Origin of the sequence: Alkalihalobacillus sp. MEB130 (assembly GCF_032335535.1) — a bacterium.
In the GTDB taxonomy this organism is placed as follows: Bacteria; Bacillota; Bacilli; order Bacillales; family Bacillaceae_D; genus Halalkalibacter.
In genome coordinates this window covers 1-57671 of the sequence record NZ_JAOANA010000010.1, presented here as the reverse complement: position 1 = coordinate 57671, position 57671 = coordinate 1, and the positions used below count along the sequence as shown (strand labels likewise).

The 57671-nt window shown below is 38.2% G+C and carries 54 protein-coding genes and 3 tRNA genes; 7 read left to right on the top strand and 50 right to left on the bottom strand.

What is annotated here, in order from left to right:
* Nucleotides 1-221: 221 nt before the first annotated feature.
* Entirely contained in the window at nucleotides 222-1895 is a 1674-nt protein-coding gene (locus N0O92_RS11640) for a PucR family transcriptional regulator (protein WP_315614828.1), read from the top strand.
* Nucleotides 1896-2241: 346 nt separating this feature from the next.
* Here the strand turns inward: N0O92_RS11640 and N0O92_RS11635 are convergent, their stop codons facing one another.
* From N0O92_RS11635 to N0O92_RS11615, 5 genes are all read right to left on the bottom strand, one after another.
* Nucleotides 2242-2886 carry a nucleotidyltransferase family protein gene (locus N0O92_RS11635; RefSeq protein WP_315614827.1) on the bottom strand — a complete coding sequence of 215 codons (645 nt, stop codon included), beginning with the start codon at nucleotides 2884-2886 and terminating at the stop codon, nucleotides 2242-2244.
* A gap of 188 nt (nucleotides 2887-3074) precedes the next feature.
* Nucleotides 3075-4157: an XdhC family protein gene (locus N0O92_RS11630; RefSeq protein WP_315614826.1), complete on the bottom strand. Its 1083-nt coding sequence runs from the start codon at nucleotides 4155-4157 to the stop codon at nucleotides 3075-3077.
* A 12-nt stretch (nucleotides 4158-4169) separates the two neighbouring features.
* A complete protein-coding gene (locus N0O92_RS11625) occupies nucleotides 4170-4676 on the bottom strand; it encodes a 2Fe-2S iron-sulfur cluster-binding protein (protein ID WP_315614825.1) in 507 nt (168 codons plus the stop codon).
* A gap of 24 nt (nucleotides 4677-4700) precedes the next feature.
* On the bottom strand, nucleotides 4701-6959 hold the full coding sequence (gene pucD, locus N0O92_RS11620; protein WP_315614824.1) for a xanthine dehydrogenase subunit D: 2259 nt from the start codon (nucleotides 6957-6959) through the stop codon (nucleotides 4701-4703).
* Nucleotides 6943-7857: an FAD binding domain-containing protein gene (locus N0O92_RS11615; protein ID WP_315614823.1), complete on the bottom strand. Its 915-nt coding sequence runs from the start codon at nucleotides 7855-7857 to the stop codon at nucleotides 6943-6945. Before N0O92_RS11615 ends, pucD begins: the two co-directional genes overlap by 17 nt.
* Before the next feature lie 398 nt (nucleotides 7858-8255).
* Here N0O92_RS11615 and N0O92_RS11610 point away from each other — a divergent pair, with 398 nt between their 5' ends.
* Nucleotides 8256-9980 (top strand): bifunctional diguanylate cyclase/phosphodiesterase, encoded by a 1725-nt coding sequence (locus N0O92_RS11610; RefSeq protein WP_315614822.1) that lies wholly within the window; start codon nucleotides 8256-8258, stop codon nucleotides 9978-9980.
* A gap of 33 nt (nucleotides 9981-10013) precedes the next feature.
* Nucleotides 10014-11321, top strand: coding sequence for a protoglobin domain-containing protein (locus tag N0O92_RS11605; protein WP_315614821.1), 1308 nt, complete (start codon nucleotides 10014-10016; stop codon nucleotides 11319-11321).
* 240 nt (nucleotides 11322-11561) lie between these two features.
* Here the strand turns inward: N0O92_RS11605 and mutM are convergent, their stop codons facing one another.
* The 22 genes from mutM to dcuS form a co-directional block, all read right to left on the bottom strand.
* Nucleotides 11562-12371 (bottom strand): bifunctional DNA-formamidopyrimidine glycosylase/DNA-(apurinic or apyrimidinic site) lyase, encoded by an 810-nt coding sequence (gene mutM / locus N0O92_RS11600; protein WP_315614820.1) that lies wholly within the window; start codon nucleotides 12369-12371, stop codon nucleotides 11562-11564.
* Nucleotides 12372-12418: 47 nt separating this feature from the next.
* Nucleotides 12419-13399: a sodium-dependent bicarbonate transport family permease gene (locus N0O92_RS11595; protein WP_315614929.1), complete on the bottom strand. Its 981-nt coding sequence runs from the start codon at nucleotides 13397-13399 to the stop codon at nucleotides 12419-12421.
* Nucleotides 13400-13474: 75 nt separating this feature from the next.
* The gene (locus tag N0O92_RS11590) at nucleotides 13475-15004 is read right to left on the bottom strand and encodes a spore germination protein (protein WP_315614819.1); all 1530 of its coding nucleotides are present in this window, start codon (nucleotides 15002-15004) and stop codon (nucleotides 13475-13477) included.
* A 9-nt stretch (nucleotides 15005-15013) separates the two neighbouring features.
* Nucleotides 15014-16231, bottom strand: coding sequence for a Ger(x)C family spore germination protein (locus N0O92_RS11585; RefSeq protein WP_315614818.1), 1218 nt, complete (start codon nucleotides 16229-16231; stop codon nucleotides 15014-15016).
* A complete protein-coding gene (locus tag N0O92_RS11580) occupies nucleotides 16228-17361 on the bottom strand; it encodes a GerAB/ArcD/ProY family transporter (RefSeq protein WP_315614817.1) in 1134 nt (377 codons plus the stop codon). Before N0O92_RS11580 ends, N0O92_RS11585 begins: the two co-directional genes overlap by 4 nt.
* A 15-nt stretch (nucleotides 17362-17376) precedes the next feature.
* On the bottom strand, nucleotides 17377-17571 hold the full coding sequence (locus tag N0O92_RS11575) for a hypothetical protein (RefSeq protein ID WP_315614816.1): 195 nt from the start codon (nucleotides 17569-17571) through the stop codon (nucleotides 17377-17379).
* Nucleotides 17572-17712: 141 nt separating this feature from the next.
* On the bottom strand, nucleotides 17713-19425 hold the full coding sequence (gene cydC / locus N0O92_RS11570; RefSeq protein WP_315614815.1) for a thiol reductant ABC exporter subunit CydC: 1713 nt from the start codon (nucleotides 19423-19425) through the stop codon (nucleotides 17713-17715).
* Entirely contained in the window at nucleotides 19418-21139 is a 1722-nt protein-coding gene (gene cydD, locus N0O92_RS11565; protein ID WP_315614814.1) for a thiol reductant ABC exporter subunit CydD, read from the bottom strand. Before cydD ends, cydC begins: the two co-directional genes overlap by 8 nt.
* Before the next feature lie 3 nt (nucleotides 21140-21142).
* Nucleotides 21143-21244 (bottom strand): cytochrome bd oxidase small subunit CydS family protein, encoded by a 102-nt coding sequence (cydS, locus tag N0O92_RS23810; RefSeq protein ID WP_396334497.1) that lies wholly within the window; start codon nucleotides 21242-21244, stop codon nucleotides 21143-21145.
* Nucleotides 21245-21257: 13 nt separating this feature from the next.
* Nucleotides 21258-22271 carry a cytochrome d ubiquinol oxidase subunit II gene (locus N0O92_RS11560; RefSeq protein ID WP_315614813.1) on the bottom strand — a complete coding sequence of 338 codons (1014 nt, stop codon included), beginning with the start codon at nucleotides 22269-22271 and terminating at the stop codon, nucleotides 21258-21260.
* Nucleotides 22268-23608: a cytochrome ubiquinol oxidase subunit I gene (locus N0O92_RS11555; RefSeq protein WP_315614812.1), complete on the bottom strand. Its 1341-nt coding sequence runs from the start codon at nucleotides 23606-23608 to the stop codon at nucleotides 22268-22270. The genes N0O92_RS11560 and N0O92_RS11555 overlap by 4 nt, the downstream gene beginning before the upstream one ends.
* Nucleotides 23609-24106: 498 nt before the next feature.
* Nucleotides 24107-24841, bottom strand: a complete 735-nt coding sequence (gene truA, locus N0O92_RS11550; protein ID WP_315614811.1) for a tRNA pseudouridine(38-40) synthase TruA — start codon at nucleotides 24839-24841, stop codon at nucleotides 24107-24109.
* Between the two features lie 62 nt (nucleotides 24842-24903).
* The gene (locus N0O92_RS11545) at nucleotides 24904-25467 is read right to left on the bottom strand and encodes a glycerol-3-phosphate acyltransferase (RefSeq protein WP_315614809.1); all 564 of its coding nucleotides are present in this window, start codon (nucleotides 25465-25467) and stop codon (nucleotides 24904-24906) included.
* A gap of 230 nt (nucleotides 25468-25697) precedes the next feature.
* The gene (locus tag N0O92_RS11540; RefSeq protein ID WP_315614808.1) at nucleotides 25698-26048 is read right to left on the bottom strand and encodes a molecular chaperone GrpE; all 351 of its coding nucleotides are present in this window, start codon (nucleotides 26046-26048) and stop codon (nucleotides 25698-25700) included.
* A 19-nt stretch (nucleotides 26049-26067) separates the two neighbouring features.
* Nucleotides 26068-26943 (bottom strand): CoB--CoM heterodisulfide reductase iron-sulfur subunit B family protein, encoded by an 876-nt coding sequence (locus tag N0O92_RS11535; protein ID WP_315614807.1) that lies wholly within the window; start codon nucleotides 26941-26943, stop codon nucleotides 26068-26070.
* Entirely contained in the window at nucleotides 26940-27899 is a 960-nt protein-coding gene (locus N0O92_RS11530; RefSeq protein ID WP_315614806.1) for a succinate dehydrogenase/fumarate reductase iron-sulfur subunit, read from the bottom strand. Before N0O92_RS11530 ends, N0O92_RS11535 begins: the two co-directional genes overlap by 4 nt.
* Nucleotides 27899-29608: an FAD-binding protein gene (locus N0O92_RS11525; RefSeq protein WP_315614805.1), complete on the bottom strand. Its 1710-nt coding sequence runs from the start codon at nucleotides 29606-29608 to the stop codon at nucleotides 27899-27901. Before N0O92_RS11525 ends, N0O92_RS11530 begins: the two co-directional genes overlap by 1 nt.
* A complete protein-coding gene (locus N0O92_RS11520; RefSeq protein WP_315614804.1) occupies nucleotides 29595-30182 on the bottom strand; it encodes a Fe-S-containing hydro-lyase in 588 nt (195 codons plus the stop codon). The genes N0O92_RS11525 and N0O92_RS11520 overlap by 14 nt, the downstream gene beginning before the upstream one ends.
* Before the next feature lie 12 nt (nucleotides 30183-30194).
* Nucleotides 30195-31070, bottom strand: coding sequence for a fumarate hydratase (locus N0O92_RS11515; RefSeq protein ID WP_315614803.1), 876 nt, complete (start codon nucleotides 31068-31070; stop codon nucleotides 30195-30197).
* A 21-nt stretch (nucleotides 31071-31091) separates the two neighbouring features.
* Nucleotides 31092-32546: an anion permease gene (locus N0O92_RS11510; RefSeq protein WP_315614928.1), complete on the bottom strand. Its 1455-nt coding sequence runs from the start codon at nucleotides 32544-32546 to the stop codon at nucleotides 31092-31094.
* Between the two features lie 374 nt (nucleotides 32547-32920).
* Nucleotides 32921-33628, bottom strand: coding sequence for a response regulator (locus tag N0O92_RS11505; RefSeq protein ID WP_315614802.1), 708 nt, complete (start codon nucleotides 33626-33628; stop codon nucleotides 32921-32923).
* Between the two features lie 5 nt (nucleotides 33629-33633).
* On the bottom strand, nucleotides 33634-35223 hold the full coding sequence (dcuS, locus tag N0O92_RS11500) for a DcuS/MalK family sensor histidine kinase (protein WP_315614801.1): 1590 nt from the start codon (nucleotides 35221-35223) through the stop codon (nucleotides 33634-33636).
* Between the two features lie 215 nt (nucleotides 35224-35438).
* Here dcuS and N0O92_RS11495 point away from each other — a divergent pair, with 215 nt between their 5' ends.
* Nucleotides 35439-37112 carry a glutamine--tRNA ligase/YqeY domain fusion protein gene (locus N0O92_RS11495; RefSeq protein ID WP_315614800.1) on the top strand — a complete coding sequence of 558 codons (1674 nt, stop codon included), beginning with the start codon at nucleotides 35439-35441 and terminating at the stop codon, nucleotides 37110-37112.
* 684 nt (nucleotides 37113-37796) lie between these two features.
* Here N0O92_RS11495 and N0O92_RS11490 read toward each other — a convergent pair.
* The 16 genes from N0O92_RS11490 to N0O92_RS11415 all read right to left on the bottom strand — a co-directional run bounded on the left by N0O92_RS11490 (nucleotide 37797) and on the right by N0O92_RS11415 (nucleotide 53555).
* Nucleotides 37797-38651, bottom strand: coding sequence for a methyl-accepting chemotaxis protein (locus N0O92_RS11490; RefSeq protein WP_315614799.1), 855 nt, complete (start codon nucleotides 38649-38651; stop codon nucleotides 37797-37799).
* Between the two features lie 143 nt (nucleotides 38652-38794).
* Entirely contained in the window at nucleotides 38795-40258 is a 1464-nt protein-coding gene (locus N0O92_RS11485) for a protein adenylyltransferase SelO (RefSeq protein ID WP_315614798.1), read from the bottom strand.
* 215 nt (nucleotides 40259-40473) lie between these two features.
* Nucleotides 40474-40740 carry a phosphocarrier protein HPr gene (locus tag N0O92_RS11480; RefSeq protein ID WP_315614797.1) on the bottom strand — a complete coding sequence of 89 codons (267 nt, stop codon included), beginning with the start codon at nucleotides 40738-40740 and terminating at the stop codon, nucleotides 40474-40476.
* A gap of 37 nt (nucleotides 40741-40777) precedes the next feature.
* On the bottom strand, nucleotides 40778-42787 hold the full coding sequence (tkt, locus tag N0O92_RS11475) for a transketolase (protein WP_315614796.1): 2010 nt from the start codon (nucleotides 42785-42787) through the stop codon (nucleotides 40778-40780).
* Nucleotides 42788-42979: 192 nt separating this feature from the next.
* Nucleotides 42980-43138, bottom strand: coding sequence for a hypothetical protein (locus N0O92_RS11470; protein WP_315614795.1), 159 nt, complete (start codon nucleotides 43136-43138; stop codon nucleotides 42980-42982).
* A gap of 134 nt (nucleotides 43139-43272) precedes the next feature.
* Entirely contained in the window at nucleotides 43273-44535 is a 1263-nt protein-coding gene (locus N0O92_RS11465) for a galactitol-specific PTS transporter subunit IIC (RefSeq protein ID WP_315614794.1), read from the bottom strand.
* A gap of 118 nt (nucleotides 44536-44653) precedes the next feature.
* Nucleotides 44654-44938 carry a PTS sugar transporter subunit IIB gene (locus N0O92_RS11460; RefSeq protein WP_315614793.1) on the bottom strand — a complete coding sequence of 95 codons (285 nt, stop codon included), beginning with the start codon at nucleotides 44936-44938 and terminating at the stop codon, nucleotides 44654-44656.
* A gap of 1 nt (nucleotide 44939) precedes the next feature.
* Nucleotides 44940-45422, bottom strand: coding sequence for a PTS sugar transporter subunit IIA (locus N0O92_RS11455; RefSeq protein ID WP_396334501.1), 483 nt, complete (start codon nucleotides 45420-45422; stop codon nucleotides 44940-44942).
* Between the two features lie 322 nt (nucleotides 45423-45744).
* Nucleotides 45745-46626 carry a 6-phosphofructokinase gene (locus N0O92_RS11450; RefSeq protein WP_315614791.1) on the bottom strand — a complete coding sequence of 294 codons (882 nt, stop codon included), beginning with the start codon at nucleotides 46624-46626 and terminating at the stop codon, nucleotides 45745-45747.
* A gap of 10 nt (nucleotides 46627-46636) precedes the next feature.
* Entirely contained in the window at nucleotides 46637-47089 is a 453-nt protein-coding gene (gene rpiB / locus N0O92_RS11445) for a ribose 5-phosphate isomerase B (protein WP_315614790.1), read from the bottom strand.
* Between the two features lie 222 nt (nucleotides 47090-47311).
* Nucleotides 47312-48343 carry a zinc-binding dehydrogenase gene (locus tag N0O92_RS11440; protein ID WP_315614789.1) on the bottom strand — a complete coding sequence of 344 codons (1032 nt, stop codon included), beginning with the start codon at nucleotides 48341-48343 and terminating at the stop codon, nucleotides 47312-47314.
* Between the two features lie 7 nt (nucleotides 48344-48350).
* The gene (locus tag N0O92_RS11435; protein WP_315614788.1) at nucleotides 48351-49397 is read right to left on the bottom strand and encodes a galactitol-1-phosphate 5-dehydrogenase; all 1047 of its coding nucleotides are present in this window, start codon (nucleotides 49395-49397) and stop codon (nucleotides 48351-48353) included.
* An 18-nt stretch (nucleotides 49398-49415) separates the two neighbouring features.
* Nucleotides 49416-49700, bottom strand: a complete 285-nt coding sequence (locus N0O92_RS11430; RefSeq protein WP_315614787.1) for a PTS sugar transporter subunit IIB — start codon at nucleotides 49698-49700, stop codon at nucleotides 49416-49418.
* Nucleotides 49701-49729: 29 nt separating this feature from the next.
* A complete protein-coding gene (locus N0O92_RS11425; RefSeq protein WP_315614786.1) occupies nucleotides 49730-51781 on the bottom strand; it encodes a BglG family transcription antiterminator in 2052 nt (683 codons plus the stop codon).
* Nucleotides 51782-52288: 507 nt separating this feature from the next.
* Nucleotides 52289-52579 (bottom strand): RNA polymerase alpha subunit C-terminal domain-containing protein, encoded by a 291-nt coding sequence (locus N0O92_RS11420; RefSeq protein WP_396334496.1) that lies wholly within the window; start codon nucleotides 52577-52579, stop codon nucleotides 52289-52291.
* Between the two features lie 67 nt (nucleotides 52580-52646).
* Nucleotides 52647-53555, bottom strand: a complete 909-nt coding sequence (locus N0O92_RS11415; RefSeq protein WP_315614785.1) for an AraC family transcriptional regulator — start codon at nucleotides 53553-53555, stop codon at nucleotides 52647-52649.
* 190 nt (nucleotides 53556-53745) lie between these two features.
* Between N0O92_RS11415 and N0O92_RS11410 the strand changes: the two genes are divergently transcribed.
* Together N0O92_RS11410 and N0O92_RS11405 are read left to right on the top strand one after the other, a co-directional pair.
* Nucleotides 53746-54726, top strand: a complete 981-nt coding sequence (locus tag N0O92_RS11410) for an aldo/keto reductase (RefSeq protein ID WP_315614784.1) — start codon at nucleotides 53746-53748, stop codon at nucleotides 54724-54726.
* 194 nt (nucleotides 54727-54920) lie between these two features.
* Complete coding sequence (locus N0O92_RS11405) at nucleotides 54921-55154, top strand: hypothetical protein (RefSeq protein WP_315614783.1); 234 nt, start codon at nucleotides 54921-54923, stop codon at nucleotides 55152-55154.
* Nucleotides 55155-55294: 140 nt separating this feature from the next.
* Here the strand turns inward: N0O92_RS11405 and N0O92_RS11400 are convergent, their stop codons facing one another.
* From N0O92_RS11400 to N0O92_RS11370, 7 genes are all read right to left on the bottom strand, one after another.
* Nucleotides 55295-55657, bottom strand: a complete 363-nt coding sequence (locus N0O92_RS11400; protein ID WP_315614782.1) for a VOC family protein — start codon at nucleotides 55655-55657, stop codon at nucleotides 55295-55297.
* Nucleotides 55658-55671: 14 nt separating this feature from the next.
* Nucleotides 55672-55995: a hypothetical protein gene (locus N0O92_RS11395; RefSeq protein WP_315614781.1), complete on the bottom strand. Its 324-nt coding sequence runs from the start codon at nucleotides 55993-55995 to the stop codon at nucleotides 55672-55674.
* Between the two features lie 138 nt (nucleotides 55996-56133).
* On the bottom strand, nucleotides 56134-56433 hold the full coding sequence (locus N0O92_RS11390; RefSeq protein WP_315614780.1) for a hypothetical protein: 300 nt from the start codon (nucleotides 56431-56433) through the stop codon (nucleotides 56134-56136).
* A gap of 208 nt (nucleotides 56434-56641) precedes the next feature.
* A complete protein-coding gene (locus tag N0O92_RS11385; RefSeq protein WP_315614779.1) occupies nucleotides 56642-56908 on the bottom strand; it encodes a hypothetical protein in 267 nt (88 codons plus the stop codon).
* A gap of 239 nt (nucleotides 56909-57147) precedes the next feature.
* Nucleotides 57148-57224, bottom strand: a tRNA-Arg gene (locus N0O92_RS11380).
* Nucleotides 57225-57231: 7 nt separating this feature from the next.
* Nucleotides 57232-57316 (bottom strand) — tRNA-Leu (locus N0O92_RS11375).
* A gap of 8 nt (nucleotides 57317-57324) precedes the next feature.
* Nucleotides 57325-57400: transfer RNA gene (locus tag N0O92_RS11370), tRNA-Lys, on the bottom strand.
* Nucleotides 57401-57443: 43 nt separating this feature from the next.
* Here N0O92_RS11370 and N0O92_RS11365 point away from each other — a divergent pair.
* Nucleotides 57444-57671, top strand: a 228-nt coding sequence (locus tag N0O92_RS11365) for a hypothetical protein (protein ID WP_315614778.1), incomplete at its 3' end; no start/stop codon positions are given.

Here is a 57671-nt window from a genome sequence, read left to right as displayed (position 1 = left end):
CAGGTTGAAATCCACCGGCGCCAGCCGGTTAGTTCAACGCCCGCACTTTCTTAGTACACTCTTTGGAGTTTTGCGCTGTCACATGATTCTCTGTTCTTATTTTGTACGAATTAACCAACCAAGAGATTATTTTTGTTAGATAATCTCTCAAAAAAGTTTCAGAATAGTGATTTTTCTTGTACATTGTTCACAATAGTATTTTTGTAGGGAGGAAATGCAAAATGAGGTTACTTGATATTTTAGACCTGCCAACATTTAAAGAGGCAACTGTTGTTGCAGGGAAACAAGGATTAACGAAAAATGTTCAATCGGTCAACCTTATGGACGCTCCTGATATCATTGATTATTTAAATGATGAGCAACTATTGCTGACAACAGCTTATTCAATAAAAAACAACCCAAACGCTCTTACTGAATTAGTTTCGCAAATGGCGAAACAAGGGTGCGCTGGTCTTGGTTTGAAAACAAAACGTTTCATTGAAGAAATTCCAGCTGAAGTGATTGAACAAGCTAACGCATTGGATTTTCCCATTATAGAAATTCCGCTAAACTACTCACTAGGTGACATGCTAAATGAAGCACTAGGATGCATTTTAAAAGAAAGGACGCATGAACTAAATTATGCTCTAAATATTCATCGAGAATTTACGGACATCGTTGTTTCTGGTGGCGGCTTTTCTAACATAATCGAAAGCTTGGCAACGATTTTAAACCTTCCTGTTATTCTCTTAAACTACCGCCTTGACATCATGGCCTACTCTCATGATATCGATAAGGACGTATTCTTTGATATATATTGGTATATCCACGAGAAGATACACCATGAAAATCTTGATACTTATAAGGTGTTAACCCTTCCTCGCGAAGATCAAAATAATGAATTTACTGAAGTTTCCATCTACCCTATTAACACGACGAATCAACAAAAAGGCTACATCATTATTTTCGGAACCACCTTATCAAATGAATCTTCTTTTACCCTAGCAGTTGAACAGGCAGCCAACGTTATTTCTTTTGAATTTATGAAGCTTCACGCGCTAGAACAGCACTCACGAAGGTTAAAAAATGAGTTTTTTGCGGATTTAGTAGAAGGAGCCATTCCAAACGAAGACGAGATTGTAAATCGAGGAAAAGCTTATCAATTAAATAAGTCCTTACAATATATTTGCATTACTTGTAAAATGGATGATCCTTCTGATTTATACCAAGATTCTCACCCACTACAAACCGAAAAAGAGATTAGTTTGCGCAGAGATCGAATTTATGAATTTTTAGAATCCATCTTAACCAAAAAGTTTGAAAATGGCATTGTCTTTACGAAGGGCGACTTATTTACAACATTACTAGGCTTTGAGTTTTACAATGATGATGTGGAAAAGAACTTACTAGATACTATTTCGGATCTTCAGTCCGATTTATATCAAGCCATTGATTCGTCCATGTCATTTGGGATAAGCAATTATACAGAAAGCATTACGGACATACCGACAGCTTTCCAAGAAGCCGTTGACGCCTTACGTGCGGGCTATCGCGAGAACAAGAAGCGTTTCATCAAGACCTATCGAATTAAAGAGCTAGCAGAAATTTTTAAGACGATCCCATCTCAAAAGCTGAAAGAGTTTTACCGATCCACCTTACGAGAACTCGCTTATCCAAAAGACAAAGAAAAAGAAGATCTCGTCCAAACCCTTTCTGTTTTCTTGAACCACAATTGTCAAATTTCTGAGACAGCAAAAATTATGTTCATTCATCGAAACACCGTCATTTATCGCATTAAGAAATGTGAAGAAATACTAGGAATTGAATTAAAAGGCTCAGATGAAACACTTACTCTTAGAATTGCTCTGTTTATCCGTTCATTTTTCAACAACAAAATTGAAAGACAGCTGTTATAAGAACGCAGCTTTCGTAAAGATTGTTGCTTTGAAATCGTTTTTCCTCAAAGTGAAATGAGCGTAATGGAACGAACATAAGGAGAACACGTATCCCAAAAAAACAACAAAGTATGCAAAAACAGTCTATAAGAAAGGGCACTGAAAAAGGTGAAGATCGTTAGGCCACTGAAAAAGGTACGTTTTTCTCCTTTTTTAGTGGCCTTTAAGCAATGAGCGGAGCCGTTGCCTTCTTTTAAGCCTGCTATGAGTGGGTTTCTCAAAGCAGGCGCGCAACGTGTGAAGCCATTGCACTTCCCCGAATCTGCTAAAAAGATCTTTTTCAGTGACCTCGAAGATCGTACCTTTTTCAGTGCCCTCCTTTATGAATCGAAGTGGCCCTCTTTATGTGTAACTGCGCTTCCTTGTAGTCATCTGGCGTATCAATATCAAATAACACATATCGATCTGAAACCGGCACCAGCTCTTTTTGCATTAAATGCATAATCTCTTTCCCACCGCTATCTCCAGAAAGTTGTGAGAACGGAACCCCGCTCACATTCCCCCAAAACACAGGGTGACCTGGTTTATTTTTATACGTTGGTCGTATCACAAATGGGTTGCTATCATGTCTCATCCTTTCACAGCCCACTGTCAATATTTTCGAAACGGTATTACTTCTAATAAATGGCTGGTCAGTAAGAAAAAACATGACAGAGTCAACAGACGAATCGAGACTGTTCATCGCTTTTAAAATAGACGTACTTTGGCCTTCTTTATAATTTGGATTATCTATCCATCTTACGTACTCAGAAGAAGTAGCTACACTATTCTTAATCTCTTCTGCTCTATGTCCAAGAACAACGTATACTTTTTCAAAAGGATGAGTTAGTACTTGATCTAGCACGGTCTCTAACAAAGTCTTCTTTTGTAATTGTAACAACTGTTTCGCAGTCCCCATTCGACTAGATGTTCCTGCAGCCAAAAGAACCGCACCTACTTTGTTACGATCCATTCTATTGCTCCTCTCTTTGATGGCTGTTTTGGCATAATTTGTTGTTTTTATGAGATACGTGTTCTCCACAGGTTCGTTCCATTGCGCTCCATTTCACTTTGAGGAAAAACGATTTCATAGCAACAATCTTGACGAAAACAGCGTTTTTGATAGAAAAAAAGGACGATCCAAAAGAGGATTGACCCGTTCTAACGAATTTGCTGTGCTTTCTTTCGCCTTTTATTTAACATTCGCTTTTCATTTCTCACCTTTATTAATTCAGCCAAAATACTTAGACTAATTTCTTCTGCCCCTTCAGCATCAATCTCCATTCCAATAGGCGAGTGTACCCACTCAGGAACAAAGGTTGACCCTAATAACCTCTCTGTTCTTCTTTTAGGCCCTAAAATTCCTAAGTACTTCGGTTGATGCTTTAAAAAGTAAGAAAGAATTAACTGATCCCGTTCAAAACTATGAGTCATTATTAATACATAACTTTGGTCTCTTAGCTTATGGTTAGCAAGAAATGTTTCGGGGTGTTCTGGATAATATTGTGTTGCATCTGGAAACACACTCGGTTGACATCTGCTTTCTTTTGGATCAATTAAAACTGGCAAAAAATCAAACTCTGCTAGTCTTTTTACTACCGGTTCCACATCGGTGCCAGCACCAAAAATATAGATAACGTCCTTTGCTTCGTGTAACTCAAATAAATATTGTGTATTTAACTCCAAATGGAATTGATAATCAAAGATTCGGTTTTGTTGAAAAAACTGAACGACATCCTTACGTAATAGGTCAGAACAATGGTTAGGCTGGCTAGAGCCAATTATTTCTCCGTTTGTTGTGAAGAAAAATCGATTCTTAATTTGATGTCCCACTACCTCGCGAACGGTAATCACGTTTTCTCCCATTTTAAAAGCTTCATGAACACCGGGCCAAATTAGGTTTCCGTATTCATCCATTTCACCCCAACTAATAGGTTCCAGCAGTACGTTGATTTTGCCATTACAACCAGCACCTTGCCCCCAACCCAAATCATCCTCTGCTTGGAGATCATAGACGATGGTCTCAGGTCGATTCAATCTCATAACGTCAGTTGCCCGAATTTGTAAATCTTCTTCCAAACAACCACCACTAATCAAACCAAAAGATCGGCCATCTTCTAGAAAGAGCATTTTTGCTCCTTCATGCCGGTATGCCGATCCTTCTACTTCAATAACCGTTGCCATCGCACACGTTTGATTGGAATGTTGCTTCATAATAGTAAGATACTTATACAGCTCCTTCAAGACACCATCCCCCTACTTGTCTTCACAAGATGTTAGTTTCCGAAGCACTCGATAGATCCCTCCATACCCTGTACATCGGCATAAATTGCCCGCCACCCCTTCTTTCAACTCTTCAAAAGTGGCATGAGGACGTTCCATTAATAACGCTTTAACCGAAACAACCATACCAGGGGTACAATACCCACACTGAAAGCCTCCTTCTTCTAAAAAAGCCTGTTGAATAGGATCTATTTTATTCTCACTAATTCCTTCAATCGTAACGACCTTTTTTCCTTCACATTGGTAAGCCATTGTTAAACAAGAATTCTGCTGTTTGCCATCAACTAAAACCATGCAAGCACCACATCTTCCAATTTCACAAGACACTTTCGTACCTGTCAAACCTAGATCATTTCGTAAAATGTCGACTAACCGACGAGACGGATCAACAGGAAGACTGATGGGCTTACCATTTAACTCAAAAGAAAGCTTGTGTTCGGTTTCTTGATTAGTGCCAATTGGATTTAACTTTTGACTCATCTCTTCCTCTCCTCCAAACCTCCTCTAGCAATTAATCAGAAAAGGCGCTTTTTGTAATTGTTCTGGTTTAACAGGCAATTCTGTAACCCAAATGCCTGTTGCATCTTTAATCGCTGAAACAAGGGCCGGTGCTAATGCAACTGAACCAACTTCTCCTACACCACGAGGTCCAAACGGATCGCCTTCTGGTAGTTGCTCAATTGCTTTTACGTGATGCTCTTCTGGAACATCAAAAATAGTAGGAATTAAATACGTATCTAAGTTTTTCGTTACATAGCGACTCTCATTCATAACAGCATCCTCTGTTAACGTGAAGCCTAACGCCATAATGCTTCCACCTTCAATTTGCCCAACATAGCCCATTGGATTAATAACAGGTCCAGCAGCTACAGCATGATCGACTCTCATGACTTTCACCATCCCTGTAAGGACATTCACTTCCACCTCAGCAATTACCGATGTACTTGTATAAAGATAATGTCCACCCATGACCGGATCGGGTGTAACTGGATAATGAAATTGAGTCGAGCACTCTAAATCTTGCGTTCCGCTTTTAGCTATATCTGAGTACGTGATGATTCTCTCATCTTTGGTCACCGCATATATACCACCCGGACCCGTGCGTAACTCTTCTTTCGAAACACCTGTTAATTGACTCACTTTCAAAAATAACGCCTCTAAAAATGGTCCTTTTAATCGATTAAGAGCTTGCCAAACCATGTTCGTTGTTCTTGATGCCGTTGATGACCCACTTGGTGGCACAAGATCCGTGTCACCAATGACTATACTTAAGTCCGCTTTGTTACAGTCAAAATGATCTTGAAGTAAAATTTCTAAAGTTCCTAGCAATCCTTGCCCAAATTCTTCATGTCCGAACGCCACTTCAATTTTCCCTGCCTGGTTTAATCGAATCAATCCACCTGCATGGTCTGGGATCCCGTATCCTAATCCAGACCCGTGCATAGCTAGTGCTACTCCAATCCCACGTTTGATCCATGGCTTTGAAACTTTCTTATCTTTATTCTTCTTTTCCCAAAGAGGGGATTGTTTAATGGCTTCCCATACTTGTTCAGGACCGTTCGTTGGTACCACTCTTTGACCCATTGGTCCAAGATCATGTAATGTTCTCATATTCTTTTTTCGGAGTTCCCAAGGATCCATCTTAATTTTTTCAGCTAATCTATCAAGCTGCCCTTCTAGAGCAAAGATAACTTGATTCCCTCCAAACCCACGAAACTCACCTGATACCCCGTTATTTGTATAAACTGCCTGACCTTTCACATCGACATGAGGGATGATATAGGGCCCTACGGCATGCTCGGTCGCAAAGTTTAAAACCGGTCCTCCTAATGTGGAGTACGCTCCCGTATCGGAAAGGATATTCACTTGATGAGCGAGCAACTTTCCATCTGAATTCATTCCTGTTTTCATCGTTACTTTCATAGGATGACGTTTCAATCCAGCTGTAACCGATTCCCACCTTGAATAATGCATTTTTACTGGTTGGGCACAGTAGAGTGCGAGTAATGCCCCATACGGCTGGACGTTTAACTCATCTTTCCCACCGAACGACCCACCGATAGGACTAGAAATCACTCGAATTTGTTCCTCATTGCAATTTACAATTCTAGCAAGCTGCATTCGGTCTTTGTATCCATGTTGAGTTGGAGCATAAACGGTTAGCTTCCCTTCCTCTGGAACAAATACTCCACCTTCTGTTTCAAGGTACGTATGCATTTGCCTAGGTGTTACGTAAGTCTCTTCCACAACATAGTCACACTGCTCAAACCCTTCCTCCATATCCCCTCGGTGATAATCCGTTTGATGAAGAATATTCCCGTCTGGATGCAACAAAGGTGCTTGAGGATGTAATGCAGCTTCAGGAGTATCTAAAACCGGTAGCCTTTCGTATTCAACTTGAATGAGCGATAATGCCTTCTCCGCGATTTCTTTAGTTTTAGCAGCTACAGCAGCTATCGCATCTCCTTCAAATCGAACAACATCTTCACAAAATACAGGTTGATCAGGCGTACTAATTCCAAACCCGTTTAAGCCAGGAATATCTTGATGCGTAAGCACTGCCATCACACCCGGATAGGCAAGTGCTTTGGATGGATCAATGGAAATAATCCGAGCGTGTGGGTGTGCACTTCTAAGAACTCGACCAAACAGCATATTAGGGAAGGTCATATCTGTTAAATACCGAAGTTTTCCAGTAACCTTCTCTTCTCCATCTGGCCTCACTTTCCATTTCTGACCGCTTGTATTACGATCGAGCCACATTCATTCCACCTCCCGCTTCCCATTTTTCTACTTGCTTGATTAATTCACTTACAATGAGGTTGGCGACCATCCTTTTTTTATATGTTTCTGAAGCAAAAGGATCTGAAGTCGCGTTATACTGCTTCATCACTTGCTTATAAATCGCTTGAAATAACGATGGACATCCTTCTTTTCCTTCCAACTCCAGCTCAGCTTCCAGTAGTCTTACTGGCACTTTACCGCCTCCAGCTGAGAGAGAAACGTGTTGGAATTTCCCACCTTCATCTATCCTTCCTTTCCCTGCAACTGTCACGAGGGAAGCTGTAAATGTTTCCCGTCTGCCTACTTTCGTAAAAAACGAAAATTGATCTTCTTGACGTTCATCAATCTCTACTATTACATCCACAAGGATACGTGGATCTCGTTCAAAGTTATGAGCTTGCAGTGACAATATCCACTGATCTATGGACTCTGTTTCTATTTCATGACCATTAAACCAACGCATTTTAGCTTTATACACGAACCATACTGGAAGTGTATCACCTGCTACCGTAGAAATATTCCCTCCAATCGTCGCTTGGTTTCGGATGGATGGAGCTGCTATTCGCCGGCACGCACTAACTAGAGAAGGAAGATATTTTTGTAGGAGAGGATGTTGTATACAGGTTGCTAACGTTACTTGAGAACCTATGACAATTTCTCTTTTTCCAAAAGACAACCTTTCCTTCACAACTCTCATTTCCTCAATTTGCTCTAAGCTTATTAGGTGAGAAGGCATGGAACGTAATTTGGCTTCCCATTGCGTCCGAAGCCACGTTCCTCCTGATACGAAACAATACTCAGCAGAATCAAGATTCTTTTGAATTTGCCATGCTTCTGTTACATTTTGGGGTCTCCAAATTTTTTTGGTCGTAATCATTGCCTAGACACCTCTTTCTTTAATAACTCAAAACGGGTCACATTTATAAAAATCATAATATTTGCACATTTAAACCTACGTATTTGACTCCACTACCATTGTCAGATTTATTACCTACAAAACCAAATTTTATCATCGGGCCACTTCAACTGTTTTGACGTTCAGTACATTCCTTTTTATCTATTTTGTACGAAATAACCAATAGATTCAGTTGATTCGTCAGGTTATGTAACATGAAATTTCACTACATTTACCATTTTCACTATACTCATAGTTTTTATGTTTATAAATGGAAATAGGTAAAAAATAGTAGTAACAATTACCCTCGCCATGGCATAATAAAGTCATTCATAGTAGGTCCAAGCTAATAAATTGGATATTTCTTGGAGGGTATGTAAATGAAAGATTACAATGAAAAATTCTCCGACTTTTCAAAAACCTCAAAAGAGTTACTAGATATTAAGTATGCGTTGGATAATTCCTCCATTTTGGCTTTTACGGATTCAAAAGGGATTATTACATATGTAAATGATCAGTTTTGTGATATTTCAAAATACAATAAAGAAGAATTAGTAGGAAAGACACACAGTATAATCAATTCTGACTTTCACCCGAAAGAATTCTTTCGGAACATGTGGCAAACGATTAAGGATGGGCGGATATGGAAAGGCGAAATCAAAAACAAAGCAAAAGATGGAACCTATTACTGGGTCGACACCACCATAGTCCCGTTTATGGATGCTAACGATAACCCCTATCAATTTGTCGCCATTCGGAATGATATTACAGGAAAAAAAGTAATAGAAGAGAGATTACGCCAGAGTGAGAAGCAGTATATGTTTTTAGCGCATCATGACCCATTAACGGATTTACCCAATCGATTGCGGATGATTCGTACATTAGAAGAACATATATCTGCAAATAGAAAGTTTGCTCTTCTGTTTCTTGATATTGACCAATTTAAACTAATTAACGATACGTTCGGTCACATGTTTGGAGATTCTCTCTTAATTAAGATTGCAACTAGGTTAAAGAGGGTGAATCAAGACGATAAACTTTTTATTTCTAGGCAGGGAGGAGATGAATTTGTTTTCATTCTTCCGTTTGAAAATCATGATGAAATCGAAAACATTGCCTTAGACATTTTAGCAACCCTTTCGAAGCCTTTTCAAATTGATGAAAGAGAGATCTATATCTCTTCTAGTATCGGTATTAGCTATTTTCCGGAAAATGGTGAAGATGTTAATGAGTTGCTCAAGAACTCTGACATCGCCATGTATATAGCAAAAAAGACAGGTGGAAATAAATACGAGTTTTATAATAATGAGGAAAAAAAATCGATTATAAAGCGGTTAGAAATTGAGCATGGTTTAAGAAAGGCAATCGATAATAATGAATTTTGTCTTTATTATCAACCTAAAGTAAACATGAAAACTCGAGATATAATAGGGCTGGAAGCTCTTATTAGATGGGAACATCCGACATTAGGGTTAATCTCGCCAGCTGATTTTATCCCGATTGCGGAACAAGTAGGTATTATTAATTCGATTGGCGATTGGGTTATGAGAGAGGCAATCATGAAAACCATTGACCTTCAAAATAAAGGTCATCATCTTCGAATTTCCATTAACGTCTCGATCGTTCAGTTGCTACAATATAACTTTGTTACTAAGTTACAAGCCATTTTACAAGAATATCATTTACCAGCTCAAAATATAGAAATTGAAATTACAGAAACCGTGGCGATGACTCATACTGAATTTATTCTAGACGTTCTTCACGCCTTAAAAAGACTAGGAGTTCATTTGGCAATTGATGATTTTGGAACCGGATATTCTTCATTAAACTATTTAAAAAAATTGCCGATAGATACAGTAAAGATAGATCGTTCATTTGTTCAAGATATTCATACAAATGAAGTTGATATAGCCATTATTGACGCGATTATAACCGTTAGCCACGCTCTAAAATTTAATGTGTTGGCTGAAGGAGTTGAAACATCCGAACAGCTGTCCATATTAAAAGCAATAAATTGTGATGAGGTTCAAGGTTATTTTCATAGTAAGCCTTTGCCCGATACGCTCATCGATTTATATTTAGAAGACTATAAGTCTATCGTTTAACTCCATTTTTTAATAAAGAAAGAAGTGAACATCATGGGATTTTTCTCAACTAAAAAAAAGACAAGTAAAAACAGCCTCTTGTCTTCAAGTGAACAACATTTATCGAGTGTCTTTATTAACCTCCCTAACACAAGTTCAGTACACAAACAAATCGAGCTTATTGATTTACAATTGGAAGATTTATCCACCATTAAAACGTTCCAACCGATCATTAAGGAACATCTTGAAGAGATTGTCTCCAACTTTTATAAAAACCTAGCAAAAGAACCTTCTCTTACAGCGATTATTAATGAAAACAGTACTGTTGATCGCCTAAAGAAAACCCTTTTCGCTCACATTTTTGAAATGTTCAGTGGTCAAATTAATGAAAAGTTTATTACACAACGCAACATTATTGCTCATGTGCATGTTCGAATTGGTTTACAGCCAAAATGGTATATGTGTGCTTTTCAAGATCTCTTACTTTCCATTTCTGATATCATCGATCAATACACAATAGACAAAGCTGAGTACAAACACGCGATCACGGCTGTAACAAAGATCTTAAACTTTGAACAACAACTTGTATTAGAAGCTTATGAATTAGAAAATGAACGCATTCGACAAGAAGCCGAACAAAAGAAAGATAGATTAAAAATGGAAGTAAGCAAAAATGCAGAAGAATTAGCTGCCTTAAGTGAGGAAACAAGTTCTTCCTTACAAGATATCGCTGCTAAAACATCGGAAATTACAAAACTAACAGAAGTTAGTTCCAATATAGCTATATCAACAGAGTCCAAGTCAAAAGATGGAAAAAATCGTCTAAATAGTCTTGAAGACATTATGCAAGGTACGCAAGCAACTATGCAAAAAATCTCAAGTGAGATGGAACAGTTAATAACAACTTCTAAAAAAATTGAACAAATTTCTCAAATCGTCACATCGATTGCAGATCAAACTAATTTATTAGCTTTGAATGCTTCTATTGAAGCCGCTCGTGCGGGAGAACAAGGAAAAGGATTTGCTGTTGTTGCTGGTGAAGTTCGAAAGTTAGCGGAAAATACAAAAGATACAGTTGCTGAAGTATCGAGTTTGGTTCATGAGATTAACCGATACACTGCCACTATGTCAGAATCGATTAACGAAAATAACAGGTCTATTGAAAAAGGAACGAAAGAATCGAGTCAAACGAATCAGTTTTTTGATGAGATTCTCAGCTCCATGGAACAAATGAAACAACAAAACATAATGATTTCCGATAAAATGAAGCACTTAGGCGAAATTTTTAGTGAGATCAATCAAGCTGCAGAACATGTTGCGGTTTCGTCTGATAATTTGACTAACGCTACTTCATCTCTTTAAGCTTAACGGAGCGAGGCTATCCCATTGCGCTTCAGGCACTTGCTTTCCGCGGGGAGGGGCCAAGCCCCCACGACGTTCCGTCTGTGGTGTCTTGCCTTTCCCTCTTTTTCCCGCAGGAGTCAAGTGCCTTCCGCTCCATTCCACTATAGTTCTCGTCTATAGTAACAATTAATATAATAAATTTTGATTTTGCAAAAGAAGCCTGAAGTGCCCAACTACTCTTTGGACACGTCAGGCTTCTTATTTTTGACATCCATTACAATAAAATGTTTTTCGAGATGAGATCTCATCTTTTATAATTGGCTGACCACAACGTTGGCAAGGTTGTCCTTCTAAATCATAGACAAAGCAATGATGATTATAACTTCCTGTCAATTGATCGCCTTTATAAACAGGTACATCCATGTACCCACCTAATTGGATTCCTCTTGCTAACACTGTTTGAATGCTGTTGTATAACGTTGTCTTCTCTTGCTCGGAAAGGTCATTTGATTGCCTCTTCGGCAACAACTTGGCATGAAAACAAATTTCATCAGAATAAAGATTTCCTATCCCAGCTAGAAACTTTTGATTGACCAAGGTTGTTTTTAAAGCCCCTCTTTTCTTTTCCATTAATGACAAAAAGCGATTTACAGTAAACGACGGATCGGTCGGCTCTGGACCAAGATCCTCAAACGTCTCCTCTAGTTGCCCATCTGTAAGTAAATGTAAGTATCCTAACCTTAATCCGATAAAGAACAATCTTGTTCCCCCAAAAGAAAGAGTAACCTGCTTTGTTCGATCTATATCATCGTCCTCGCTTGCCACATACATGACCCCACCTAGCATGAGATGAACGAGCAGTCTTTTTCCAGAATTGAGCTTGAATACTAAAAACTTGGCACGACGCTCTATCGCTGTAATTGAACAGCCTTGCACTTCTTTTATAAACTGATCGACAGGAACATTCACCGTTTTTTCTCTAGTTACTTCAACAGCCGTTATGTTTTTTCCAATCACTCTTTCACTCAGAAGGCGTTTGTATGTTTCCATTTCTGGTAACTCAGGCATGTTTGTTACTCCTTTGCACGTTTTCTTTTAGCTACTTTATGTAGGCTTTAATTTAGCAACGTGGCTACCCAATAGAAATAAGGAATACCGAATACTAAATTAAATGGCAATGTTAATCCTAATGCCGAGCCTAAATAGATTCCTGAATTTGCTTCTGGAATCGCTTGAGCAATTGCAGCAGGTGCTGCAATATAGGAGGCACTCCCTGTTAATACCGCCAAGATAAAAGCTCCTCCCATTGAAAGCCCAATCATATGACCGGTAACCACTCCCAAGGTTCCACCAATAATCGGTAACAAAAACGCAAACAGAAAGGAAATGAATTTGATATTTTTCATCTGTTTTATGCTTTGCGTCGCAATCATCCCCATATGTAGAAGGAAAATACACAAAACACCGTAAAATAAGTCTCCGAATAAAGGCTTAATTAAAACTAATCCTTCTTCATGCGCGACAAAGCCAATGAAGATCCCACCAAGTAATAGGAAGATGCTTTTTCCAAAAAACGCTTCTTTTACAACATGCTGAATGCTCGCATGAGGATTATCCTCGGTTGTTCCCTTTTTTTGAAGGTACAATTTATACATAATAATCGCCAAAATTATTGCTGGTCCTTCCATAATAACTAAAATGGCTGACATATAAGCTTCGTAAAAGATACCCATTTTATCTAAAAAAGCTAAACCTGCTACGAACGTAACCGCACTGACCGAGCCATAATGAGCAGCCACAGCCCACGAATCCAACACCGAGTATGAAAATACAGTATGTACGAAAAAATACGCCACATACAACATGATGATACTTAACAACACGGCCGCAATAATCGTCGGAACCATCTCTAACAATGAAACATAGCGAAGCTCTACTCCCCCTTTAATACCAATAGTAAATAAAATAATCATCGTATACCCTGTATAAAAAGCCGTAGGTACTTTAAGATCAGAGTTCACCACAACCGCTACAATTCCAATTAAGAAAAATAAAATCATTGGTGACAATAAATTTGAATAAGCAATATCAAGCATTTGGTTCACTTTATCACCCCAATTATTAATTTAAACAAACGTTTATTTACGTTTTTTAAACAAACGTTTATTTGATTACATCTCTTTTCTTTTCTTATCAAGAATCTTGGGTTCCGATGGACGATTTTTCAATAAAATGAGTGGTGCTCGAATCATCAGATCCAACCATTCCCCAAATTTATATGGAGCAAATGGAGACGTATAATAACTTCCAAAACTTCTTAAACCGACTAAATGAATGTTTATTAAAATATAAACAATAACAATCCCAAATAACCCAAACATAGCAGCTGCAATCATTACCACAAATCGTAACAAACGAAAGGTAATACTCACGTTATAGGCTGGAATAGCAAAAGAAGCAATTGCTGTGATCGCAACAACAATGACCATAATAGGACTCACAATCCCTGCTCGTACAGCAGCATCCCCAATGACTAGACCACCTACGATTCCGATCGTTTGTCCAATCGGCCGAGGTAACCTGATTCCCGCCTCTCTTAAAAGCTCAAACGTAACTTCCATCAAAAACGCTTCGATAAATCCAGGGAAAGGGACACCTTCTCTAGTACCTGCAATGGATAAGGCGAATACGGTTGGAATCATCCCTTGATGATAGGAAACCATCGCAATATACAGTCCAGGGAGAAATACCGCCATAAACGCTGCAAAATAACGTAACAGACGAATAAAACTGCTAATTTGCCACCTATCATAATTATCTTCTGTTGATTTCATGAGATCAGCAAACGTTACCGGCGCCATTAGAACAAAAGGAGATCCATCTACAACAACAATAACTTTGCCATTCGTTAGAGCGTGAATGGTTTTATCTGGTCGTTCTGTACGAAGAACTTGTGGAAAAGGTGACATTACATTTTCCTCAATATATTGTTCAATCACCCCAGTCTCAGATAAAAGATCTAAGTCAATACAAGAAAGTCGATATCTCACTTCTTCTACAAGATCTTGATTGGTTATTCCTTTCACATACACAATAGCAAAATCCGTCTTAGATCTTCGTCCTAATTGACCAAACTGCACAGTCAAGTTCGGGTCACGTAAACGCCTTCGTATTAACATCACGTTTGTATGAAGGACTTCATTAAAGCCATCACGTGGTCCTCTGACAATGACTTCACTTTGCGGCTCCTCTATTCCTCGTTGATTAAATTGTCTTGTTTCAAATAAAATTAATTTATCAATGGTATCTATAACAAGAAGAGTTTCCCCTGACATAAGGGACAGAATAGCTTCATCAAACGTCTCTACTTCTTTTGCTTCAATAAAGGTGACTACTTCCTCTAATAAGTAAGTGACAAATTTTTCAGGATTATATTCATCGTTCACTTTTGCATAATGGATAAGAGGGCGAATAATTCTATCTTCGATGCCAGAATCAAAAGCAAGACCATCAACAAAAAATAAACTAGCACTAAGACGGGAACCAACCTTAAAATCTCTTTGAACAATATCATCACTTTCACCAATGATATTCTGAACGGTCTCTACCATTTTTGAGAGATTTTTAGAACGTTTGATTTCATACTCATCATTTTTCCGAACCTGTTGCTCATTTAGTTTTCTTAATAGCCTTCTGTACATGTCATCACCTCACTTCTTATCCAATTCTGCTTGTGTCATGTAGTGGCGAATTTTCACTTTTGCATTAACACGAATCTCAGCATTTGCAAAGACTCCTCCTTCACCATCCCAGTTTCCTTTAACTGATTCCCAATAACCATAATTCTTTCTTCGAACCACATCATGTAGTTGAAATATATCGGTAAAAAATTCATTCTGTGTTTTTTCAATAATATTTGTTGCTAGCCGCTCTATCTCACTAGCCACTTCTTCTTCTAGTTTTAGTAACGTCTCCTCAGAATCAAGCTCAACGCCATTAAGCCAATTTTCAACAAAAAATCCTTCCGCTTTAATCTCGATATCAAACATATCTTTCCCATTCTCATGTTTATAGGTTATATTTGACTCGGTATTATCATTTTCATAAACAAATGGAATTTGTTTTGGCCCATAAAAAGCTTCTACCGTTTCATTTTCAACATTTCCCTTTACCCAACCGAATCCTTGTACGTCATATTCTCCTAACCAACCTTGCATTTTGTTTTCACTTCCAAGGAAAACAGCCGCACCAGCTATTTTAAAATCCTCCCTTTCCCCCATTACAATCCTTGGAATGACGTAACTTTCATGATCGATCACATTATTAATTAACTCACCTATTTTTTTTTGAGGTGGAATGCTATGGCTTCTTGCATGATTATCCGTAATCATGTCGATGGATAGGGCTGGCATCAACTCTAATGGCAATTTTTGCTCTAAAATTTCATAACCTTTGCCTTCTGAAATTAACACAACGTTGTCTCTTCTCATTTCATGATCGCGAGCAAAGAAGTCTATCCAATGTTCCATCATACCCTGACGCGCTAATTTCTCATTAATAATAACAACCTTTAGATGTTCAAAATTCATCTGACGACTTCTTCTTGTTGTAAAGTTTCGATTTGCCTTAAAATTTGTCATTCCCACAGTACGAATGTTAAAAAAGGGACCTTCCCCTTGTCCACCAGCCTCTCCTCCCCCTTCTTCAATTTGGCCTGGTATGACTACTTGATTGGTTAGTTGAAACATTTCTTTTGGCAAAGGTCTACCCGTCTCCTGCCTATATTGATCCCGATACTCATCGTTCTCATCTAATGGATCAATGGCTACTGCAACAACGAACCCTATTTCTTCAATCTCCGATAAATCCCAACATCCAGGCAATAGCGACAAACAAATTAGGAGGAACATTATGGTTTTCCAATTCATTTTGCTATCTCCCCTGTTTTTTGTCGGTTTTTTTTGCCCCTTTTTCTCAACCAGACCGTCCCATATCCAATCACTAGTGAAAGTAAAATAAGGGCAAAACCTGCATAGCTAACTATGTTTCCTAGAACAAATACTTCCTCAATTGAATTTGGAATAAAGGCAATCATATAGGAAAAGAAAGTGACAATGGCAGGAATAAACGCTTGCACTTTTCTTTTAGCAAACTCTTTCTTTATTGTTTGAACGGCTAATAAATGAATAATCGCCATTGTGTTAAAAATAGCCATAATCCAAATAACAATCATTACGGGTTCAAACCTTTCTATTAACCCTTCTATGATTTCAACCTCTTTTGCCAAGGCAACAGTAGGAAATACCGTATTTTTGACTCCTGTCACCGATAGAACTAAATAAGAGGTAGTAACAATAAAAAAATACAACATGGAAACAAAGAAAATACCTAGATTTATTGGCCACGCACTCAATTTTGACGTTTTTATATAGGCCATCCAGAAAAATAACAACTCTATTCCCAGAAATGAAAAGATAGTTGGCTCTAAAGCTTGTACTAATGACGGTATCCCTTTTGGTAAAACAGGAAGCAATTCATTGATCGACATGTTTTCGACATTAAAAATAATGAGAACAAAATAAATAAACACAATAAAAGGAAGAAACATTAAGTTTAAATGAACAATGCCCTGAATTCCTTTTGAAACGGCATATACTGATGTGAGCAGAATAATAGCCAACGTTAATTCTGGCGGCGTTCGGTCAAGCAAATACATCCTCACAATAATCGTTAGCATACGAGCTTCATAAGCTAAAAATGGAATAAAATACAAGATAAACAACAGGCTTAATATTTTTGAAATATATCTCCCTAGTCCCTTTTCCCCGATATATTCAAATAATGTTTGATTCGGATACTGTTTCTGAAGTTGTACAATTAAATAGACCAATCCCATGACAATCCCTGCACTAGCTAGTACCGCTATCCACCCGTCTCCTGTTTCCAGAATTTCAGCTAATGTTCTTGGTAACGTTAATACTCCAACAGCTAGTAACATGGAAACAACAGTAACGGACATTTCAAGAGGAGTAATCCGATAATGATCTGATTTGACCACTTTCTTCACCTCCGATTACGTATTCTTCTTTTTCAGCAACTCATTTCTTTGCTGCTGATTTTCTTCTTTCATCCAAGGCAATTCAACTAATTTCTTCAGGACTTTATCCACTAATTGAATAGTATAAATAAAGACAACGATTCCAATCCCCCCCCATAAAACCCCTCTTGAAGGTAGAAATCCAAATAGGTTATCTATTATCTCTTCCACAGTCATCACCCATTATCTAGTTGATTTGGTTTTTTTAGCTTTCTCGTTATTTTCCTAAAATATGTTTCCAATTTAGTACGCATAAAAAAAGAAGCAGAACCTCACTAGGTCCTACTTCTTCTGAAATAAATCTGCTTCGTCTCACGACTGCAGCACATTATTTTCAATTTGTTTAAGCTCGTAAAAATACCCTTTTGCTTTCATTAGCTCAGAAAATGTACCAGACTCTACTACTTTCCCTTGGTCCATTACAATAATTTGATTCATTTTTTCCAAACCAGCGAGCCGATGACTGACAAGTAACACCGTATCCTTTTTCGCCTTTTTAAAAAGCAATTCATACAATCGATTTTCAGTCCATAGATCCAAAGATGAAGTCGGTTCATCTAGCAGCCACAACCGTCCTTTTTTCGCAATCGCTCGAGCCATAGCTAACCTTTGTTTTTCACCGCCCGATAAGTTCTGTCCTTTTTCCATTACTTCATCAGATAAGGAGAAGTGAGGCAATTGGACATCTTGTAACAATTGTGTAAGCATCTCATCCGTCCATGAATCATCTGATAACAATAAATTATCTTTGATCGTTCCATAGAAAAAGTGATTTTCTTGTAAGATCACTTTTGACGTTTCCCATAACTGCTCTTGCTCGAGTTCGTTAAGGGACATCCCTCCTACTACTAACTCTCCCTTACAAGAGTATTGATTTAGTAAAAGCTTCAGCAACGTTGATTTTCCAGAACCACTTGGTCCAACAATGGCTACCTTTGCTTGAGCAGGAATAGATAAGTTCACGTCTGTTAACATATTTCGATCCTCTTCTGGAAATGTGAAATTGACCCTTTTACATTCAATCGATGGAGCTTCGTCAACGGTTTCCTTCCAGTTGGCAGATGTGTTAACAGCAGGTGTCTCAGCAACGGCATACAATCGTTTAGCCGCTCTTTCACTTTCCTCATAATGAATAGGAAATGCGGCCATCGGTACGGAATGTTCAAAAACAATGAAGCTAATCATCACGAGCATGGCTAGAAAAATGCCTTCTAGTTGGCCTGTTGCTACTAAATAGGATGCAATAGCCAGTACTGCCCATGAGACAAGTAGGGAGACAGCCGTATTTAAAGATTGATAAGAAATAGATTGTATCCCCGCTTTCTCTTGCTCCTTGTTATAAACATCTGCAGCGTTTACTAATTGTTGCTCTTTATTTTGACGCAGCTGATGAATCAATAACTCTCGGAATCCAGATAACCATTCTGTCATCTCTGTAGAAACATGAGATCTTTCTTCTGCTACTTTGCTACTCACTTGTTTTTGTTTCATAGCAAACCAGGCTGGAATGACAAAGCCCGTTAACAAAAGACCAACAGCTAAACAAAGAACCACCCAGATAGAAAAGGCAGAAACAAAAAGCATTGTGCTTAAAAAGACCATCATCATTACAACTGGTGGATATAGAACTCGGAGAAAGAAATTTTGAAGACTTTCCACATCTCCGACAAAGCGGGCGAGTAAGTCTCCGCTTCGATACTTTTGAAAAAGAGCTGGTCCTACTTTTTCTAATTTCTCATAAAAGTAAACACGAAGATCACTAAGCATCGTAAATGTAGCTCGGTGCGAATAATATCGTTCCGCATAACGACTAACAGCCCGAATGAAGCTTCCAATTTTGACAACAGCAACCATCGCAATTAGAACATAGAGAGGTGGTTCAAGTGCTGCTTGTGAAATTAAATAGCCGTTTGCCGCAAACAATCCTACTGCTGTAATTCCAGCTACAAATCCACAAATAATTGATACAAACACGTCTTTCTTTTGTTGCATCATATTTTTAACAATATGAACTAACTCATTCATCACTACTTCTCCTCTCTTTGGAAGGAAACAAGTCACGATAGTTACTTGACGATGTTGATAGTTGTTCGTGAGTTCCTTCTGCAATCAATTTTCCTTGATCAAGGAAGAGAATGTGTCTTGCTTTCTTAATGGTCTGTATACGGTGAGCTACTGTAATCACTACAGACGTTTGCGCTAACTGCTCAATCGAATCGTGAAGTAGCTTCTCTGTTTGTAAATCAAGTCCCGTTGTCGGCTCATCAAAAAGGACGATTGACGGTTTTTTTAGAAATGCACGCGCAAGAGCAATTCGTTGTTTCTCCCCACCCGACAGTCCTCTTCCACCCTCTCCAATAAGGGTGTTATACCCGTTCGGCAACGAAGAAATCAAATCAGTAATCCCTGCTTTAGTAGCAGCCTCAACAATCTCCTCTTTTGTCGCATGAACACCAAGAGCAATATTCTCTTCAATCGTTCCTGCAAACAAATAGGGATGTTGGGTAATGTAACTTAAGTGAGAGAACCACTCTTTCTCGTTGTACTCTGAAAGTGGCATTCCATTAACGTTCACCTGGCCCTTTGAAGGAGGAAGCAGCCCTGCTATCATATTTAATAACGTCGTTTTTCCAGCACCACTTTTTCCAACGATCGCTACTTGTCCTGATGCTGGGAACGTTGCATTGATTTCTTTTAAAGAAAAATGGGATGACTCATATTCAAAACCAATGTTTGAGACACTTAGCTTGAGAGGGCGCTTCACTGCGTGCGCTCCCCATTTTACCTTCTGTTCCTCTTTCTTTAATTCCTCTTCTATTTTCTCGGCTGCCCCTACACTACTTCTTCCCGAGTGAAACGCACTACCAAGTTCTTTCAATGAATTAAAAAATTCAGGAACTAATAACAAAATAAAGAAAGCAGTAAAGAAGCTTATTTGATTAAAGACAACCAGTCGCAATCCTAACTCAAGCGCCACAAGACCAATACTTAACATGGAGATAAACTCAAGCATTAAAGAAGATGTGAAAGCTACTTTTAATATGTCCATCGTTGTATCGCGAAAGCCTAAGCTGCTTTTTCGAATCATTTCCTTGTACTGTTTGGAACGGCCAAACAGTTTCAAACTTTCTAACCCTTGTACCGTATCAAGAAATCGCCCTGAGAATGACTTTAAGCTATCAAGCTTCTCCTCAGATTTCCGCTGTGTCATACCACCGACAATGGCCATAAACAACGGAATAAACGGAGCTGTTACAACTAAAATCAAACCAGAATATACGTGCTGAGTAAACACAACAATCAAGATCATGAGCGGCACAATCATAGTCATAATTTTTTGCGGAACATATTTACTAAAAAAGCTATCTAATTCATCTACCGCATCTAACATAATCGTCATTTTTGAACCAGATTGACCTTCAGCAGATGTTAAAATAGACTGACTACCGTAAGCTTGAAGCAATTGCTCACGGTAGTCTGCTTTCACTTTTGTAGCCATCCTTACACCAATCGTTCCACTATAATAAGACAAGAACGCTCGTAGAAGTAACACTCCTATTAACACAAGTAAAAGCGGCAAAATTTGATCAAACGTTTGTTTATTTTGAAAAAGATCATCGACTATCGAAACAATCAAGTATGCTTGAGAGATGACGATGATACTAAAAGCAATCGCTATAATATAAAGCGTGTAATACCGTCCCTTCTCCGCAGACGCTAGTCTCTGAAGAGTTTTCATCGATTAATCCTCATATTTCGTACTCTTACTTGCTACGATAAAGGAAATAATCATCGCTAGCACAGCTACAAGAAGCGGCGCATAAAACAACAAAAAGTTGTGCATTTTTACTTCCTCCTTATTTCCCTTTTTGAATGTATGGCTTATTCATAATAAACAATTTAAACACTAAATACAGAGACGGTATTAATAACATCAACCCTAATATAAATACGACAATTAAAGAGTACGCCATTGTTTCGTTTGTGAAACTATCATAAATCGTTAAATACGGGTACAGCAAATACGGATACCTAGAGACGCCGTACGCGTAAAAAGCTAACGCAAACTGCAGCACGACGAAAATAAACGACTTGCCATAACTCCCCTTTTTCAGAAGCCATAAGCTTACGACAAAGCAAAGAAACGATAACGCAAACACCCACCAAAGTGAGATAAGACCTTCATAATGTGCCGGGTTATGCCATCTCATCTCAATGATAATACCGAGTGCTGTTACGATCGTTGGAAAGCTCCAAATCCACGTATACTTTCTAAAAAGCTTAAGAGCCTCGGTATCTTGAGCAACGGATGAGTAGTACGCTAAAAAGCTAGCCGAAATAAACAACACGCTCACAAGAGATAGAACCACAATCGACCACGCAAACGGACTTGTAAATAAAGCCACGTAATCTAGTTCAATTCGTCCTGACACCGTCTCACGAATAAATCCACCTTGTGAGACAATTAAAGCTGTTGAAAGGGAGGCGGGAATTAGAACTCCCGTTACCCCATACATTAACGTATAGCCCACATGTCCTTTCGTCCCGTACGTCCCAAAGGCATAATAACTACCACGAAGAGCAAGCAAAATAATCGAAATACTAATAGGAATCAATAGCACTGTTCCAAAATAGTAAGCCGTTTGTGGAAAAAATCCTATCATCCCAACAAAGAAGAATACTAGAAATACATTCGTAATCTCCCAAACTGGCGATAAATAACGTTGAATTACTGTATTTACTATATGATGCTTTTTCGTCACGATCGTAGAAGCATTAAAGAACCCCGCCCCAAAGTCAATCGATGCAACAATCACATACCCAAACAAAAACAACCACAATACCGAAATCCCTACTACCTCAATGGTCATTTCGCAACCCTCCTTTGTTCCTCGGAAAGTTTCTCTAGTTCACGCTCAACCGGATTCTTTTTAAACATCCGTATTAACACAACCGCTGTACCAATCATCAAGATGATATATAAAATCGCAAACGCAATAAACATGACCCACACATATGGCGAATCGGTCGCCCCTTCTGCAGTTGTCATAAATCCGCGCATAATCCAAGGTTGACGTCCTACTTCTGTAAACCACCATCCAGCCTCAATCGCAATCATTGCTAATGGACCGGAAGCAACAAGTAGAATTCGGAATACGCGACTCTTAATCACTTTCCAACCGCGCCAAAGTGCAATCCAATAAAACAAGGAAAAGACCGTTAACCAAATTCCGATCGTAACCATAATGTCAAAGAAGTAATGAATGACTAAAGGTGGATGATATTCTTCCGGAATGTCATTTAATCCAATCACCTCTCCAAATGGATTACTATGAACAAGCATGCTTAGCGCATAAGGAATGCGAATCGCATATTTCACTTCATTTGTTTCGGTTAACACCCCATATAAAACAAGAGGTGCCTCACCTTCTGTTTCAAAGTGCCATTCTGCTGCTGCTAGCTTTTCAGGCTGATACTCAGCTAAAAACTTACCCGATAAGTCACCAACAAGAGCTGTTGCAATAGAGAAAATCAAAGCAATTTTCATCGTTAACGCCAATGCCTTACGGTGATACTCATGGCGATTGCCTTTTAATAAGTGATATGCAGCAATTGACGCAAGCACAAACGCTGTTGTCATATAGGCAGACGTTAATACATGCGCTACCTTAGTTGGCATCGCTGGATTAAACATCGCTAGTAGCGGCTGAATATTCGTCAACTGACCATCGACAAGTGTAAAGCCTTGCGGTGTATTCATAAAGGCATTCACCGACGTTATAAACAAAGCTGACATCGCCGATCCTAATACAACGGGCGCAAGTAAATAAAAGTGATGCTTCGGATTTTTGAACCGATCCCATGTATATAAATAGATACCAAGGAAAATCGCTTCAAAGAAAAACGCAAATGTTTCCATAAATAATGGAAGTGCCACAAGTTGTCCAGCAAACTCCATAAAACGCGGCCATAAAAGCGCCAACTGCAAGGCGATTGCTGTTCCTGTTACAACCCCAACCGCGACGGTAATAACATAGCCTCGTGCCCAACGCTTAGCTAGTAATAAATAATGCTCATCTTGATTTCGTAAACCTAACCAGTGAGCAATGGTTATTAAAATCGGAACACCAACACCAAGTGTCGCAAAAATGACATGCACTGATAATGTTAGCATCGTTAAATATCGACTAAATTCAACCGAGTCCATCTTTCTCCTCCTCTTCAAGCTCCTAATGTGAAGATAGTGTCATTTTACAATCAATATGTATGTGAAATACATCACAATTGAAACGATTTCGTTACAGAAGAGTGATAAATTGGTGACAATTATCGTTTAAACAAAAAAGTCACCTAAGATCTGGTACTTTAATGGGTTCTTTGTGAGTGCAAAACAAAAAGGCATGGAGAACGGAGCTCCATACCCTTTTTTAGTGAACGATTGTGCGGACCTAGAGGACCCTATTTCCCCCAAAAAGCTTGTTCTATGTGATAAAGGGACTCAGCGTACCTTATCTGTTAAAATCCATGTAATGTAGACCGATAATGCAATGAATAAGGGCTTCTGAGTCCGGAATGCCCGAAAAAAAGAAACTTTAGACACAAATAAGGGCTCTGGAGTCCGAGACCACTGAAAAAGGTACGGCTTCCACCTTAATGTGACCTTGAAGCAATGATCGTGTTTGTCGTTTTGCCCGCAAAACACTCTCTAAAAATCGATCTTCTCCAAATACAATCCATGAGCATCAGCAAATCCTGCCAAGCTCCTATCGTGCGATTCTAACATGTTTTTTACTTCTTCTGGATTCCGTTCACCTAGTCCAACATCAATCAACGTTCCAACCATTTTTCTTACCATATTATATAGAAAACCATTTCCTTTGATACGTATGTTAATAAACCCTGCCTCTTCCTCAATCTGAATGGAGTAAATATGACGGACCATCGATTTTTTCTTTGACTTTGCATTTGAAAAAGCAGTAAAGTCATGTTCCCCTTCAAAGTAACGAGATGCCTCTTTGATCTTTTCTAAATCTAGCTTTTTCTCAACATGTAAACTATGCTTTCGCATAAATGGATTAGTATAGCTTTCGTTCCATATTTTATACAAATATGTTTTATCCTTAGCGTTATACCTAGCATGAAAACGGTCGTTAACTAGTTTAACATCTGTCACACTAATGTCGTGCGGCAAATAACGATTTAAATATTGTTGAACCTCAAATTCTTGTAGCTTTTCAGCGAGCTTTACATTCGCTATTTGTGCAAGGGCATGAACTCCCGCATCGGTTCTACCAGAACCAATAATCTCAATATTCTTTCCTACCATTTCAGAGAGAACATTTTCGATTTTTCCTTGTATCGTATTTTCCGTATTGCCAAGACGCTGCCAACCTTTATAACGTCCACCATCATATTGGATGGTTAACTTGTAATTATTCATATTTTTCTCCTTTTGAATCGTAACATTCCTACCTAGTATCTCCCTTATTTCTTAGCCTCTATTCACGCTTTGCTTTCCCGAGCCCACCTAATGTTTTCATTATGTTTCAAGAGCATAAACAACACAATGAAAAAGGCTGCAACGACTGCCATTCTTTCTTCATACCCTATATATTGATACGGAACTAGTAAAATGGCGGCAATGCCAACTAAAACAATATATTTTTTAAACGCTAAGCCAAGTAACCATAATACTCCAATAACAAACAAAGCGATTGGTTCAGTTGCTAAAAAGATCCCTAAACTAGTTGCAATTCCTTTGCCACCAGTAAAGTGTAAAAAGATAGACTTTAAATTACCAATAATCACACATAAAGCAATGATCATAGTTTGACCACCATTAAACAGTTGTGAAGCATATGAAACCATTAAAAACGCTTTTCCTACGTCACACACTAAGACTAGAATAGCCATTTTTTTGCCTAAGTTTAAATAAACATTGCTCGCTCCTATATTTTTCGTCCCTACTGATTGTATATCTATTCCTTTAAGTTTAGCGACTATTTTCCCAGTTGGAATTGACCCGACAACGTATGCGATTACACAGAACATTAGAAATGCAATCATGTGTTTACCTCTTTTCCACTATTCATTTCTACTATTCTAGTATAAACGAAGACACCCAAATCGGATATAACCTTTATAAAAGATGAAAGACTTGCCAGTTAGATCATTGAATACCATTCGGAAACGAATATGAAAAAGAGGCGTCTCGATGGTCTCTTTGACCTGAAACACCTCCTAGTAATAAATCATTATATCGTTTGCTCTTTCTCTCTATCTAAAATCCCTTTAGTCTAAACACCCTTTTTTAGGTGCATGGTAATAAGATCAGTCCTTATCAGTTCTTCTAAACTTTCCTTCCAACCAAAGACAGATTCTTTTTCATTTTCTCTTCTATCTCCTACCCCGTTGCAAACTTTGATCCATTTGTTCGTATCTTCATCTTGAAAATATCCCGTTACTGAAGTTGATAATCGGTGAAAGGGTTCATGAACCGAATAGATCTTCCCATAATGAATGTAACTTTCTTCATATACATCATGAATCCATTCATCTTTCATATTTTGAAACCAAAGCCGCTGATCGGAAACATGACCTATGAGCTTGCCTTTTTTTTCGTAATGGCGAATAACATACTTTTTCATGTGCGCTCCTCCTCCATTATCACGCCAAACTTTTATTTAACATAGGAATGGCATCAATGATGTGCCGATCAATGGCCAGTTCTTCCGGTTCAAATCCGAGCGCTAAGCCAATAAGTTGTGGCAGGTGAAGAATCGGCATTGTTATATCTTCGCCAAATCCTTTTTGTGCGTTTGGTTGATACATATCCAATTGCATTTGGCATAAAGGACAAGGAGTAACCATACAATCAGCACCAGCTGATTTCGGTGATAGACAGTTCTTAGCCGTCAGCTTCATCACTTCGCTCTCAGCAGGAAATACAGAGTGAAACCCACAGCAAGCTAGACGTTGATCAAAGTCAACGCTTTCTGCTCCTAATACTTCGGCCACCATTTCCATCGACTGAGGATTCATATGATTTTCAAATCCCATCACTTGAGGTGGTCTCACGATGTGACAGCCATAAAAGTTGGCTACTTTTAAGCCGGTTAATGGGCGCTTCACTAACTTTTTTAAGTTTTCCAACCCATAGTCTTCTATTAAAGCCCAAAGTAAGTGAGTTACTTCACTTTTACCTTGATACGTCATACCGGCCTCATGTAAGGCTTCATTTACGCTCTCTTTCATAGCTTCATTGTCATCTAGTGTCTTCTTTGCTGTTCGAAGCATTAAAGTGCACGTATTACATACGGTTAATAACGGAGCATCAAGTTTTTCTGCAAGTGCTAAGTTTCGTGCATTGACTGCTAAACTTACTTTTTTATCGACGTCTTGGATATGGCTAGCACCACAACACGTCCAGCCTTCTAATTCAATTAGTTCAATTCCCATTGCAGAAGCTACTTTCTTTGTTGAGATCATTAACTCCTCTGCGGCAGATTCTAATGTACATCCTGGAAAAAAACCGTATCTCATGACTTTGCCTCCTGTTCTAGTACATGTTTATAGATTTTTCGTACGCCCTCTATGCCTTGAACTTCTTTGGGAAAATGAAATGGATTGATTTTTCCTTTAGTAACCATTCGATAGGCAAAAGGAATTTTCGTTTTAGCCGTCTTAACAAGGCCATCGGTCTTAATTGGTAATGTCATCTCATTTAGACGGCCTTTCTTTTTCACATCATTGAAAAAGGCATAGGCATGTCTAGCACCTTGGTTATTCATTTCTCCCATCTTCATTGTTTCTTCACGTAAAAATGCTACTTCATCTGTTAAGTCAATTCCTTTCGGACATTGCGTCACACACTGCATACAGTGTAAACATTTCCATAAATCATTCTCTAAAACAGGTCTCAGGTGCTCTTTTGGCTGGTTATCACGAGAGTCCACTAAAAACCGGTACGCCTTATTAAAAATGAATGGTTCAAAATATTGTCCATCGTTGACCGATAACTGTTGACACTCTGAAGCACAAATTCCACAAAGTACACAATCAGTTGGAGAAGAGATTCGTTGAAACTCCGCTTCACTTTGTTTAAATCCATTCTCTTTTTGTACCTTTTCATCAGCTAGCAGCCATGGTTTCACCTTTTTCATTTTTTCTACCTTAGGCTCCCAGTCAATAACCAAATCACGTATAACTTCAAAATTCCCTAGAGGTTCAAACGTTAACGTCGTAGTATTAAACGTTTCCATTATTTCATCAAGCGACGTTTTACAGCTTAAAAAAGAATTTCCATTTACTTTCACCCCACAGCTTCCACAAATTGCATGACGACAAGCAGAAGTGAAGTTCAAAGTTGGATCTAGTTCATCTTTAATTTTCGTTAATGCCCATAAGACTGTTTTTCCTTTTTCATATGGAAGAGAATACGTTTGTATCCACTTTTTTTTCCCATCAAATCGGTGAATGCGAAAATGAATTTGCTCCATTAGTACTTCCTCTCCTCCGGTTGATATGTTGTAATTTTCACTGGAATGTACTCTAACTCGTATTGCTCACCTTTCTTGTGAATGAGCGTGTGCTGCAAGAAGTTTATATCATCACGTACTGGATAATCTCCTCTTGAGTGAGAACCTCGGCTTTCCCTACGGTTGAGAGCACCAAGAGCTACTGCTTTTGCTAAATTCAATAAATTTCCTATTTCTACATAGTTCACAAATGCCATATTATATCGAATAGCCGGATCACCAATTACCGCATCTTTGTATTCATGAATTAACGTATCAATTGTCTTGACTGCATCAGCCATTTCGTCTTCCATACGGAAAATACCAACATTGTTCCACATTGCCTCAGCTAAACGATTTCTAATATCAACTAAACTCGTACCGGTCTCTTTCTCCCTAACCGAATGGAATCGTCGTTCCCACTTTTTGCTCTCTTTTAAAAGTGGTTCTTCCTTACCAAATTGCCGTTTCCGGGCTGTCTCTCTCGCACCGATCCCCGCAAACTTCCCATACAGAACAACGTCTGCTACCGAATTGCCTCCTAAGCGATTGGCTCCATGTATCGATACACACGCACATTCACCCGCAGCATGAATTCCAGCAATTGGTGTACTGCACGTTTCATAATTTGTTACATGTATGCCCCCCATCATATAGTGACAACTAGGTCGAATAGGGACAGGTTCTTTTATCAAGTCGACCCCTTCAAAATCCATTGCAAGCTCACGAACTTGTGGAAGTCTTTGGAGAATCTTTTCCTCCCCTAAATGGCGTAAATCCATTAGCACATATGCCTCTATTCCTTCGCCAAAGCCACGACCTTCTTTAATTTCCGTCTCAATAGACCTAGAGACTAAATCCCGCGGAGCCAGCTCCATCTTCTCTGGTGCGTAGCGCTCCATAAATCTCTCTCCATCTTTATTTATTAAGTATCCACCTTCCCCACGACAAGCTTCAGATAAGAGAATTCCCGTTGAAGCTAAGCCCGTTGGATGAAATTGAACGAATTCAGGATCTTTTAATGGAATACCAGCCTCAAAACAAGCAGCTGAACCGTCCCCTGTCATATTGATAGCATTCGTAGTTCGATTCCAATAAATCCGACCAAATCCCCCTGTAGCAATAACCACTGCTTTTGCTTTAATGGGATGAATGTCTCCCGTTTTGATGTCCATAGCAACAAGTCCGTTCAGCTTTTTATCTTCAACTGACAGAGATAAAAGAAACCACTCATTTAAGAATTCAACATTGTGTTTTAAGCACTGTTCGTACACGGCATGTAAAATAACATGGCCCGTTTTGTCGGCAGAATAGCAAGTCCTCGGACTAGAAGCACCCCCAAATGGTCGTTGCGCAATATTGCCATTTCCATCTCTTGAAAAGGGAACACCGTAATAATCCAGTTCAGTAATCATACTAGGCATATTTTTCGTAAAAAACTCAACCGCGTCTTGATCAGCTAAAAAGTCACTTCCTTTTACTGTATCTTTAAAATGCTGTTCTGTTGTATCAGAGGCATCTCGATAGCCCATTGCTGCATTAATGCCTCCTTGAGCAGCTCCCGTGTGAGAACGTGTTGGAAAGATTTTCGAAATACAGGCCACTCGTAAACTCTTATCTTCACTTGCAGAAAGGGCAGCCATCATCCCTGCTCCTCCTGCACCTACAATGACAACATCATACGTTAGCATTACATTTCACCTCATCCTCTTCGTCTTTATAACGCTCCACACCCATTTTGTATAGATCATTTCCATTGCAATCAACCGCAACGATACAAGGGTAACTTTCTACTTTCATCCGGCGAATTGCTTCAGGACCTAATTCAGGAAAGGCCACAATATCGACACTCTTAATCGTGTCTGCTATTAATGCTGCCGCTCCCCCAATTGCCGCAAAATAAACAGCTCCATGCTCTTTCATCGCTTCTATCACTTCTTTGCTTCTTGACCCTTTTCCGATCATCCCTCTTAGTCCTTGCGCTATGAGAGTAGGAGAGTAAGCATCCATTCGACCACTTGTAGTTGGTCCACAAGATCCAATAACCTTCCCTGGCTTAGCAGGAGTTGGTCCGGCATAATAAATGACTTGATCAACTAGATCAATAGGTAAGTCCTCCCCAGCTTGTAACGACTCTACTAAATTTTTGTGAGCAGCATCTCTAGCTGAATAGATGGTTCCAGTAATAGAAACGAGATCACCGGCTTGCAACTCTTTTACTTTTTCATATGTTAATGGCGTTGTGATTTGCTTCATTTCTGACATGTCATCTCCTCCTTACAAAATCACTTCTTTGTGACGTGCTGCATGACAATTTAATGTCACACAAACAGGCATCATCGCTATATGAGTTGGATATGTTTCAATATGAACAGCAAGAGCTGTTACTTTCCCCCCAAAGCCTTGAGGACCAATTCCTAACTTATTAATCTTTTTAAGTAATTCGTTTTCTAGCGCAGCGTATTCAGGATTTTGATTCGGTTGCCCCGCATGTCTAGCAAGAGCTTTCTTCGCAAGTAGAGTACATTGATCCATCGTTCCTCCAATCCCTACACCAACAATTACTGGTGGACAAGGATTCCCACCTGCTTGTGTAATGGTGTTTACGATAAAATCCTTTACTCCCTCCAATCCATCTGACGGTTTACACATTTTAACTGCACCCATATTTTCACTACCTGCTCCTTTAGGCAATACTTGAATTTTCAAATGATTGCCCGGTACGATTTCTGTATGAATGACAGCGGGTGTATTATCACCTGTATTTTTTCTGTTCAAAACAGGATCTGCTACGACTGATTTCCGTAAAAAACCATCCTCATACCCTTGGCGTACCCCTTCATTAATTGCTTCTATTAAACTACCTCCAACAATATGAACATCCTGACCAAGCTCTATAAGAATGACCGTCATTCCCGTATCTTGGCACATAGGAGCTTTCTCTTCCCTTGCCAACTTCACATTTTTTATAATTTTTTCTAAGCTATATTGACCAAACTGTGACTCTTCCTTTTCTAAAGCTTGATGTAGTAGAGCCTCCACATCTTCAGGCAAATCACAGGCTGCATTGATACAAAGAGCTCTCACAGATTGAGTTATAGATTCCGTCGAGATTTCTCTTACCTTTGTTTTATTTTCTGAAATAGTTGTCATATTCGTTTCCTCCCCATTGTTTTACCAAAGTCCTAACAACTTCCACCATAGTCCTCCAATTCCTAGCCACACAACAATATGAATAATGGAGATCACAAAACCTATGGACCACCACTTATTTTGTGATACATAACCCGTTCCAAAAAAGGCAGGCGCTGGTCCTGATCCATAGTGAGTTGTACAAGAGAACAAGTTACTGAAAAAAGCAAGCAACAAAGCTGACAGTAACGGTGGTGCTCCTACAGCGACTAATACAGCCAAAAAGGCACCATACATTGCACTTACATGAGCCGTGTTACTGGCAAAGAAATAGTGTGAATAGAAATAGACAATTGCTAATACGATTAATGCAACGATCCAAGACATCCCTGATACCGTACCTTCCATCAAACCACTGAACCAAGGAATCATGCCAAGACTGTTTAAGAACGTTGCCATCATAACTAACGCAGCAAACCAGACAAGTGTATCCCAAGCCCCTTGCTCATTTTTCACATCATCCCAAGTTAACACTTGTAATAATAAAAGAGCTCCAAGACCAATGAATGCCGTTGTTGTCGCATCAATACCCATATTCGGGCCAAAAATCCATAACGATAAAATCAAGAAAAATACTCCAACCATGTACCACTCTGATATCTTTAACGGACCCATATCTTTTAGTTTTTGTCTCGATAATTCAGCAGCCCCCGGTGTTTCTTTAATTTCCGGTGGATACAGTTTGTAAATGACAAGCGGAATGATAATTAAACTAATGAGACCTGGAACGGACGCCGCAATCATCCATCCTGTCCATGTAATCGTCTCTCCTGTAATTTCTGCTGTTAAACTCATCGCAAGTGGATTAGCGGCCATAGCGGTTAAAAACATAGCAGAGGTGACCATATCTCCTTGAAAAGCCACTTTTGTTAAAAAGGCTCCTACCTTGCGCTCCGTTCCATCACCAGCTCGTGAACCATATGTTTCAGATAGAGATCGAATAATGGGAAGAATGATTCCTCCAGCTCTTGCCGTATTAGACGGCATGGCAGGCGCTAACAACAAATCACTTAAAAGCAATGCGTATGATAGCCCTAACGTTTTCTTTCCAAATTTCATAACAAAGAAGTAAGCCACACGAGTTCCTAAGCCTGTTTTAATAAAGCCACGAGAAATAAAGAATGCTATAACAATTAGCCAAATAACACTATTACTAAAACCGCTTAAAGCTTCTCCCATCGTCAACGTCTGTGTTAGAACCGTTGCGGTTAACCCTAATATAGCAACGACTCCCATAGGTGCTGGTTTAATAATCAGACCAATAATGGTTGCAACGAATATGGCAAATAGCTGCCACGCTTCAGGCTCTAACCCAGCAGGAGGATTAATGTTCCAAATAATAACCCCAATCGCTACTGTTATTAGTAAGGGAATCATTTTCACTTCTCTTTTTTTCTTATTTTCTGGCGGGGTGAAATCTTTTGATTCGTGTTGCATGTTTTTAACTTTTGCTAAAGGTATTGCCATTTTTACTCACTCCTTTTTACCTTAATTTAATTTGTGAAATTATTCACAATTCGTATTAAAAAAAATTGCGATTTCTTTTGTTATTTTAAACTAGTAAACACACCATCAATTGTATTGGGTTGTTCACTTGTGAATAACTTCACATTCAATCTACTTTTAATATAAATGATCTTCTAGAAGATAAAAAGGTAATAAAAGTTATGCAAACGTTTTGTAACTTTAAAAAGCAACTTCCCTCTTTCATCACTTCAAACATTACAAAATGGAAGATTGTTATTTATTTACAAACAAAAAATTGCACCACCATTCTAATAAATGGGGTGCAGTTCAGTGAGAGGCTATTTTTATAAATATCCACTAATGCCGTCATCATTTCCAGTGACAATGTGTTTATAGACAGGTCTTCCTATCTTCCCATAAACAACCTCTGTTTTAATGATGTGAATTTCATTTAGAAACTGTAAATATTTACGTAGGGAAACTCTTGAAATACCTATGTCCATTGCCAACTCATCTGTGGAAAATGGTTTTACTTTTCTATTTTTTACGTTGGTCCAAACTAGACTAAGAGTGTTCCTTGTTAACCCCTTTGGTAGTTCGGCTATTTCGATTTTCTTAGAATGTTTTTGAAAAAATTGACTATCTAAATCCTTTTGATGAAATTTGTTTTTCAATTCAATCATATTTCGTTCAGTTCTATATTCACATAATGCTGTATAAAAACGATCAAATTCAAACGGTTTAATTAAATAATCAATAACCCCATACCTAAGCGCCTTTTTAATGCTTTCCGTGTCACAAGAAGCTGAAATCACAATAATATCAACTTCCACTTCTTTTCTACGAACCATATTTAACAAGTCCCAGCCGTTTTTTTGAGGCATATAAATATCTAATAAAATTAAATCAATTTCATTGCTTTTCACTATTTCAAATGCCTCTTCGACTGAGGCAACGATAGAATGAAGCTGATACCCTACTACTTTTTCTAAATATCGTCGATTAAATTCTGCTACCATCGGATCATCTTCAACAATTAAGACTTGTATCATATTTATCACTCCTGGATCGTGTATGGGATCTCCACTATAAATGTTGTACCTAGTCCCTCTTCAGAAATAACATCGATGTTTCCATCTAATTGACGAACACTTTGATGCACTAAATATAAACCGAATCCTCTTTTTTCACCTTTTGTACTAGTTTCCTTATCAAATATGACATTGAGTAGTTGTTCATCCATCCCTACTCCGGTATCTTGGACAGAGATATAGAGATAATGATCCTCATAGAAGGACGAAACCTTCAACTGCTTTCTTGTACAACTTTGCACAGCATCCAGTCCATTATCAATTAAGTTACCTAAAATGGTAATTAAGTCATGAGAAACATCCCTATTTTGGGGCAGCGGAATGATGAATTCTTCTTTAAAAACAAGCTCTGCTCCTCTTTCACGCGCATAGCTAACTTTCCCTAATAGAAAACCAGCTAAAACAGGGTCCTTCACATGCTTTGTAATAAAACGAATCTCATCTTGTAAAATATTCGTTGCCTTCTTCACATAAACAACTAGCTCGTTATAACGCTTCAGTTGTACCATTCCTAAAATAACGTGCATCTTGTTCATAAACTCGTGTGTTTGAGCCCGTAAAGCCTCTGTATACAACTTAAATCCCGTCAGTTCCTCAGCTAGCTTTTTCAACTCTGTTTTATCCCTAAATGTCGCAACCGCTCCAACAATATGATTGTCAACATAAAGAGGAACTTGATTCACAACAAGAGCGATGTTGGGTAATGATATTTCCTGGTCTAACGTAGAAATCCCATTCGTTAACACATGTTCCATTTCAGAAAATGGTATGATATGCGATAAGTTCATCCCGATATATTCTTGATTGCCTTTCGCTACTTTGTTAAACAACCTCTTCCCTTCACCATTAATTAACGTAATGTTTTGATTCACATCGACAGCTACGATTCCTTCTCTTGCATAATGAAGCATGGCACTTCGTTCTTCTAACAGCTTGGCTACTTGGGGTGGTTCCATGCCAAACAAAATGTTTTTTATTTTGTTTGATAGAAATACAGCTCCTAGTACTCCAATAAGTAAACTCAAAAACGTCCCAATAAAAAGAATAATCCGATTTTCATAAATGGCTGTCTCAACATCTTCTAATAAAAAACCTGCAACTGCCGCTCCGATTTGAACACCATTGTCATCAAAAATAGGGGTGAAGTACCTTAGCGAATATCCCAATGTTCCTTCAGCTATTGATAGACTTTCCACACCTTCAAAAACAATCTCTTCATCTCCTCCAACAAACTTCTCGCCTATCATTTCTGAAAGCGGATGAGTGATTCGAATTCGGTCCATATTTAAAATGACAATAAATAAGACATTTGTTGCTTCTCTCAGCTCTTCCACGTATTCCTGTAAATATGTTGTATCTTCATTATTGCTTAACGTTTGAATCACAACAGGAGAAAGTGCTACCATTTTTGAAATAGTTGACGCTTTTTCCTCGATATTTTGAATGGTTGCCTTTTCAATACTTTTACTCGTTAAAAAATTATTTACTAGCAAGGCTACTATGACCACAGTACAAGTAAGGAAGATAATCTTTGTCCTTAGGGGTACTTTTTTCACATTCATCTCTACACCTTCAAATTCTAATTTTGTACTACATTCCTTTCATTGTTTTTACATACAAATCAAAGAAACTAATGAAATTCATCTTAAGAAGTTCATCGTAATATAATAGCATTTGTACAAACAATGACTTATGATACAATATTGTCTATTACATGTGTATTTTGGGAAAAAATATAATACACAGAACAAACCAAGAAAGGGTGAATAACGTGGATCATAATTCGAACTTTATACGTAACATTATTAAAGAAGATCTAGAATCTGGTAAACGAAACCATGTCATTACTCGTTTCCCACCAGAACCTAATGGATATTTACATATTGGCCATGCCAAATCAATTGTCATAAACTTTGACTTAGCAGATGAGTTTAATGGCAAAACAAACTTACGCTTTGATGACACCAACCCATTAAAGGAAGACTCAGAGTATGTTCATGCTATTAAAGAAGATGTACAGTGGCTTGGATATGACTGGGATGGGTTATTTTTTGCTTCCGATTATTTTCAAGAGATGTATGAGCGAGCAGTTCTTCTTATTAACAAAGGGAAAGCGTATGTTGATGATCTTTCTCCAGATGAAATCCGCGAATACCGTGGTACATTAACGGAACCAGGAAAAGACAGCCCTTATCGCAATCGTTCTATTGAGGAAAATTTAGATTTGTTTGAACGTATGCGTAAAGGTGAATTTAATAATGGAGAAAAAGTGTTACGAGCAAAAATCGATATGAAATCGCCTAATATTAACATGCGTGACCCGGTCATTTACCGAATTTCTCATGCAACTCACCATAATACAGGCGACGAGTGGTGCATTTATCCGATGTACGCCTTTGCTCATCCATTAGAGGATGCTATCGAGGATGTGACACATTCTATTTGCACGACGGAGTTTGAAGATCAACGTCCTTTGTACAATTGGATCATTGAAGAATGTGAAACGTCGAGTGTTCCGAAACAATACGAATTTGGCCGTCTTAACATTACCAATGCTGTTATGAGTAAACGAAAATTGAAACAGTTAGTTGATGAAGGGTTCGTTGACGGGTGGGATGACCCGCGCATGCCGACGATCTCAGGGTTACGAAGACGAGGGTATACTCCTGAGGCCATTCGTGCTTTTGTTAGAGAAACAGGTGTATCGAAAGGATCTGGAACGGTAGATTCACAAATGCTTGATTACTTTGTACGAGAAGATTTGAAATTAAAAGCACCGCGGACAATGGGTATTCTTCGCCCACTAAAAGTGGTGATTACGAACTATCCAGAAGGCCAAGTAGAAATGCTTGATGCGGAAATTAATCCTGAAAATCCTGAAATGGGTACAAGGCAAATTCCGTTTTCAAGAGAAATTTACATTGAACAAGAAGATTTCATGGAAGATCCTCCAAAGAAATACTTCCGCCTCTTCCCTGGAAACGAAGTTCGTCTCAAACATGCTTATTTCATCAAATGTGAGGATGTTATTAAAGACGAAGAAGGAAATGTAGTTGAAATTCATTGTACGTATGATCCTGAGACCAAAAGCGGAAGTGGATTTACGGGTCGTAAAGTAAAAGGAACATTACATTGGGTTGAAGCAACACAAGCTGTTCCTGCTGAGTTTAGATTATATGAACCATTACTGAAAACAGATGATCCAGAAGAGTTAGAAGAAGAAGAAACAGATTCAGCTGTGGAAAAAACATTTCTTGATCAAGTAAACCCTAATTCTCTTGAGATATTACAAGGGTTTGTTGAACCAAATATGAAAGATGTTGCTACACAAGAAAAGTTTCAATTTTTTAGACATGGTTATTTCAATGTTGATCCTAAAGAAACAACGAAAGAAAACCTTGTTTTCAACTTAATTGTTTCGTTAAAAAGTTCGTTCAAACTATAATAATCAAAAAAAGAAGCTGGGACAAAAGAGTTTATTAATGAGAAATCGAACGCAACAATAGTTAATGCATGTAATCGCTCCGGAAATACACTTCGCTTTCCGCGAGCGGCTGTTGAGCCTCCTCGCGCTTACGCAATGTGTGGACTGCCGCTGTAATAATTCGTTCTCCGTTCGTCATGGCGAGATGTGTGTTTTGAACCCAAAGAAGGAAGAGTCCTCTCATCTATGTACTATCTAAATTATAAAATAAAAAGATAGTGAAATGTTTGTTGAAAATTAAACTTCAGACTAGACAAAAGGCCTTTGAGTTTCATTTCTCAAAGGCCTTTTTTACGCTACTTCTCCTATTATTTTCGATCGTTGAGAGTAGGAAATTTCTATCTTTCCTCTCAACAAAGCGGACGGGATGGGAGGGCCGACTCCTGCAGGAGGGAAGGGCAGGTTGAAATCCACCGGCGCAGCCGGTTAGTTCAACGCCCGCCTGCGGAAAGCGTGCCCCCCATCCCGGGAGCGGGTCGAAGCTCCTTTTCAAGTCCGAAATAAACGAGCACTTTTTCAGTGGCTTCCCTTTGATCCCGCAGGAGTATACGTATATTTCCTCCGCTAAGGTTGTGCATCGTTCGCATTCTCAGTTAAACCCTTTAATTAGTCCTAGCTTCTTCCTTTTTATAGACAGGTTGTCACTTATAGAAGCTCTGAAGCATATGTATTTAATTCTTTACTCATTTTTTCAATTTCATCAATGAATGATGAAATCTCTTGTGTTGATGAGGCTTGTTCGGTTCCAACTGCGACTACCTTTTCAATGGATAGGGATATCTCATCCATTGATTTTTGAATATTCATCAGTGTGTTCCGTATCTTCTCAGTCGAAGAAACCGTATTATGGGACAGTTTTCGTATTTCTTCAGCTACGACCTTAAAGCCCTTGCCCTTATCTCCCGCACGCGCAGCTTCAATGGACGCATTCAAACCTAAGATATTGGTTTGATCGGCAATTTTTTTGATGAAATTTAAAACTTCATCTGTATTTTTTACATATTCCGAAGCCTTCTGAGATTGATCAAGCAGTGTATCTGTTGCATCAGCTAACCCTTCTGCTCCTTCGGCAATCGTTGCCACACCTTCATTTGCTTGCGAAAGGGCAGCTACCATTGTCTCAGATATTCCTAACAAACGTTTTTCATTTTGCTCTTGAAGCTGAATCGCAATGGCACCCACAACGGTATTGCCTTCTAGTATAGGTGTTGCTAAACCCGTAAAAGGAAACCCAAAAAATTGTGCGTCCACTTCTGTTCTTATTTTCTTATTAAACGTAATGCATTCCGCTAACGGCTCTTCTGGATTGATTTTGCTCCCTGCTCTTATTCCTAAGTCAATTTTGCGTCCAGGGTAATAAGCTATCCATTCTTCACAATTGGTGAGCCCTATCGCAATATCAGGTAACATAGCTTGGATAACCGGAATCACCTGTTTATATGCTGATATGATACTCATCTCGCCACTATTTACATTTGCATTTGAGATTATCATGTTCATTTTCTTCTCCTCTACATACCATTCTATTTAACTAGTTCTTTTTAACTAGTATACATTGTACAATATACATATATAATTTGTACATGATTTGCATAAATAAAAAAGCAAAAAACCTTTGGTTCTTTGCCTTTTTTATAAAGTGTTTATGTTCCACAGAACGTTTGATAAGGTTGAGTTGTCGACTCAGGCAATGTAGAATACATTGCTTGTTCATCTGAGTGGGCATAAGGGTTAGCAAGAACGGCAAGCAGCTGATTCATTACACTATAGTCCTCATGTTCAACAGCAGCAGCCAATGCCTCTTCTACCCTGTGATTACGAGGAATAACAGCTGGATTAGACTGCTTCATTAAATCAATTGAAGCGTCCTTCGATTCTTGCTGTCGTTCTCTTCTTGCATGCCACCGTTTCTGCCAGTCAGCAAATTCCTCACTAGCAAATAGTTCGCCCTCCTGTTTGGAAAACGTTAATGCAAGAAATGTATTTGTATAGTCAGCATGATACTTATCCATCAGTTGAAGTAAATTTTCAATTAATTGTTCGTCTTGCTCTTCTTCATGAAAAATTCCAAGCTTTGCTCTCATGCCCGTAAGCCAGTGAATACGGAAATGATCTGCGAATCTAGAGATCTCATTTTGGGCCAATGTAACTGCCTCATCTTGATCCTCATGGATAAGCGCTAAGAGAGCTTCGGCAAACCTTGCTAAATTCCATGCCGCAATTTTAGGTTGATTTCCAAATGCATAACGACCTTGTCGATCAATGGAACTAAAAACGGTTTCTGGATCATATGTGTCCATAAAAGCACACGGTCCATAATCAATCGTTTCTCCACTAAGTGTCATATTGTCTGTGTTCATAACCCCGTGAATAAAGCCAACCTGCTGCCATTTCGCTATTAGCATCGCCTTTCTCTGAACAACTTGTTGTAAAAGGGTCAAATATCGATTTCCATCATCTTTAATATCAGGATAATGACGCTCAATCGTATAATCAGCCAATGTCTTTAGTTCCTCTACTGAACCCCACTTAGCTACGTATTGGAATGTGCCGAAACGAATATGACTCGCGGCAACCCGGGTTAAAACTGCTCCAGGAAGCTCTTTCTCCCGCATCACCGGCTCCCCTGTTGATACAACCGCTAAGCTTCTTGTCGTTGGTATACCTAGACCATGCATCGCTTCACTAATAATGTATTCACGTAGCATAGGTCCCACTGTTGCTCTCCCGTCTCCACCACGGGAGTATGGCGTTCTTCCTGAACCTTTTAGCTGAATATCAAATCGTTCACCTGAAGAAGTGATCTGCTCCCCAAGCAATACCGCTCTGCCATCACCTAACATCGTAAAATGTCCAAATTGATGTCCTGCATATGCTTGAGCTAGAGGCATTGCACCTTCAGGAAGCTGATTTCCTGCTTGTACCGCTACTCCTTCTTCACTCTTGAGAGTTTCCACATCCAATCCTAATGAAGCAGCCAAAGAATCGTTTAAAATAATCAACTTCGGTGAACGTACAGAAGTGGGTTCGGTGTTAGAAAAGAAGACTTCTGGCAGTCGTGCATAACTGTTGTCAAAATTCCAACCTACTTTTGTTTTGTTTTCCATGTTTACTCCCTTTCATCTATTTGACTTTTTATGTACTATATCATTTCGCTTCGTATAAATAACAGTAATGTGTTTATTGTCCACTTCGCCCTAGTTATTATACCTTCTCTTATTAGAGCCTCTTATAAAAAATAAAAAAGGATGTCCCTTCAAATTTGAAAGGTACATCCTTTTCGTTTTTCAACCTAACTCCTTCTCAAATTAAGTCGAACTTTTTATTTAGCTAATCCTTGACTCGTGATAGTTTCCGTCATTGCTTCTAATGCTTCATTCTCATCTTTACCTGACGTAGTGATTTTTATCTCAGCACCTTCTGGTATTCCTAGAGACATAACACCCATAATCGATTTAAGATTTACACTTTTTCCGTTATACTCTAGTTCAACTGCCGCCTCAAAATTTCCAGCTTCTTTAACTAAAACGGTCGCTGGACGTGCATGGATTCCTGTTTTATCAATGACGGTAAATGTTTTTTGTGGCATATTTACTCTCCTCTTTCCATGAATTTGTTTCAATCTTTTACTTTGTTAATGCCTTGTATCTCGCAACAACATTTTCTACTGTAAATCCATATTCCTCAAAGAGTTTACTTGCTGGAGCGGAGGCTCCAAAATGATCAATTGTTAGTTTGTCACCACGATCCCCAATATACTCTCTCCACCCAAGGGAAGCTCCTAATTCAATCGCTAAACGATTCGTTAAATGGCTTGGGAGAACGCTTCTGCGGTACTCAGCTGATTGCTGTTCAAAGCGATCCCAACTTGGCATACTTACAACAGAAACGAAAATCTTTTCCTTTTCTAATTCCTTTTGTGCGGCAATGGCAAGAGACACTTCAGAACCAGTTGCTAGAAGCAAACCTGTCGCTTCTTCTTTTGCTTGAGATACTACATAAGCTCCCTTTTTAACACCTTCATACACTGTTTCCTGATCGACGTCTAATGTTGGTAAGTCTTGACGCGTCAACACTAATGCTGTTGGGGTGTCCGTACTTTCAAGAGCTAATCTCCATGCAGCAACCGTTTCTTTCGCATCAGCTGGACGAATAACCGACAAGCCTGGCATAGCACGTAATGAAGCCAATTGTTCGATCGGTTCATGAGTTGGACCGTCTTCTCCAACCGCAACACTATCATGAGTAAATACATACGTTACAGGAAGCTTCATAAGAGCAGCGAGCCTTATAGCAGGTCGCAGGTAGTCAGAAAAGACAAAGAATGTAGCTCCGAAAACTTTCACTCCACCATGTAAAGCCATTCCATTTAACGCTGAACCCATGGCAAATTCGCGAACACCAAACCAAATATTTCTCGCTGAGTAACTGTCAATTCCGTAATTTTGTTCAGATGATATAAGAGTCTTATTTGAACCAGCCAAGTCAGCTGAACCACCAATTAACTGCGGAATAGCATTAGCTGCTGCATTTAACGTTTTTCCAGATGAAGCTCTTGTCGCTAACCCTTCAGTCGCTGAAAATTCTGGCAAGCTATCTTCCCACTCTTTAGGAAGAACTCCATTTACAGCTTCCTCAAACTTCCTTGCTAACTCTGGATGTGCTGTTTTATATTGTTCAAACAACTGATTCCATTCTGCCTCTTTTTTTGCTCCTTGTTCAGCTAGTTCATTAAAATGATTGGCTACTTCTTCTGGTACGTAAAATTCTTCTTCATAAGTCCAACCATATGCTTCTTTCGTTAGCTTTGTTTCTTCTAGACCAAGTGGGGCGCCATGTGATGCTGATTTCCCAGATTTACTTGGTGAACCAAAACCAATGGTCGTCTTAACTTCAATTAATGTTGGGCGCTCTGTATCTAATTTTGCTGCTTGAATAGCCTTATGTAGCTCATCGATATCATTTCCGTCTTCGACACGGATAACCTGCCAACCATATGCTTTAAAACGATTTTCTACACTTTCGGAAAAGGATAAGTGCAAATCACCATCTAGTGATATATCATTTGAATCGTACATAACAACTAAACGTCCTAATTTCAGGTGACCTGCTAAAGAGGCTGCTTCTGCAGAGATCCCTTCCATCAGATCTCCATCCCCACAAATGCTGTAAGTAAAATGATCCACAAGATTGAACTGATCTTGATTATACGTTTCTGCCATATGACGTTCAGCCATTGCCATACCAACAGCCATTGCAACCCCTTGTCCTAAAGGTCCTGTTGTGGCTTCTACTCCAGGTGTATGGCCATATTCAGGATGTCCAGGCGTTTTGCTCCCCCACTGGCGGAAGTTTTTCAAGTCATCAATGGAAACATCATACCCAAATAAATGTAAAAGACTATATAGAAGCATTGAACCATGGCCAGCAGATAACACAAAACGATCACGATTAAACCAATTCGGATTATATGGATTATGATTCATTTCTTTTGCCCATAACGTATAAGCCATCGGGGCTGCCCCCATCGGCATACCTGGATGACCAGAGTTTGCTTTTTCAATTGCATCTATGGATAGTGTTCGAATCGCATTCACTGCTAATTGAGAAACATTTTGATTGACTAAAGTACTCATGAATACCGCCCCTTTATTATTTTATTCATATAGACGATTCTTTTATTTGTTATAAGCAAACGAGGATTAAACTAGTAGATTAATCCCCCTTGCTATTGCTATCTTCTTTAATTCTCAAAAGAAAAATAGTACTAGAGTAAACATATGCTTACATTTTAGAATAGTAGTATCCGCATATTGAGTTATCGGAGATTAATTGGTTTCCGCTTCTTTTTTTCTTTTTCCAGAAAACAATTTATATACAGCAACTGCCACTACTAACGTATTAATGGGGAATTGATACTGTAAATAAAAATCGCTCAAAAACCTTCCATGTGGACCTAACGCATAATCTACAAATTGTTCTACCATATGATCACCCTATTTTCATATTTTTCTTATTGAAAAGTTTAGCTCACTATAATACAGTTTTAGTATGTGTATCGAGTAAGAAAGAGAATAACTTCTTGGCAGAGGGTCATTTTTCTTTTTTTACTCGTTTTTTTTTAGTTAAAAATTGCAAATACTTTCCAAATTACCCAGTTAATTAAGTTTCCACCTTGGTCAAGACTAGATACTAGATTTGTACCTTCTGGCAAATTAAATTGACCATTTACTGCCATTTCAGTATGAATAACTGCAATATCCGTTGCCATATATAACGTTAATGCAATTAGAATAGATCCTACAATTACAGAATGAACAATATTTCCTCTTGCAGCTCCAACGATAAAAGCTACGATAAATGGAATCGTTGCTAAGTCACCAAACGGTAATACATTGTTTCCTGGTAAAATAACAGCTAATAAAACTGTAATTGGTACTAAGATTAAAGCTGTTGAAATAACGGATGGATGTCCTATAGCTACAGCTGCATCTAACCCAATATAAATATCTTTTTGACCAAATTTTTTCTTTAAAAATTCACGAGCAGATTCAGAAACTGGTGTTAATCCTTCCATTAAAATCTTAACCATACGTGGCATTAGAACCATTACCCCAGCCATTGCCATCCCAATTTGAATTGTCTCTCCAAATGGATAGCCTGCTAATAGACCTAAACCAATACCTAAGAATAATCCCATAAAAATGGATTCTCCAAACACTCCAAATCGTCTTTGAATCGATTCAGGATCGGCGTTCCAATTTTTCACTACTGGTGTTTTTTGTAATAATTTCACTAATGGAATACCTAGTGGTGCATACGATACGGTACTACCCGTTGCAACAGATATACCTGGTAAATCAAAATAATCTCGTAACATCGGCGCAGTCCAGTCCGCAATTTTCAAACACGCAATTTGGAAAAGAACGGCTGCGATTAAACCTTGAATCATACTGCCTGAGATTGTGTAGACAATCGCACCTGTAAACGTAAAATGCCAGAAGTTCCAAATATCAACGTTCATCGTTCTTGTCGTATTTGTTGCTAGCATGATTACGTTCACTAATAATCCTAATGGAATAATGAATGCGGCAATTGGCGAAGCCCATGACATCGATGCAGCACCTGGCCACCCAACATCAATGACGTTTAACTCAATCCCAAATCGATCAACCATTCCATTTGCTGCAGGTCCTAGGTTACTAACTAGTAGATCTACAACAAGGAAAATCCCTACGAAGGCAACTCCAATTGTAATACCTGATCGGAAAGCCTTTCCAATCTTTTGTCCGAAAGCTAAACCTATTAAGAAGATTGCAACTGGCAAAATAACCGTTGGGCCTAGTGCCAAAAATGATTGTAAAAATTCAACCATACGATCCATAATCGGATTCCCCTTTACTTCATTTTTTCTCGATTCCTCATTTCAAAAGAAACTTTCGAACTCGGAATCGAGAATGTTGTTTTTCATTAGAAGACTCTCTATTTCTTCATCTTCTTCGTTATTTTTTAAGTTGCTCTAGAATTTCAGCTTTTGCTTCATCTAGACCGATTCCTGTTAAAAATGCTCTTGCATTAATTACTGGGAATGGATACTCTTTTTGAACAATCGTAGTGCTGACTAATAAATCAGCTGTATCGACATAACCACCAACTTCAGTGATTTTAATTTGTACTAAGTTCGCCGCAATGCCATTTTCTTTACACATAGATTCAATTGCATCATTTACGATTGTAGATGTTGCAATTCCAGCTCCACAAGCGATTAGAATTTGTTTCTTTTTCATCTTATTCACCTCCTTTCAATTGAAAGTTTAATAATTGTAAGAGAGAATCTTTTATCTTTGTTTTCGATTCCTCATGTGCTAACGAGTGCAAAACTTCATCATCTTGGAAGATTTGCATCAACCTTTGTAACAATTCTAACTGTGAATGACTTTCGTTCATGGCTAGCATAAAAACTAGTTTAACTGGTGTCGTTTCACTTTCTTCACCCATAATGACAAAATCAACTGGTTCCTTTAAGATAGCAACACTAATTGCCTTCTCGTTCACATGCTCTTTGTCTGTATGAGGAATAGCAACGGAATATCCTTTCGTTGGCAACCCGGTTGCAAAATTCTTTTCACGTTCTACAATTGCTTCGATGTAGCTTTCTTTCACAATTCCTTTTTCAAATAAATTTCCTGCCATTAAGCGGATTGCTTCTTCAGCACTAGTTGCTTCTACATCTTTCAAGATTAAATTTTCATCAAGTAACATTTTGGAAATCCTCCTAAGTTCATCTAGCCTTTTATCTAATTCGTTCATATCATTTTAATATGGAAAGAATGAGTGATAAAAATTGCTTCGATAATCGTTTCATGATTATTGACAGTCGTAGATGAAATCAACAATCCTTTTTTGATTATCTAGCAGGGTTTTTATCTCTTTTCTATAAATTAATAGTACCATCGAAAACCGCCTAAATGTATCCGTTTTCATCCCCATTCATTGATTGCGCTTTGTACAACATTGTGATGATCATTTTCTTAGTATATCTTTTACAAACCTAAAAAAAGACGGCTCAGCTTTACATGCTGAGGCCGTCCTTTCAGATACTAGTTTTAGCTGTCATTTCCTCGAAGAATACATTTCTTCTAAATATGTTCAAACTGCCAGATTGCCAATCACTATGGATCCAATTGACAACTTGACTTGCAAACTTCATAGCCAAAATTCGATCAAGGGCTGTTGGATTCTGTCCCATACATATAGCTTCATCTAGTTTGATTACTTTCCAGTCAAAGTCTAAAGTAGGCAGGATCGTATTTGGTAACTGTGAGGGCTCAATACGATCATCAAAAAACAAGAACGAAAATGTCTTACCACTCGAAAAGTCATTCCTTAACGCTTGTTCAAGTTGGATTTGATGTAATCTATTCCAGTTATAAGGAAGAAAGTATCCTTCAACAGCGAGAGAAAGTTCCTCTAACATTTCCGTTGGTACTTGACCTGGGAGTTGAACACCAAATAATCTTGGACTATCATATTTTAATGATTGAATCGTATCTCGAACTTTCAACGTATTTTCAATGATGGCGTTAATAGCAGTATCATACCCTAAAGAAATGTCCGAACCTTCAATGTCATTATGAATAGAGACAGGTACAAACAAAAAACGAGTCTCACTAATTTGCTTCGTAATTTCTTTTACAAAGTGATAGGAATTACCAGTACCAATCATAACAACTGCATCAAACCCTGAAAGAACTTGCTGAAATGCTAAGGTATTTCTTGATGGTATTGGCTTCAAAATTGGGTAATGATAGGCATCACACGCTTCTCTTAAATCTCTTACATGAAACTCATTTTTGAACCGGTCCATTTCTATTCCCATTACATTATAATCTTCGACTTCTGAAATAATAGCATGAACCATTTGATTAAGTCCTGAAGGAGAAACATCTAAATTTAGTAATCCTATTCTCGTCATCTTTTCCTCCTCAACGTAAAATAGTGTTTTCTTCGTATTCTACTAATTTATTCACTCGATTAAGATGACGTCCACCTTCGAACTCCGTTAAAAGCCATGCCTTTACAATTTCACTAGCAAGTCCTGGACCGATGACTCGCTCTCCCATCGCTAACACATTTGAATTATTATGAAGCCGAGTAGCTTTTGCACTAAATACATCATGCACAAGAGCACAGCGAATTCCTTTGACTTTGTTAGCTGCGATTGACATGCCAATGCCTGTTCCACAAATTAAAATGCCACGATCTACTTTGCCATCCCTAACCTGTTCTGCAACGGGAATTGCGTAATCAGGGTAATCTACAGACCCATTACAGTCACAGCCTAAGTCAACAAAATCAATTTGAAGCTCTTCCATAACCTTTTTTACTTCTTCTTTTAAAACAAGACCACCATGGTCACAGCTAATAGCTACTTTCATGTTCCTCACTCTTTCTAAAGTTAATTATGGCTAACTTTTTCTTTCCTGAGGATTATTGATTTCATCTACTACTTTATTTTATCACTATTACTTGCATGTTTTAATGCGCTTCCATCCCAGTTAATGTAAATAGTGTTGTGCGCCCTAGTGATGAAAAAAAACAACAAAAAAACACTCTATCTCAGTAGAGTGTTTTTAATATTATGAATATTGGCAAAACTATTAAGACTCAATGATTACTTTTATCTCATTTCCACCCATTACAGCCTCGAAACCTTGACGCCATTCATCTAAAGGAACCACCTTTGTAATCATCTTATCTACATCAATCTTTTGATCCTCTAATAGTTTCAAGGCCAGATGCCAAGAGCTAGGTTTTTGAGATCGTGTTCCAATGTAGTTAATTTCTCGTTGAACAATGGATTCTTGATCTAACGGGTTCATTTTATTAGCAAAGATTCCAACTTGAACGAATGTTCCTTTTTTCTTAACCAATGGTAACCCTTGGTTTAGAGCAGGTACAGCCCCAGAACACTCGAATACTTTGTCGACTCCGTATCCATCTGTGTGTTTCATAACAACTTCTGTAAGATCTTCTTCTAATACGTCAACAATGACATCTACACCTATCGACTTCGCTAATTCTAACCGTTCTTTATCTTTTGTAATACCTGCTAAAATGACAAACGCTCCTTGAGCTTTCGCTACTTGACATTGCAATAAACCAATTGGTCCTGGTCCGAAAACAAGTACTTTATCTTCTTTTTCAATTGTTGTTTTCTCTAATCCAGCGTGAACACAACATGCAAGTGGTTCTGCTAGAGCAGCCGCTTTTAGACTAATAGAATCAGCTAAAACATGAACACTCTCTTCTCTTGAAATAACAAACTCAGCCATACTTCCATTAACTTGAGTTCCGATTCCTTTTCGATTTGAACATAGATTATAATCTTTTTCTAGACAATATTCACATTCTCCGCAAGTTGTAAAAGTGGTTTCACTTGTCACGCGATCTCCTACTTTTACATTTTGTACATTAGGGCCAACTTCTGTCACAGTTCCAGAAAATTCATGTCCTAGTACAACAGGAGTTTTAGAATTTGCATATTCTCCTGTGAATGTATGAATATCTGTACCACAAATCCCTGTATAGGCTACCTTTATTTTCACTAAATCTCCTGTAACTTCTGGTTCGGTAATGGTTTCTAATGACATATTGTCATGACCTGGATTCAACTTCATTACTGCTTTCACTTGTACTTCACTCCTTGTTTGGGATTATCATTACTTTTCCGTAAGTTTCCTTACGATTGATCATTAAATCGAATGCTTTTTGAGTTTCTTCTAAAGGAAAACGGTGAGAAATCAATTCTTTTAGTTTGATTCGACCTTTTAAAATAAAATCTATGCTTTTTGTCCACTCTTCACCTGGAAATGGAGCAGAATAGCAGTTCCAAAATCCTTTTAACGTCAGTTCTTTTCTGAATATATTTTCAAAGGCTTGTTGAGAGAGAACAACATCTGAGTAGGCAATTCCCAAATAGCCAATTTTTCCTTTTTTGCGTGTTATTAACAAACATTGTTCTTGTGTAATTTTCGATCCTGCACATTCTAAAGCTACGTCAACACCTAAACCATTTGTATACTCATGAACCTTCTCATTTAAATTGTCTTGTAAAGGATTAATCGTTCTTTCACAGCCCATAGCCTTTGCTTCCGCTAACTTTTCATCAGAAATGTCGATGGCAATAATTTCTTTCACGCCAGCAATTTTCAACCATTGTATCGCTAACATTCCAATCGTCCCAACTCCAAATACTGCAGCTACATCTCCTAATCTAGGCTGAATATGTAATACCCCGTGTAATGCAACTGCGAGCGGCTCAATCATAGCGGCTTCCTCAAAATCCATGTTCCCAATGGGCAAGACGTTTGTTGCTTTCAAATTGACATACTCCGCAAACCCACCGTACGATTTCGATCCTACCATTCCATGGTCTTCACATAATGAGTACACACCACTTTTACAATATTCACAGGTGTAGCAAGGGAGAAAGGGAATAGCTACTACCCGATCCCCTACCTCAACATTTGCTACATCGCTTCCTTTCTCAACGACATAACCAGAAAATTCATGACCCATGATCGCAGGTAGCGGATACTTCCATTTGCTAACCATCTTGTGTGTGTCTGATCCGCAAATCCCTGCAGCCATCACTTTTATTTTCACTTCATCGTCCTGACACTCGACACTTTCCATGTCCTGATAAATAAAATGATTTTCAGAATGTAAAACAGCTGCCTTCATAAGCCCTCCTAAAGGTCATTATTTTCTTAACAATGTAAGAATTTCTTGATCTAACTCTTCCATTCCAACCCCTGTAATGTAAGAAGTAGCAACAATACTTGGGATCCTATATTTTGTTGGTAGAATGGTTGTTGAAATAATGAAACTTGCTCCATCTTGAAGGGAGGAAACTTCAGAAATCATACATTGAACTACTTGAGCTCTTACATTGTTTTCTTTTAATAGATTTTCTACACGGTTACAAACAATTGTAGATGTTGCGATACCTGCCCCACATGCAACCAGTACTGTTGGGATGTTCATTTCACTCTCTCCTTTTTAAGAAAAACAACTTATTTTACAGAGTTCGCGACAAGATTTACAAGTTCATTTGAGTTAGGAGCATGGAGCATCTCTTCTAACACATCATTCATTTCAGCTAATTTCATTAACTGTAACAAAGCATTTAAGTGTTGGTTTTTATCAATGGCTGCGATCACAACGACAAAGTGAACTTTTTCTTGATCTTTAAACGTGAGTCCGTCTTTGATCCTTAATATGCTCATCCCTACTTTATTGACTCCATCAATAGGGCGGGCGTGTGGAATAGCAATATTGAGTCGCAAAACAATGTTTGGTGTCATTTCTGAATACTGACTTTTCATGGCTTCCACATAGGTTTCCGTGATATTTCCTCTATCTAATAGCGGCTGAGAAGCTATCGATAATGCATCCTGCCAGTTTTCAACAGATTCTTCAAGAATTACCGTTTCAGGGATAATGAAATCCGTTAAGCCATAATCCTTTTTCTGCTTCGATTCACCAGAGAATTGAATAGAAAAATAATCCTGCAACGCCTTCTCTAACGCTATCTTATTCTCAATTTTTGCATGTTTATCAATGACGGATAGAAGCTGATCAATTTTCACGACAGATGAATTCAATCCAAAGATCGCTTGCATAACACGTTGGCGTAGTTGTGTTTTTTCAAAATCACTAATAAATTGGTCTACGATAAATAAGTGTTTCTCTGTTTGCAAAGCAACTGGCGAAAAAACAATATCAAATTCCAAATCTGTTTGTCGTTCAAACTCTCGAATGGAAAAGGCTTCATAAAAATAAAATTCTGGAAATAGATCACGTAGGGTATTTTCCATTAATCTTGAGATCGAAACACCGTTTGGACATACAACAGCAGCTCTTTTCTTAAAAGAAATCGTCTCTCCGCTATTAATAAGATGTCCACCAATGAAGATCGTGATAAACATAATTTCACTTTCTGGAACAGGACTCCCAATGTAGTCTTCAAACGGTTTTATTGAATCTTTCACAATGAAATGAATCGCCTCAAATTCTTCACTAACCTTCTCGAGAATGGAATAATTAGTCGTTAACGAATATTTAATTCGATAATAGGCGGGTTTCATATGCAAAACTAATCTTTCTAACAACGCCTCTTTTTCTTTAAAAAGAATACATGCTTTTTTCTCAAATAGTTCTAAACTAGATTTCAAAGATTCCTTTAGTTGCGGCAATTCCGTTTCAGTCAAAAATTGTGAACTAAGTACATTTGATGTAAGGAGCTGCAACGTGATAAATAGTCGCTCTTCCTTAGGAATATCTTTTATATCTTGAATTAAGATTTCAGCTGCTTCAAATTCTTTTGTATCCGACAACTCATCGTAATCAATATGGTATGAGCCTGTGAGTAAGTTGCCTTTTTTAATTCTTTTTAGAAGGGCCGCTATAATGTAAGGGAGAATCTTAATTCGTTCATCAATAAACTTAAGGTTTAAACGATTTTCTACTTCTTCCATTTGCGTTTTTAGCTTTTCAATATCGGCTACAGATATGTTCGCAAGTTTCTGAATGTAGCTTTCACCTTTATAAATCTCATAAACTTTTCTCAAAACATCAATAAATAATCTTCGCTTATCCCATTCACTGCCACTTACTTCGTAACCGTGCATTCTTGAATAGACAATCTCTAATTTGTACTCGCTTACAATAGTATGAGAAAGTTTCATATCTCTTAAAATCGTGTTTTTACTCACTTGTAAGGCACTAGAGAAGTGAACGAGTGATAATTCTTCTTCACCACTTAATAACATTAAAATAATAAATTCAGCCCGCTCTTTTTCAGATGGGATATACGTCGCAGAGGAAGAATCATTTGTTTTTTCTGCAAATAAATCTATTAAAACGGAATTCACGATGAATTTGCCACCGTTTGTACGAGATATAACTGGGTAATTCTTTTCTTTTAACCAATCATTGATTTTTGTAAAGCTATAGCTAATTTGTCTTCGGGACAATTGAAACTTATTCTCCAAATCCTTATTGGAAATATCCGGATTCGCAACTACTTCTTTTAATATTAAGTTGCTTCTTTCATCTAGATACATAAGCTGCTCCCCCTTACTTAAGTTTATATTAACAGCAAATTGACATTAGTTGATTACGCTTTCATACACATTTATTGTCTGCCTTTTGTGCAACTTGATGTTTTACTAGTTATAAACAACCTATAAACATAATCCTAAGCAAAGAAGAATGAAGAAACCACAAATAGAAAATACGGTTTTGTTCGTTCATTGTTGCCAATATTAAATTACGAGCTAAATCTTCCCGGCAACTGTATTCCCATAGTCCCTAAGGACACCACGTGCATCAGTGTAAAAACAAAAATAGCGTACTAAATCATTACGACTTAGTACGCTATTTTGGTTAGACTCTGACACATATTTGCTTAATTCTTTGCTCATCTTATCAACTTTTGTCAATGAAAGAGGAGATTTCTTGGGTTCAATGACGCTTGTTCTGTACCAACAGCAACAACTTTCTATACGTTTGGACATCTCATCCATTGATTTCGAGATACTCGTATCTTCAAAATACAATACATCTTTAGATTATTTATTTTTAAATACTAAGCCTTCTTCTTCTAATAAAGTTCTCATAATAGGTAAGGAAGCTGGTCCAATGCCATGAATTTTCAATATTTCTTTTTCCGTATACTTTGATAGTTCCTGCAAAGTGTCAATTCCTTCATGAACTAGTGCATTTCTTGCAGGTGAACTTAGTTTCGAAAGGAATCCACTAGAAGGCTTCCTCTCTTTATCACAAATAGGGCAACTTGGACACTCACTACTTTTGTAGTATGTATGTCCCTTTTCACAAATCCTTGCTTTTTCTGCTGTCAAAATAATTCCTCCTTCATTTTTTTACCAATGACATAGTTTTTATACCTTTTTTTAGAGGGGTTCAACTTCATGGAATTGAACTATAACTCTCTCTCATTCGGCTCATATCCGCTTTTGGTGATAAACCAAACATGCGAGAATACTCTCGACTAAATTGCGATTGACTTTCATAGCCCACCCTAAATGCGACATCAGCTACATCCGATGACTCTGCTACTAGCAAACGTCGCGCTTCCTGCAATCTCAATTGTTTTTGAAACTGAATCGGGCTCATAGCTGTTATTTCTTTAAAATGCCGATGAAGCGAAGCCCCGCTCATATTCGCTATTTCCGCTAGATCCTCTACTCGAAAAGACGTTTCATAGTTCTGAATGATATGATCGATTACGTTTCTAATTCGGAGGGCATTGCTACCTTCTAACGCAATTTGCTCCAGTGCTTCCCCGCGCGGACCTTGTAACACCCAATAAAGTATTTCTTTCTTAAATAAAGGAGCTAGTATTGAAATATGTTTCGGAACATCTAACAGACTAACTAATCTAATTACTGCATCCAACAATGATGGCTCTACTTCACTAATAAACATCGCTCGTTTCGCATTTTTTCTTTGGACAGGTTGAATATCCTTATCATGTAAAACCTCTAATACTTCGCTTGGTGTGAATTCCAGTTTAAGTGCCAAGTATGGAGAGTCGAATGAAGCTTTGATCACTTGCCCTGTGACCGGTAAATCAACGGCCGCCACAATGTAATGACCAGGGCCATACCTAAAGCATTCCTCTCCTAACCACACCTCTTTCTCTCCTTGGATGATTATGCAAAAAGAAGGCTCGTTCACTCTAGAGATGGGTTCAGTAATAATGGATTCACGGATAAGAAATAATGACGGAATAGAGGTGGGATGAACACCATCTTGCCCTGTATAACGCTCAATAAGTTTGCCCAGTTCATGCTGATTATCGATTTTCTTAGACATCTCTTTTTCTCCTTATTCTTTTCATTATCGATGGTTTCATTTTACTTAATAATCTCTAAGCGTGAAAGGTCTTTGATAGGATTAGGCAAAAATTTGATACGAATGGGATAAGGGTTTATTAAATCTTTGTGTCATACTGAATCTGGGTATAACCAACAACTTTGCTAATAATGAGAGTGAGGAATCATAAATGGAGTATGTGAAACTAGGTAATACTGGATTGGATGTCTCTAGATTTTGTCTTGGCTGCATGAGTTTTGGTGAAGCAGAAAAATGGATACATCAATGGGTTCTTAATGAAGAGCAAAGTCGCTCTATTATCAGAAAAGCTCTTGATCTTGGTATCAATTTTTTTGATACAGCAAACGTGTATTCAATGGGAACGAGCGAAGAATTCCTTGGACGGGCTCTAAAAGATTATGCCAGTCGAGATGAAGTTGTACTTGCAACTAAGGTTCACGGTCGCATGCATGAAGGCCCTAATGGCGCGGGGCTTTCTCGAAAAGCCATTATGAGTCAAATCGATAAGAGTTTGAAAAGACTGGGAACGGATTATGTAGATCTTTATATTATCCATCGCTGGGATTACCATACGCCTATTGAAGAAACGATGGAAGCATTGCATGATGTAGTGAAGGCTGGAAAGGCAAGATATATTGGTGCTTCAGCTATGTACGCATGGCAGTTTCAAAAAGCATTACATGTAGCAAAGAGCAATGGATGGACTCGCTTTGTGTCGATGCAGAATCATTACAACCTCATCTACCGTGAAGAAGAGAGGGAAATGCTTCCTCTTTGTAAGGAAGAAAAAATCGGTGTGACTCCATACAGCCCGCTTGCATCAGGAAGATTGACTCGTGATTGGTCGGAAACCACGCATCGTTCCGAGACGGACCAAATCCAAAAATCAAAATATGATACGACTGCCGATGCAGACCGATTAGTTGTAGATCGGGTTGCAGCACTTGCAGAGAGACATGGTGTTCCCCGCATCCATGTTGCACTTGCTTGGTTATTGCGGCAAGAAACAGTAACAGCCCCTATTATTGGTGCTACGAAACTATCCCATATCGAAGATGCCATCGGTGCTTCAGCGGTTAACCTAACAGCTGAAGAAATTGCATTTCTAGAAGAACCATATATACCACATCAAATAGTTGGGCATAAATAAACCTTTGATTAAAAAAACGCCTTTTTCTAAATTAAATTTGTGACAATAATCAATAACTTAAACACTTTTGGTACACACTTTAAAAAGTGTTCATTGCAATATGACAATTATGGGTTATCCTTAGTAAACACCACCGCAGCAACCAGAGCTACGTTTGATGCATATGAAATCTTTCCTATAAAGGAGAGGAAATAATGAATGATACGACTCACAATCTCCAAATAGGTGAATTAATAGCTATTTCTAAGTTTTTCGAAATAAATTCTTATCGAATGCTGACCTTACTAGATAAAGGGGTAATGGAAGTATTCAAAGATAAGGAAGCTTTCTATGAAAAACATGGAGTGAAAGAAACTTATCCCGAATTTGAATGGTGCGAGTTGAATAATGGAAAGATCTTTACTAAATTAAAATTAGATAGGGAATAGAACCTTGTGATACCCTTTAACTGACTATTGAAGTAAGGATCATTCCTGAACGAACACTGGGAATTTCCCCTTACTTCAGTATGATTACAATTTTTGATGATTAAAAACAGATGTAGATCCGCTACTGTTAGTTAAAGATGTTATATGACTTTTATCATTTCTACTCTGTTACCAAATGGGTCTCTAAATTCAAAACGTTCGTAATTTGGAATTGGAACGGAGTCTAATATTTTTATATTGTTCTTTTCTAATACTTCTTTCCAGTAAGAAACATCTTCTACTTGATAGGCTAAATGTGCTTTCGTTGTTTCCCTATTGAAGCCCTCTTCTGTACCTACATGAACCTCTTTGTCTCCGACTTGTAACCAGAATCCCCCTCTCCCTTTAAGAGAATCAGGCTTTTCAATTTCTGTTAATCCTAATACATGACAGTAAAAATCTTTACCTTGTTCTTCCGCTCCTTTTGGGATCGTAATCTGAGCGTGATGTAATCCGATAATCATTAAGGTGTCCTCCTCTATAGCCTACTCTTTTTACTACAATATACATTCAAAATTATTGTATTTAATACTATGGTAACGATGAGAAGAACGGCTGAGGCAAATGCTACAGCATACATGGTGTCCATAAGCGCACTCCAATCCTCAACCATTACAAGGTGGTATGTATAAAAAATTTGGAAACACAGCGAAATCGCACAAGCAGTGAAACTAACAAAAGACAAGGTTACCCAATTTTGATTAGCCTGTTTCTTATTTTTTGTTAAACTAATAAAAGGAAGGATCCAAGCAACTAATCCAAGTAGGAGGCTACCTACATTAAGCCAACCAGCGTCAATCATACCCATTCATCCTTTGCTTTTTTCTACGTTCTAGAACTCTTTTACTCTTTAATCGAAAAGCTTTAGTTAACATCTACCCTGCAGTTGAATTACATTTTAACTATTGATTATATTTACTTGCAATATAAAATTTGTCATCTATTTCATATGCAATAAAACCAATTTACCAGAAGAGACCTCTCTCCCTTTTATTCGATATAGTCTCGTACCTTGAGCAATTCCTTTAGCCTCTCCACTTTCCTCTGCTGTACCTCCTACCACTTCTGAAATTATCCCAATCTCTTCTATAATCTCTTCATCTGAAATAGGTTCATATGTCGCAATATATAGAATATCGTTCCAGATGAAATGGGGAGCATCTATCTGGTTATTACAACCTGATAGAACTAATATGATGACTATCCCTAATAAGCTAAGTAAATGATTCAACTTTACCAATTCCGCCTCTCAGATTATAATACCTCTTCAGTTTAACATTCATTACCAATTCATTAACATAGGAATAAGCATCCCTTTTTAAAGGAATGCTCCTGTTTGTTCGTAACAAATTTTCTAACTTTACTCAAAAATATATGTAATTAGTCCATAAATCTATTCCGTTAGTAAACTCAGTTTCATCTCTAGTAGGAACGCTCTCAATAGATATTTACGCAATAAAATTTGTATAGAACCACAAAACCACTTTGTAGGCAAACCAAGCAAAGTAAATTCCGTATGTAACCATTCCAGCAAATTTTAAATACTTGTTGTGTACTTGTTCAACCCCAGATTTAGCTATCAATGCCAATGCTAATAGCGCAAAGAGAAAAGACGCACCTTCTGTAACAAGTGTCATAAGTGCTGCGCCAACTGATAGCAAATAAAAAGTTATGCGTGCACTCTCAGGTTTACTCTCAATACTCAACTCTTTCAAAGCTTATTAACACTCCCTTCATTATCTCTTCTTCAAATAACCACTTTTTTATTTTAACATTCATTTCCTTTCACATGGCTTAAAGAAAAAGGCGCCCCCGCTTTATTGCAGGAACGCACTCTCTCGTAAAAATCCTATATATATAAAACTAGGTGAAGAAAGTTTATATCCCCCCACCTAGTTTATTCATATTTGCAATATGTAATGAAGTATGAAACTATCTAATCGACATTTTAATGTGGCGCACCCTAGAGGATTCGAACCTCCGACCGACGGCTTAGAAGGCCGTTGCTCTATCCAGCTGAGCTAAGGGCGCATAAAAATGGTGCGGGTGAAGGGAGTCGAACCCCCACGTCATAAGACACTAGATCCTAAGTCTAGCGCGTCTGCCAATTCCGCCACACCCGCAAAGTATCTGGTGAGCCATGAAGGACTCGAACCTTCGACCCTCTGATTAAAAGTCAGATGCTCTACCAACTGAGCTAATGGCTCTTGCTGTTTATTCAAATGAAGTAACTCATGATGATTACGGACGATGTGTCGCTTCGTTCGTATACCTGTTCTTTCCTCTACTAGTCAAGCTTTGTTGCTACTTGCGTCAGAACAACTCGTAGCATTTCAAGAAGCTTTGCTCGTAACTGAGCTAATGGCTCTTGCTGTTTATTCAAATGAAGTAACTCATGATGATTACGGACGATGTGTCGCTTCGTTCGTATACCTGTTCTTTCCTCTACTAGTCAAGCTTTGTTGCTACTTGCGTCAG

Bases quoted from the DNA above. Each gene is read 5' to 3' on its own strand.
- N0O92_RS11640 (WP_315614828.1), top strand. From the start codon at position 222: ATGAGGTTACTTGATATTTTAGACCTGCCAACATTTAAAGAGGCAACT.
- N0O92_RS11635 (WP_315614827.1), bottom strand. From the start codon at position 2,886: ATGGATCGTAACAAAGTAGGTGCGGTTCTTTTGGCTGCAGGAACATCT.
- N0O92_RS11625 (WP_315614825.1), bottom strand. From the start codon at position 4,676: ATGAGTCAAAAGTTAAATCCAATTGGCACTAATCAAGAAACCGAACAC.
- pucD (WP_315614824.1), bottom strand. From the start codon at position 6,959: ATGTGGCTCGATCGTAATACAAGCGGTCAGAAATGGAAAGTGAGGCCA.
- N0O92_RS11615 (WP_315614823.1), bottom strand. From the start codon at position 7,857: ATGATTACGACCAAAAAAATTTGGAGACCCCAAAATGTAACAGAAGCA.
- N0O92_RS11610 (WP_315614822.1), top strand. From the start codon at position 8,256: ATGAAAGATTACAATGAAAAATTCTCCGACTTTTCAAAAACCTCAAAA.
- N0O92_RS11605 (WP_315614821.1), top strand. From the start codon at position 10,014: ATGGGATTTTTCTCAACTAAAAAAAAGACAAGTAAAAACAGCCTCTTG.
- mutM (WP_315614820.1), bottom strand. From the start codon at position 12,371: ATGCCTGAGTTACCAGAAATGGAAACATACAAACGCCTTCTGAGTGAA.
- N0O92_RS11595 (WP_315614929.1), bottom strand. From the start codon at position 13,399: ATGCTTGATATTGCTTATTCAAATTTATTGTCACCAATGATTTTATTT.
- N0O92_RS11590 (WP_315614819.1), bottom strand. From the start codon at position 15,004: ATGTACAGAAGGCTATTAAGAAAACTAAATGAGCAACAGGTTCGGAAA.
- N0O92_RS11585 (WP_315614818.1), bottom strand. From the start codon at position 16,231: ATGAATTGGAAAACCATAATGTTCCTCCTAATTTGTTTGTCGCTATTG.
- cydC (WP_315614815.1), bottom strand. From the start codon at position 19,425: ATGAATGAGTTAGTTCATATTGTTAAAAATATGATGCAACAAAAGAAA.
- cydD (WP_315614814.1), bottom strand. From the start codon at position 21,139: ATGAAAACTCTTCAGAGACTAGCGTCTGCGGAGAAGGGACGGTATTAC.
- cydS (WP_396334497.1), bottom strand. From the start codon at position 21,244: ATGCACAACTTTTTGTTGTTTTATGCGCCGCTTCTTGTAGCTGTGCTA.
- N0O92_RS11560 (WP_315614813.1), bottom strand. From the start codon at position 22,271: ATGACCATTGAGGTAGTAGGGATTTCGGTATTGTGGTTGTTTTTGTTT.
- N0O92_RS11555 (WP_315614812.1), bottom strand. From the start codon at position 23,608: ATGGACTCGGTTGAATTTAGTCGATATTTAACGATGCTAACATTATCA.
- truA (WP_315614811.1), bottom strand. From the start codon at position 24,841: ATGAATAATTACAAGTTAACCATCCAATATGATGGTGGACGTTATAAA.
- N0O92_RS11545 (WP_315614809.1), bottom strand. From the start codon at position 25,467: ATGATTGCATTTCTAATGTTCTGTGTAATCGCATACGTTGTCGGGTCA.
- N0O92_RS11540 (WP_315614808.1), bottom strand. From the start codon at position 26,048: ATGAAAAAGTATGTTATTCGCCATTACGAAAAAAAAGGCAAGCTCATA.
- N0O92_RS11535 (WP_315614807.1), bottom strand. From the start codon at position 26,943: ATGAGATACGGTTTTTTTCCAGGATGTACATTAGAATCTGCCGCAGAG.
- N0O92_RS11530 (WP_315614806.1), bottom strand. From the start codon at position 27,899: ATGGAGCAAATTCATTTTCGCATTCACCGATTTGATGGGAAAAAAAAG.
- N0O92_RS11525 (WP_315614805.1), bottom strand. From the start codon at position 29,608: ATGCTAACGTATGATGTTGTCATTGTAGGTGCAGGAGGAGCAGGGATG.
- N0O92_RS11520 (WP_315614804.1), bottom strand. From the start codon at position 30,182: ATGTCAGAAATGAAGCAAATCACAACGCCATTAACATATGAAAAAGTA.
- N0O92_RS11515 (WP_315614803.1), bottom strand. From the start codon at position 31,070: ATGACAACTATTTCAGAAAATAAAACAAAGGTAAGAGAAATCTCGACG.
- N0O92_RS11510 (WP_315614928.1), bottom strand. From the start codon at position 32,546: ATGCAACACGAATCAAAAGATTTCACCCCGCCAGAAAATAAGAAAAAA.
- N0O92_RS11505 (WP_315614802.1), bottom strand. From the start codon at position 33,628: ATGATACAAGTCTTAATTGTTGAAGATGATCCGATGGTAGCAGAATTT.
- N0O92_RS11490 (WP_315614799.1), bottom strand. From the start codon at position 38,651: ATGAACATGATAATCTCAAATGCAAATGTAAATAGTGGCGAGATGAGT.
- N0O92_RS11485 (WP_315614798.1), bottom strand. From the start codon at position 40,258: ATGGAAAACAAAACAAAAGTAGGTTGGAATTTTGACAACAGTTATGCA.
- N0O92_RS11480 (WP_315614797.1), bottom strand. From the start codon at position 40,740: ATGCCACAAAAAACATTTACCGTCATTGATAAAACAGGAATCCATGCA.
- tkt (WP_315614796.1), bottom strand. From the start codon at position 42,787: ATGAGTACTTTAGTCAATCAAAATGTTTCTCAATTAGCAGTGAATGCG.
- N0O92_RS11470 (WP_315614795.1), bottom strand. From the start codon at position 43,138: ATGGTAGAACAATTTGTAGATTATGCGTTAGGTCCACATGGAAGGTTT.
- N0O92_RS11465 (WP_315614794.1), bottom strand. From the start codon at position 44,535: ATGGATCGTATGGTTGAATTTTTACAATCATTTTTGGCACTAGGCCCA.
- N0O92_RS11460 (WP_315614793.1), bottom strand. From the start codon at position 44,938: ATGAAAAAGAAACAAATTCTAATCGCTTGTGGAGCTGGAATTGCAACA.
- N0O92_RS11450 (WP_315614791.1), bottom strand. From the start codon at position 46,626: ATGACGAGAATAGGATTACTAAATTTAGATGTTTCTCCTTCAGGACTT.
- rpiB (WP_315614790.1), bottom strand. From the start codon at position 47,089: ATGAAAGTAGCTATTAGCTGTGACCATGGTGGTCTTGTTTTAAAAGAA.
- N0O92_RS11435 (WP_315614788.1), bottom strand. From the start codon at position 49,397: ATGAAGGCAGCTGTTTTACATTCTGAAAATCATTTTATTTATCAGGAC.
- N0O92_RS11430 (WP_315614787.1), bottom strand. From the start codon at position 49,700: ATGAACATCCCAACAGTACTGGTTGCATGTGGGGCAGGTATCGCAACA.
- N0O92_RS11425 (WP_315614786.1), bottom strand. From the start codon at position 51,781: ATGTATCTAGATGAAAGAAGCAACTTAATATTAAAAGAAGTAGTTGCG.
- N0O92_RS11415 (WP_315614785.1), bottom strand. From the start codon at position 53,555: ATGTCTAAGAAAATCGATAATCAGCATGAACTGGGCAAACTTATTGAG.
- N0O92_RS11410 (WP_315614784.1), top strand. From the start codon at position 53,746: ATGGAGTATGTGAAACTAGGTAATACTGGATTGGATGTCTCTAGATTT.
- N0O92_RS11405 (WP_315614783.1), top strand. From the start codon at position 54,921: ATGAATGATACGACTCACAATCTCCAAATAGGTGAATTAATAGCTATT.
- N0O92_RS11400 (WP_315614782.1), bottom strand. From the start codon at position 55,657: ATGATTATCGGATTACATCACGCTCAGATTACGATCCCAAAAGGAGCG.
- N0O92_RS11395 (WP_315614781.1), bottom strand. From the start codon at position 55,995: ATGATTGACGCTGGTTGGCTTAATGTAGGTAGCCTCCTACTTGGATTA.